This is a genomic window from Nonomuraea sp. NPDC048826 (assembly GCF_043198225.1).
Classification (GTDB): Bacteria; Actinomycetota; Actinomycetes; order Streptosporangiales; family Streptosporangiaceae; genus Nonomuraea.
This window is the reverse complement of sequence record NZ_JBICUQ010000012.1, coordinates 115,344-170,447: the sequence shown is the minus strand read 5'-3', so window position 1 is coordinate 170,447 and position 55,104 is coordinate 115,344. Positions and strand designations below refer to the sequence as shown.

Below are 55,104 nucleotides of genomic sequence, written 5' to 3'. Positions count from 1 at the left end.
CCAGCACGTCCGGGTTCGCCTGCTTGAGCTTGGTGAGCTGCGCCCGCACGTCGGTGTCGGTGCCGACGAAGGTCTCCTCGCCCACGGACGTGATGCCCATGCCCTCCAGCGTCTCCTTGCGCTTGCCGATGACGATCTTGGCCGCCTCGGAGTCGCTCTGGTACAGGTAGGCCGCGGTCTTGAGCCCGGTGAACGTCTCGGCGAACTCCTTGTCGGCGGGCGGCATCACGTTCGCCATGTCCGGATAGAGGCGGAACATGTAGTCGCCGACCTCGGTGACGCCGGCCGCGGAGAGCCCCACCGCCATCGTCGGGATGCCGTTCTGCTGGAGCTGCGGTCCCGCGGCGAGGAACGACGGGGTGAGGGTGAAGCCCACGACCGCGTCGACCTGGTCCGCCGCGAGCTTGAGCACCGCCTGCACGGCCTCCTGCTTGTCCGCCTTGGTGTCGATCTCCACGAGCTCGATCTTCGAGCTGCCCAGGAAGCCGGTCTCGTTGATCTCCTTGGCGGCCAGCCGCACGCCGTCGCGCTCGCTGGTTCCCACGCCCGCGATGCCGGCCGCGCCGCTCAGGTCGAGCGGGACGCCGACCTTGATGGTGGCGGGGAGCCCGGCCGCCTGCGCGGTGTCCCCGCCCTCGGCGCCGCCGGAGCCGCACCCCGCCGCCAGCAGTGCCGCGCAAAGGATGGCGGCGAGTGTGCTCTTTCGCGGTTCGCTCTTTCGCATATCAACCTCTCGGGGGGTCGACGACTCCGGCGGAGTCACCTGCAACGTGACGGCGATGCGTCAGGGGGTCCTGATCCTGCGGAACCGTCGTTAACGGGTCCGTTACGCTCAGTCGCCGCCGGGTGGGTTCACAGACCGAGCAGGTTCTCGGCCGGGCGGTTCGCGGTCGCCAGGATCTCGTCGGCGCGCGCGAGGGTCTCTTCGTCGAGGTCGGCCGACAGCCCGCTGAGGCCGTCCGCCACCTCCTTCGCGTTACGGCAGCCGAACAACGCGACATCCGAGTACGGCTGCCGCACCGTCAGGGCGAGGACGAACGCGGCGAGGGAGAGTCCCAGCGGTTCGGCCAGCGCGCGCAGCCGCCGGGCGATCGCCAGATTGGCCGCGAACGCGTCACCGGCGAAGAACACGTTGCCCGACGTGCCGGAACGCCCCTCGCGGCGGCTGCGGCCCCGCCAGTCGTCGGGCTCGAACGCGTGGTCCTCGGCGAAGTCCTCCGACAGCAGGCCGTGCACGTACGAGCCGTAGGTGACGCGCAGGCCGCCGCGCTCCCCGCACGCGGCGAGCTCGTTCAGGTAGCGGTGGTCGAGCAGGCTGAAGCTGTACTCGACGGCCGACGGGATGCCGGTGGCCAGCGCCCGCCTGGCCGCCTCCGCGCCGAAGTTGCAGAAGCCGACCTCGCGGGCGAGCCCCTCGTCCTTGAGCCGCCGCAGGTTCTCCATCTGCTGCTCGGGGGAGAGTGCCGGGTCGAACTGGTGCAGCAGGTAGACGTCGACGTGGTCGGTGCGCAGCCGGGTCAGCGACTCCTCCATGAACCGGCGCAGCGCGTCGTAGGAGGAGTCGCAGACCAGGGTCAGCAGGTTCGTCGGGTCGCTGTAGCGCACGCCACCCTTGGTGCACAGCCGTACCTCGTCCCGGCGGTCCTGCAGGATCTCCCCGACGATCGCCTCCGACCGTCCCGACCCGTAGAAGTGCGCGGTGTCGTAGAAGCGCACCCCCGCCTGGTAGGCGGCCTCGACCGCGCCCCGGGCCGCGTCCTCGTCCACCTGCCCGTACCCTTGCGCGATCATGGTGCCGCTGCCGAAACCGACACGGCCGATCAGCGGGTTCTCCTCCGGCATGACAACCTCTCCTCGCTCCGCCGCGGTCATCGCGCCTCCCCGGACGTGCGCACGACGGCGTTCCCCGTCATCACCACCACGTCCTGCCCGTCGGTCACGGTCAGCGTGACCGCGGCCGTCCCGTCGCCGTCCACCGACGCGACCTCGGCGCGGGCGGTGAGCGACGCGCCGGGGAACACCTGGGCGCGGAACCGCGCCTCGTACCGCAGCAGCGACTCCGGCCCGAACCAGCCGGTCAGCACCCTGGCCGCCATGCCCATCGTGAGCATCCCGTGAGCGAACACCGACGGGTAACCGGCGGCCTCCACCGCGAACCGCTCGTCGGTGTGCACCGGGTTGAAGTCGCCCGAGGCTCCCGCGTACTGGACGATCCGCGTCCTGGTCAGATCCCGGACGAGGACCAGCTCCCTGGTCTCGCCCGCCGTCACCGTCGGCACCGTCGTCATTCGCCGGCTCCCACCGTGGCGGAGGTGGTCACCATCACCATCGTCGCGGTCACGACAGGCTCGCCCCGCTGGTCGCGGTACTCGGTGATCCTCTCGGTGAAGGTGAGCGCGCCGCCGCGCCGCCCCTCCTTCCGCCAGGTCCTGCCGGGCCGGTCCACCGCGCTGAGCACGTCGCCCTCGCGTACCGGCCGGTGGTACTCGTACCGCTGCTCGGCGTGCAGGCCGAGACCCGCACCGTCGTCGACGGGCGCGCCGGAAGGGGTCGCGCCCGAGCCCAGCCAGGGCTCGCCCGGCTTCGGGCGGACGGCGCTGTCCGGGTCGTAGTGGTCGGCCGCCCAGACGAACGTGGGCGGGGCGATCGCCGGAGTGCCGTCCATCGCGCCGTGGTAGGCCGGGTGGGGATCCCCGACGGCCCGCGCGAACATCATGATGTGGCCCCCCTCGACCGGGAACCGCTCGACTGCCATGCTCGTGCCTCCTGGTTGTCCTCGGTGACCCTCCCGCCTCGCCGTTCGCCCCGGGGTTACGGGCGCGGTTCGTAACGTCGGGGGTAACGGCGTGCCCGGCACGCTGGCCGCCCTCTGTCCGCGACGGCGACGCCCTCGCCGAGGAGGCTCCCGTGTCCGCTGCCCCACGCCCGCGCATCGGGCTCAACCTGCCGCTGGGCTTCGCCGCCTCCGGCCCCGACGACGTCGCCGCCTGGCTCCGCGACGTCGAGGCCGCGCCCGTCGACGCGCTGTGGACCCTCGATCAGCTCGCCGGGCGCATGCCCACTCCTGAGCCGATCGCGCTGCTGGGCTTCGCCGCCGCGCACACCCGCCGGGTCCGGCTGGGCATCGCCGTCCTCGTCGCCCCGGGCCGGGGCCCGATCGCGGCGGCGAAGCAGCTCGCGTACCTGGACCACCTCACCGGCGGCCGGCTCGTGGTCGGCGTCGGCAGCGGTGACCGCCGCATGTTCCCCGCGCTCCGGCTGGCGGACTGGGCGGACCGGCCGGGCGTGGTCATCGACGAGTTCCTGACGGCGGTGCGCCGCCTGTGGACCGAGAGCGGCGTCACCCACGACGGACCCATCTGGCCCTTCGCCGACGTCACGGTGACCCCGCGTCCCGCCGCCCCGCCGCCGCTGTGGGTCGGCGGCGGTTCGGTCCCGGCGCTGCGCCGGGCCTTGCGCCTCGGCTCCGGCTGGGTGGCGGCCGGGCGGCAGACCACCGCCCGGTTCGCGGAGCTGGCCGTACGCCTGGACGAGGTCGCCGAGCAGGAAGGCCGCGACCGCGCCTCCTTCAGCGTGGCCAAGCGCGTCTACCTGCTGGTCGAGCCGGACCGCGCCCGCGCCCACCGGAAGATCGACGCCTGGTTCACCGCCTTCTACGGCTCGCCTGACCAGGGCCGCGAGGCCACCGTCCACGGCGACGTGGCCACCTGCGCGGAACAGCTCGCCGAGCTGGCCGGCCTCGGCGTCACCGACCTGATCCTGCACCCGCTGGACGAGTCGCCGCGGCACCGGGCCGTCGTGCTCGGCGAGCTCCTGCCCGCGATCACGACGGCCCACGCCCGGCTAACCGGCTGAACGGCCGAAGTCCCAGCTCGCCCAGCGGTCGGCGTGGACGATGATGCCGACCCGCGCGCCCGACAGGGCCATCTCCCGGTAGTCCGGGCGGCCCGGCTCGGGGAAGTTGCGCGGCACGATCGCCGCACCGATGCGCAGCAGCCCCGCGTCGTCCTCGACCAGCTCGGCGCGGCCGGTCACCGACAGGCCCTTCAGGCTGCGGTAGTCCTCGCCCGAATCCACCAGGCACGCCACGCGCGGGTCGTTGCGCAGGTTGCGTGCCTTCACCGACGTACGCTGCGTCCACATCACGATGGCGCCGTCGAGCACCCCGAACCACATCGTGGCCAGATGCGGCGCCCCGGTCGGGTCCAGCGTCGCGAGCTGCAGGCTCTTGCACGACAGCAGGTAGTCCAGCCGTTCACCCGGCTCGATCGGCGGCGGCCTGTTTCCCATGACGGGCTCCTTTCTCCCGCGCCCACTACAGCCCTGCGAGCGCACCTCCGGCGCGGCGGCGCACGGCGTAACGCGGGCGGTAATGGGGGACCGCGTTACGTGTCGGCGGTGAGCCTCGAACTGATGAGCCCCGCCCGGAGCCGGACGTGCTCCGCCCCGACGGGAGCCCTGCGACGATGATCGTGCCGGCCGACGACGAGATCCGGCTCGACCTTCCGGACGGTCCGCGGGTCGACACCGCGATCGTGCACTTCTACAGCGACGGCCTGCGGCTGACCGGCGTCCTGGTCACGCCGCGGGAGCGGGTGGGCGCGATGCCCGCGCTCATCGCCAGCCACGGCTGGAGCGGCGCGGTCAACTTCCGCGTCCTGCCGCTCGCCGCCCGCCTCGCGCGGCGCGGCTACGCCGTGCTCGCCCTCGACCATCGCGGCTTCGGCCGCAGCGAGGGCGCCCGGCTGCGCTGCGACCCGTACGAGCAGGTACGCGACGTCTCCAACGCCGCCACCTACCTGGCGGGCCGGCCGGAGATCGACGGCTCCGCGCTGGGCGTGATCGGCGCCAGCTTCGGCGGAGCCATCGCGGTCGCCGCCGCGGCCGCCGACGACCGCCTGCGCGCCTGCGTCGCCCTCGTCCCGCTCGCCGACGGGCGGCGGTGGCTGCGCGACCTGCACGGCCCCGACTCCTGGCCCGCCTTCCTCGACCGGATCGCCCGGGACGAGGCGGACCGGGTGCGCGCCGGCGCGGGGGAGCGGGTGCCGCTGGGCACGCTCATGCCGTTGCCGCCGAGCCCGGCCGCCGACGCCGAGGCCGAACTCATCGCCGGCGTCTATCCCGAGGGCTACCCGCTGGAGAACGCCCGGCTCGCCCTCGACTTCTCGCCCGAGAAACTGGTCCCCGCGATCGCCCCCCGCGCCCTGTGCCTGATCACCCCGGGCGACGACACGGTCATCCCGGCCGAGCACTCCCTGGCCCTGCACGCCCGCGCCGGCGAGCCCAGGGAACTGCACCTGCTGCCGCGCGGCGGCCACGGCGGCCCCATGGGCGAACTCGTCGACACCACCGCCGAACTGGCCGGGCGGTTCCTCGCCAGGCACCTGCCGTCGAAGGCGGCGTCATGACCGCCCCGCTCGACGGCCGGGTGGCCGTGATCACCGGCGGCGGCTCCGGCATCGGCCGCGCCACCGTCGAACGCTTCGTCGCGGACGGCGCGCGCGTCGTGCTCGCCGATTTCGCGGCGGCCGGAGCCGAGGTCGCCGCCGAGATCGACCCCTCCGGGGCGACGGTGGTCTTCCAGCGCACCGACGTGCGCCACGCCGACCAGGTGGACCGCGCGTTCCAGGTCGCGGTGGACCGGTTCGGCCGGTGCGACATCGCGGTGAACAACGCCGGCGTCATCGCGGGCGGCCACCTGCACGAGGACGACGCCGACGACCAGTTCGACCAGGTCTGGCGCGTCTGCGTGGCCGGCGTCTGGCACGGCTGCCGGTCCGCCGTGGCCCGCATGCGGCACCACGGCGGCGGCGTCATCCTCAACACCGCGTCCACGGCCGCGCTCTGGCCCACCCCCGCCTTCCCCGCGTACGGCCTGGCCAAGGCCGCGGTCGTGCACCTGACCCGGTCGCTCGCCGGCGCGTACGGCCGCGACGGCATCCGCGTCAACGCCGTGCTGCCCGGACCCACCCGGACCGGCATCTTCGCCGCCGCGAGCGGCGACCTCGACCTGACCGAACTGGAACAGCGCTACACCGCGACCATGGCGCTCGGCCGCATGATCGAGCCGCAGGAGACCGCGTCCGCCTTCGCCTACCTCGCCTCCGACGCGGCCCGGTCGGTCACCGGCGCCACGCTGCAGATCGACGGCGGCTACCGGCCCGGCGGCTGACGCCCGGCCTTCCCGCCTTCCCCGCCTCACCTCTCAGGAGACCCGCAATGACCTATCTGGTCACCGGCGCCACCGGATTCATCGGCTCGTACGTCGTCGAACGGCTGCTGCGCGACGGTCACCCGGTGATCGCGCTCGACCGCCGCCCGGAGTGGGCACACGAGCCGGCCGCCCCCGACCCGTCCGCCCTCACCTACGTCGAAGGCGACGTCGCCGACTTCGCTCTCGTCGCCGACCTGATGAGCACCCACCGGGTGGACCGCGTCATCCACCTCGCCGCCGAACTCCACGACCGCTCCGCCGCCCAGCGCGGCCAGTGCATCCAGTCGAACGTCGTCGGCACCTACAACGTCCTGGAGGCCGCCCGCCTGCTCGGCGTGTCCCGCACCGTACTGGCGAGCAGCGCGGCCCTGTTCAGCCCGGCACACCACGGCTCCGGCGAGCCGATCGCCGAGGACGCCCGCATCCACGGCGGCGACGTGTACGAAGGCAGCAAGATCTTCGGCGAGACCATGGGCGAGTACTACCTGCGCGCCCTCGGCGTCACCAACACCTCCATCAGGATCGGCCTGGCCTACGGCGCCGCCTGTCTCATCGGCACCGCCCGCCGGCTCATCGACGAACTGATCACCAAGCCGCTCGCCGGCGAGCCGGGCAGGCCCGCCTACCACGGCGGCTCGATGATGAACATGGTCTACATCCACGACACCGCCGACGCGTTCGTCCGCGCCAGCCAGGGCCCGGTGCCGTCGAGCCCCGTCTACCACGTACGCGGCGACTACCGCAGCATCGGCGACATGGTGGAGGTCGCCCGCAAGCTCATCCCCGGCGCCGTCATCGAGCCCGGCGACGCCGACCACCGCTGGCCGATGAACTTCGACGACTCCCTCTTCCGCGGGGAGTTCGGCTACACCACCCGCTGGTCCCTGGAGGACGCGCTGGCCGACATCGTCGAGGAGAAGCGCGCCCTGACCGGCTGAGCCCGCCCCGGAAACGAAGAACCCCGCGCCGGGTCCACAAGCGGCGCGGGGTTCGTCGTTCCGGCGGACTCAGCCGCCCAGGCGCGGGAAGCCGGCCAGCGGCTCCGGGCTTTCCAGGGCGGTGAGGTCACCGGGGTCGGTGCCGAGATAGGCGGAGCGGGCGACGCGGCGCATCACCTTGCCGTTGCGGGTCTTCGGCAGAGCCGAGACCGCGTGGATCGCCCGGGGGCGGGTGGCCTTGCCCTCGCGGCTCACGACCGACTCCTCCAGCCGGGGGAGGACCTCGGCCGGGTCGGCGTCGCCGGTGAGGACGACGAAGCAGACCAGCGCCTCGCCCTTCAGCTCGTCGGGCACCCCCACGGCGGCGGCCTCGACCACGTCGGGGTCGTCCACCAGGAGGGACTCTATCTCGGCCGGGCCCACGCGCTTGCCCGCGAGCATGATGGTGTCGTCGGAGCGGCCGAGGAGGAACCAGTGGCCGTCGGCGTCGACGTAGGCGAAGTCGCCCTGCTGCCAGTTGCCGGGGAAGCGGCTCCAGTAGGTGGCCAGATAGCGTTCCGGGCCGTCCCAGAGGCCCTTGGTCATGCCCGGCCAGGGGCCGCGGACGACGAGCTCGCCCACCCGGCCGCGGACGGAGCCGCCGTCGGGGTCGTACACGTCGGCGGCCATGCCGAGCGACGGGCCGGAGAACCCGGCGGGCTTCATCGGGCGGTGCACGGTGCCGCTGACGATGGAGGCCCCGCACTCGGTGCCGCCGCTCATGTTGACGATGGGGGTGCGGCCCTTGCCGACGTGGCGGAAGCACCACCACCAGGGTTCGAGGTTCCACGGCTCGCCGGTGCTGCAGACGACCCGCAGGTCGGGCAGCTCGTGCGCGTCCGGCCAGCGTTCCCCGAACCCGGCCAGGACACGGACCAGGGTGGGGGAGACGCCGAGCGCGGTGACCCGGTGGCGTTCGACGACGGACCAGAGGCGGTCCGGGGTCGGGTGGTCGGGGGTGCCCTCGTAGAGCACGGCGGTGCCCCCGTTGGTCAAGGCCGCCGTCACCAGGTAGGCGCCCATGACCCAGCCCATGTCGGTGACCCACATGAGGCGTTCGCCGACGTCCATCCCGAAGCCGTGCCTGGCCTCCTGGGCGAACCTGAACGGCAGGCCGGAGTGGGTGTGCAGGCAGCCCTTGGGCCGGCCGGTGCTGCCGGAGGAGTACAGCAGGACGCACGGGGTCTCGGCGTCGAAGACCGGCGTCCCGGTCATCGGCTCGGCGGCGGCCATCGCCTCGTCCCACCACTCGTCACGGCCGTCCACCAGGGGGACGTCCCGGCCGAGGCGGCGCACGACGAGCACGGTCCGCAAGGCGGGGGCGTCCGCGGCGGCCTCGTCGGCCGTCTCCTTGAGCGGCACGAGTTTGCTGCGGCGCTCGAACCCGTCGGCGGTCACCATGAGCGTCGCCTTGGAGTCGAGCAGCCGCTCGCGCACCGGGTCGGGACCGAAGCCGCTGAAGAACGGGGCGACGATGGCGCCGATCTTCGCGGCGGCGAGCATGACGACGGCGGCCTCGGGCACCATCGGCAGGAAGAGCGCGACGACGTCGCCGACCCCGACGCCGCGGGCGGTGAACGCGGCGGCGGCGAGGTCGATCTGTCCTTTCAGCTCGCCGTAGGTGAGGGTGCGGACCGCGCCGTCGTCACCCTCCCAGACGATCGCCTCGGCGTCGGCGCGGCCCTGGTCGACCCACCGGTCGACGGCGTAGTCGGCCCAGTTGAGCCCGCCGCCCTTGAACCAGTGCGCGAACTCGGGACCGTCGGACAGGTCGAGGACCTTCTCGTACGGCCGCAGCCAGCGCAGTCCGACGTCGTCGGCGGCGGCGGCCCAGAACCACTCGGGGTCGGCGGCGGCCCTGGCGGCCACCTCGTCGAAGGAGGCGAGGCCGTGCCGGGCGGCCATCCGGCCCAGCGGGGTGCCGGGAAAGGCGTCGGGGTCGGGCTCCCAGGCGATGGGGAGCCGGTTCAGCTCGTCGACGTTCACGGGGATCTCCGGAAAGGGAGGACGCCGGGGGTCATTTGATCGCCAGCGGGTTCAGAGGGGAGCCGACCGCTCTGGTGAACGGCAGCGGCCCGGCGGCGAACATGAACTCGTAGACGCCGTCGGCGGCGCAGTCGTCGGCCAGCTTCTCCAGGTCGAAGATCTCGCCGATCAGCAGGCCGGCGTTGACCAGCAGCACGATGTGCACCGGCTGGAAGATCTCGTCGGTCTCGTTGGGGCGGACCTCCATGCCCCAGGTGTCGGTGGCGACGCCGGCGACCTCGTTGCCGCAGAGGAAGTGCGCGGAGTCGAGGGAGAGGCCCGGGGCGTCGCCGGCCGCGTAGTCGCCCCACGAGCCCCGCTCCCGGCACAGGGCGATGTGCCCGGTGCGGACCAGGACGAAGTCGCCGCGGCCGACGGTGACGCCCTGCGCCTCGGCGCAGGCGGCGAGCTCGGCGCTGTCGATGCCCTGACCGGGCTCCAGCCAGGGCACGCCGCGGTGGCGGGGGATGTCGAGCAGCACGCCCCGGCCGACGACCTTCTCGGTGGTCAGCTCGATGCCGCACTTGGCCGCGCCGGTGCTGGAGACGTGCTCCTGCCCGAAGCCGTTGTACATCTTGCCCTCGTAGAACACGTGCGACAGGGCGTCCCACTGAGTGCCGCACTGCAGCGGCATGTAGACGGCGTCGTCGGCGTAGCGCAGCCGGGCCATGTGGTCCTGGGCGCCGATGACGGCGTCGCCGCCGTCCTGCAGCATGAGGTGGATCGGGTTGACCCGGCCGCCCCAGCCGTTCTGCGGGCCGTCGCCGTCGTACGGCAGCGCGCAGGAGATCACCTTGCCCTGGCGGACCAGCGCCGACGCGGCGACGATCATCTCCGGTTCGATGTAGTTGAGGGTGCCGATCTGATCGTCGGGGCCCCATTTGCCCCAATTCCGATAGCGCTCGCACAGGGCGTGCACGTCGTCCAGCGTCACCTTGCCGGGGACGGCGGCGGGCGCGCCGTCCCCGACGGTGGTGTCAGTCGTGTCAGTGCTCACGTCAGTGTCTCTCCCTCGTCACCGGGCGTCGGGAACGGTCTGCGCGGGCCGCGTGCCGAAGCGCTGGGCGAACCAGTCGGCGATGAGCTGCCTGGCCGGGTCGGGCTCGTCGGTCTGGCAGTGCTCGGCGCCGCCCTCGGCGACGCTGAAGACGCGCAGCGTCTTGTCGGAGGAGCCGGCCGCCTCGTACGCCTTGTACGCGTCCTCGACCGCGACCTGGCGGTCGTTCTCGCCGTGCAGGATCAGCAGCGGCTGGGTGAGCCGGGGCAGCACGTCGACGAGGGTCCACTGCTTGACCCGCTCCAGTCCGGCCTCCATCGTGTCGGTGCCCATCACCCAGGGGAGCTGGAACCACGGCACCGAGACCGTCTTGGACCGGGTGGCCCAGCGCTTCTCCCAGGTGGCGCCCCAGTCCCAGATGCCGCCCCAGGCGGCGCACGCCTTGATCCGCGGCTCGAAGGCGGCCGACCGCGGCGCGTAGTAGCCGCCTAGGCTGATGCCCATGACGCCGATGCGGCCGGCGTCCACGTCCGCGCGGGTCTCCAGGTAGTCGATGATCGCCCCGGTGGGGACCTCGTAGTCGGGCCGGGACGGCACGTTCCGCAGCCGGAGCGGCTCGCCCACGCCGGGGCTGTCCATCACCAGGCAGGTGATGCCGCGGCGGACGAACTCCTCCTCGACGAAGCCGTACAGGATCTCCTTGGTGACGTCGAAGCCGCCGTAGAAGATCACGACGGGGGCGGGCTCCGCGGTGCGTGCGGGGATGAGGTAGCCGGGCAGGACGCCGTCGGGCGAGGGGACCTCGATGCGCTCCACGTTCAGCGGGGCCAGCTCGATCGCCTTCTCGAACGCGTCGAGCGCGGCGCGGTAGCTGGCCGTCTTCTCGGGGCCGGGAGCGATCTGCCGCTCGCCGCTGGCGTGGTAGACCGAGGCGCGCAGGTAGCGCAGGCCGGCGCTGCGGCGCAGCCCCGCCTGAAGATCCTTCTCGGCCTGCTCCTCCTGCTGGCCGGCCATGCCCGCCCACGCCTTGCCCCAGGCCTCGGGCTCGGGCTCGCCGTCGCGCAGCGGCGCCAGCCAGCGGTGCATCTCACCGAGCGAGCCGCCCGCCATGAGGGCGAGGTTGAAGGCCGATGACCACATGTAGTTGTCCGGGAAGTAGTAGAACACCGTGCGGGCTCCGTTCACGTGCGGGTGGTGCAGAGGTCTCCGCGAGTCACCTCATACGGCACGCGTTACCACCGTCGTTATGGCCGTCCAGGGATCGGGCGGGGCGGCTCGGGTGACGCCCGGCGGGCACGATCGGAGCCTGGCGCAAGGGCGATATGGAGGGCCCGCGCAAGCTGATCATTTAAGCGTATATATCGCCCAAAAGATATTAAATGCCCAAAAAGTCTTGACTTTGGGCGGCCGGTAGCACTTTATGGAACACAACATGGCCGTAACGCGGGGATTTCGGCCAAGTGCTTGACGTTACGCTCCGGTGAACTGAGGGTCGGCATGATCTTGAGTCACAAAGTCCTCCCCCCGGGACTGCCTCGCGGCACCATCGCGCGGGACCGCCTCGACGAGCACTTCGCCTCCCTCCTCGAGGTCTACGAGACCATCGTGATCTTCGCGGCGGCCGGGTCCGGCAAGACCGTACAGACCCGGATGTTCGCCGCGCGGTTCGGCTGGCCGCTCGCCTGGCTGACGCTCGACGCCGGCGACCGCAGCCCGTCCCGGCTGATGACCTATCTGGCCAAGGCCCTGGCCGAGGTGAACCCCGAGGCCCCTCACACGGTGGAGACCGCGCTGGAGGAGGGCTTCCCCGCGGACGAGGTCGCGGCGATGCTCGCCGAGAGCATCCACGACTCGTCCCTGCTGCTCGTCCTCGACGACTGCGAATGGCTGGTGACGGCGGACGAGGCGCTCAACGCGCTCGGCGTCTTCCTGGACTACCTGCCGGCGAACGTGCGCACGATCATCCACAGCCGCGAGGACCTGGGCGGCCCGATCGGCCGCATGATGCTGCAGGGCCGGATCGCCCGGGTGAGCGGCGAGGACCTGGCGCTGAGCATGGACGAGGCGCGCACCCTGCTCGCCGCGCACGGCCAGGGCGACCGGGACCCGGCGCCGCTGATGGAGGCCACGAAGGGCTGGATCGCCGCCGTGGCCTTCGACATCGTCCCCGGGCTGCAACCGGGCAACGGGCCTGACGCGCTGGCCGGGTTCGTCTCCCGGGAGATCCTCTCCCGGCTCCCTGCGGAGGAGCAGGAGTTCCTGCTGCGCACGTCGATCCCGGCCGGCGTCACCGCCAGGGCCGCCGTCGCGCTCTGCGGCGAGAAGGGCTACCGGCTGTGGCAGTCGCTGGGCTCGCGGCACCTGCCGGCGACCAAGGTCGACCGGGCGCTCGTCTACCACCCCCGGTTCCGGCAGCACCTGCGCGAGGAGCTGCAGGCCCGCCTGCCCGGCGAACTGCCCGAGCTGCAGAGCCGGTACGCGAGCCTGCTCCAGCAGGCCGGCATGCACGAGGACGCCGTCGAGACCTACCTGGAGGCGGGTGAGCTGGACAAGGCCGCGGACGTGGCCGAGCGGGCCGTGACCGCGCTGGCCGCGCGCGCCGACTGGAAGGTGCTGCTGCGCTGGCTGGAGGCGTTCGGCGCGGTGGAGGTGGAGTCCCGTCCCGTCCTGCTCGGCGCCGCCCTGCGCGCACTGTACGGGGTGCGGCGGATCCCCGAGGCCCAGGCGCTCATCCAGCGGCTGCACCAGGAGGGCACGCTCAGCGACGTCGCCAAGGCCGACCCCGGCGCGGTGGCGTTCGTCGGGTACGCCATGCAGTGGCGTCCGGCCGAGGCCCTGGAGCTGGTCCGCGGCTACGAGGGCGACTTCCGGGCCGAGGCGGTCCGCTACGAGCTGGAGGCCGTGGCGGGCCGCGAGCCGGTGGCGCCGCCGCCCGGCCGCGACTGGGTGGACAGCGAACGCGTCTACTCCTGGGGGCTGCTCGTGCAGGGGCGGCTCGACCAGCTCCTGCGGATGCTCCCCGACGAGGGGGACTGGCCGCCGCGCTCCTTCTTCCGCACCCCGCACCCGCTGCTGGCCCTGGTGTGGCGGGGCGAGCTGGCACTCGCCCGCGAACTGCTGGACGAGGTGCCCGAGGCGATCAAGTTCGGCGCCCACACCGACCTGTGGTTCTTCCACGAGGCGTGGCTGCTCTGGGCCGAGGGCCGGCTGGAGGACGCCCTGGCGGCCGCCGAGTCCGCGGTCGACCACAGCCGCAGGACCCTGTTCGGCTGGGAGCCCTGCTTCGAGGTCGTGGTCGGCGTCCTGCAACTCGCGCTCGGCCGGGTGGACGACGCCCGCATGACCCTCGCCGACGCGATCAGCCGCTCGGCCGCCAGCGGCAACCGCTGCTACGCCGAGTGGGGCCAGACCTTCCAGGGGCTCGCCTACCTGAGGATCGACCGCACGGAGGACGCCGCCCGGGTGCTGCGCACGGCCACCGAGGCGATGCGGGCGGCCGGGCGCACGCTCATGCTGCCGTTCGCCGCGGTGTACCTGGCCGAGGCCGAGGCCCGGCTGGGGAACGCCGAGGCGGCCTCGGCCGCCGTCGAGCTCGCCTACGCGAGCGCGAACGCGATCGGCTGCCTCTTCGTGCTGAAGAACGCGCTGAACGACGTGCCGGGGGTGCTGCGCCGCCAGATCGAGAACGACTCCGGCGGCACCCGCTGGCGTCAGCTCGTCGGGCAGCAGCCGCCGGAGGCGCGCAAGCGGCAGCCGGCCGTCCCCTCCGAGCGGGTGATCGTGGTCGACGTGCAGACGCACGGCCCGGTGGTCGACCTCATGGTGGACGGCGTGCCCCGCTGCTCGCGCCGGACCAAGGTGCTGGAGCTGGCCGCCTACCTCGCGCTGCACCCCGAGGGCGTGGAACGGCACCGGCTGCAGGAGCGCCTGTTCCCCGACGCGGACCCGCGCCGCGGCGGCAACTACTTCCGCCAGGTGGTGCACAAGCTGCGCCAGGCGACGGGGGTGAACCTGTCCAGGACCTCGCACGGTCACGTGCGCTGGGCGGACGGGCTGTACGTGGACAGCACCGACCTGCGCTTCGAGCGGATGATCGGCGAGGCGTACCGGCTGCAGGGCGAGGAACGGCTGAACTGCATCGAGGCCACGCTGGAGACGGTCGAGGGACCATACCTTCCGGAGAGCGAGCTGGAGTGGGCCGAGGAGCGGCGGCACGAGCTCGAGGTGATGATCGTGAACGCGGCGGTGGACGCGGCCGAAGTGGCGATGTCCCTGGGCCTGTTGGAACGCGCCAGGCAGGCGGCCACGTTCGCGATCAACCGGGACCCGTTCTGCGAGTCCGCCTACTGCGTGCGGATGCGGGTGGAGGGCGCGCTGGGCTCACCGCACGCGGTCCTGGCCGAGTTCCAGCGGCTCACCACCGCCCTGGCCGAGCTCGGCGTCGAGCCGACCCCGGCGACCCGGCAGCTCGTCCGCGAACTGCGCGGGACCTGATCGCCGGCCTCTCGACGGGCCCTCGGCGGCTCCTCGTCGGGCCCTCGACAGGCGGAAACGGTGCGGCGGCGGCCCTTCCGGCCGCCGCCGCACCGTCATGCGTCAGGACTTGACGAGGCGGGGGATGTCGAGACCGAACAGGTCGATCGCGTTGTCGTGGGTGATCGCGGACACGACGTCGTCGTCGACGTCCTGGAAGTCGTGGGCGACCTGCTCCTGGGCGAACGGGAAGTTGCCCTCGGTGTGCGGGTAGTCGCCGGCCCACATCAGGCGCTTCTCGTCGAGCATGGGCAGCGTGAGGATGCCGGGGCGGTCGTCCTCGAAGGTGGCCCAGAAGTTGCGGTTGAAGTACTCGCTGGGCTTCATCGACAGCTCGGGGACGGTCCAGCGGTGGTGGTCGGTGAACATGTGGTCCATCGTGTTGAGCTGGAAGGCGATCCAGCCGATGCCGCCCTCCACGAGGATGAACCGCAGGTTCGGGTGCCGCTCGGGCACGGCGCCGTAGACGAGCTGCATGAACACCCAGCCGAGGCTGATCTTGTTGCCGATGGCGGTGGTCCAGAACACGCCGGGCGTGGTCTTGTCGTTGAAGATGGCGACCTGGCCGGCGGCCTGGTGGAACCCGACGGGCAGCCCGATCTCCTCCAGCACGGCCCACAGCGGCTCCCAGTGGGCGTCGCCCCAGGCCATGCCGGGGACCGCCTGGGGGAGCAGGAAGGTCTTGGCGCCGCGGGCGGCCCACCGCTTCGCCTCCTCGATCGCGGGCTCGACCGGGCCCTGGCCGACCGGGAGCGCCACGGCGCCGATCAGCCGATTGGGGTCGTGCGCGCAGAACTCCTCGAAGAGCCAGTCGTTGTAGGCGCGGACGCAGGCGACCTTGAGGTCGAACTCGGGGATGCTGTGCACGATCAGCCAGCCGGGGTAGACGATCTCGGCCTGGACGCCCTGGCTGTCCTGGTCCTCCAGGCGCGCGATCGGGTCGTAGGCGCCCGGCCGCTGGTCCTCGAAGCGGTAGCCGGTGGGCTTGGTGATGACGCCGTTGATCTTGGTGTTGATCATCGCGCCCTCGGTGCCGACCGGCTTCGGCGACATCCCCGTGTTCGGCACGATGAAGAAGTCGCCCTGCTCGGTGGACTTCACCTGCGGGGCCTGGTGCAGGAAGCGTTTCGGCAGCCGCTTGAGCCACAGGTCCTTCGGCTCCACGACGTGGGAGTCGACCGAGATCAGCGGACGGGAGTTACCGGTAGACATCGTGAGCTCTCTCTCCAGGTGGTGGGCGGTCGTCGGAGCTGTTCCGGCTGGTGGGGGCACGTTAGGCCGCGCCCCGTTAAGGCGGTCGTTATCGGGGGGTCGCGCCGAGCCGGTCGGCCAGCCATCGGTTGATCTCGGGTACGGCGATCGACAGGTTGTCCATCTGGCAGTGCTGCGCGCCGCCCTCCTCGGCGGTGAAGATCCGCAGCGTCTTGTCCGGCGAGCCGCACGCCTCGAAGAGCAGGTGGGCGTCGGACACCGGCACCTGCTGGTCGTCCTCGCCGTGCACGAGCAGGAACGCGCCCCGCATCCGGGGCACGACGTCGGCCAGCCGGAAGCCCTCCAGGACCTTCAGCGCCTCCTGCGCGGACGCGGTCCCGGTGGACCACATCAGGTGCGCGCCGGGCACCGGGAGCTGCTTGGCGAAGGCGGACTCGATGCGCTCGCGCCACACGCGGTGGTAGTCCCAGATCGCGCCCCAGGCGGCGCAGGCCTTGAACCGCGGGTCCATGCTGGCGCTGCGGGAGGAGTAGTAGCCGCCGAGGCTGAGCGCGAGCACGCCGATCCGGTCCGGGTCCACGTCGTCGCGCCCCTGCAGCCAGTCGACGGCGGCGCTGCCGGCGACCTCGTAGTCGTGGCGCAGCGAGATGCCGCGGAACCGCACGGCCTCGCCGACGCCGGGGCTGTCCAGCGACAGCACCGAGACGCCGCGGGCGAGCAGGTCCTCGACGCCGAGGAACCAGTTGTGCTCCTTGTTGCCGTCGAAGCCGCTCATGAACAGCACGGCGGGGGCGCGCTCGCCGGGCGAGCGCGCGGCGGAGACGAAGAAGCCGGGCAGCGCGGTGTCCTCGTACGGGACGTCCACGTACTCGACCCGGTACCGGTCGTCGAGTTCGGCGGCCCGCCGGAAGCAGTCCACCATCGCGCGGTAGGCGTCGAGCGCCGCCTCGTCCTTGGGGAAGCGGAAGCGTTCGGCGGCGAAGTAGTAGCTCGTCGCGCGCCGGTAGTGGGCCAGCGCGGCGCGGCGGTCGCCGAGCGTCTCCGCCTCCTCGGCGAGCGCCCGGACCTGGTCTCCCATGGCGCGCCACTCGGCGAACCACCGCTCGTCGTCGCCCACGTGCCCGGCGAGCCGGCGGCACACCCGGTCGACCTCGCCGACCTCGGCCCCGCCTGCCGGGATCACGGCGAGCACGAGCATGACGTTGTACGACCAGCGGTAGTCCTCGGGGAACTGCGCGTACCAGTCGGCCTTGCGGATCGCGGCTACCACGTGTCCTCCATGTCGGATGATCGAAGTCAGAACAGCCGGTAGGCGCTGCGGTAGAACAGCAGCGGCGCGGCCTCGGTGTCGGCGTCGAGATCGAGCACCCGGCCGAGCACCACCGTGTGGTCGCCGGCCTCGTACGTCTCGACGATCTTGCATTCGACGTGCGCGTGCACGTCGCGCAGCACGGGCGCGCCGGTGATGCCGGGCGTGTGCGTCACGCCCGCGAACCGGTCGCCCTTGCGGGCGAACGCGCGCGCCAGCTCCTCCTGGCCGGCCGCGAGCACGTTCGCGCAGAAGTGCCCGGCGGCGCGGATCGCCGGCCACGTGGACGAGGTGTGCGCGGCGCAGAACAGCACCAGCGGCGGCTCCAGCGACACCGACACGAACGAGTTGACGGCCATGCCCACGGGCGGCCGGCCGGGCTCGGCGGCGGTGATCACGGCGACGCCGGTCGCGAAGCAGGCCATCACGCCACGCAGGTCGTCGCGGGCGATCGCCGGGAGCGTGTTCACAGTCCCACCCCGTCCGCGTACCGGGCGCGATGCCCGTCGGGGTGGCCGAACAGCAGCGCCGACGACATCGCCCGCTTGAGGTACAGGTGCGCCGGATGCTCCCAGGTGAACCCGATGCCGCCGTGGACGTGGACGTTCTCCGTGGCCACCATCGTGTAGGCCTCCGAGCAGTACGCCTTGGCCAGGCTGGCGATCACCGGCAGCTCCGGCAGCTCATCCCCGGCGGCGTACAGCGCGTAGTGCGCCGCCGACCGGGCCGTCTCGACCGCCATGAGCATGTCGGCGCACTTGTGCTTGACCGCCTGGAACGACCCGATCAGCCGCCCGAACTGGGTGCGCACCTTCGCGTACTCGACCGCCATCTCCAGGCAGCGCTGGGCCCCGCCGACCTGCTCGGCGGCGAGACCGGCGGCGGCCAGGTCCAGCACCCGCTCCAGCACCGGCTCCGCGCCGCCCTCGGCGCCGATCAGCCTGGCCGGGCTCCGGCCGAACTCCACCACCGCCTGCTTGCGGGTCTGGTCCATGACCGGCAGCGGCGTCCGGGTCACCCCGGTGGCCTCCCCATACACCGCGAACAGCGACAGGCCCGCGTCGGTCCTGGCGAAGACCAGCAGCAGGTCGGCCACGTGCCCGTCGAGGACGAACGACTTGACGCCGGTCAGCCGCCAGATGCCGTCCTCCTTGACGGCCCGCGCCTCGACGTCCTCGCCGCGCCACGACCCGGAGCGCTCGGTGAGCGCCACCGTGGCGATCGTCCCGCCGGCCGCGATCCCCGGCAGGAAGTCGTCCTGCGCCTGCTCGTCACCGCAGTGCAGCAGGGCGTTGGCGGCGAGCACCACGGTGGAGAAGAACGGCCCGCCCATCACCGCGCGGCCCATCTCCTCCAGCACCACGCCGAGTTCGAGGAAGGACGCGCCCGAGCCGCCGAAGCGCTCGGGCAGGGCGAGCCCCTGCAGGCCCAGTTGTTCGGCCATCTGCCGCCACACCTGCGGGTCGTGGCCCCGCTCGTCCTCCATGAGGCGGCGTACCCGGCTTTCCGGCGAGACGCGCTCAACGAACGACCGCACGCTCTCCCGGAAGTCCTCGTGCTCCTCGGCGAGGCCGGTGAACGACGCGGTCGCGTCGGCTAGTTGTTGAAGTCCGCTCATGTCCCAGGACGGTAAAAGCCGCGTGTGCACCGGGCATGAGCGGCGGAAGCCGTAACGCCCGCAGTAACTCCTCACGCGCAAGAGTGCGGCTGGTGCCGACGCCGGTGCGTGCCCGCCGTAAGAAGGAGGAAACTGCCGTGGATCTCAGCTTCGATGGTCGTGTAGCCGTAGTCACGGGGGCGGGTGGGGGCCTCGGCCGGGCCCACGCTCTCGAACTCGGCCGCCGCGGCGCGAAGGTGGTCGTCAACGACATGGGCACGTCCCTGTCCGGTGACGGGGTGGAACAGGACCGCGCCGCTGTCGTGGTCAAGGAGATCGAGGCGCTCGGCGGCGTCGCGGTGCCCGACACGAACTCGGTCGCCACCGTGGCCGGCGGCCAGGCCGTGATCGAGACGGCGGTGTCCGCGTTCGGCAGGGTGGACATCGTCGTGAACAACGCGGGCATCCTGCGTGACAAGACCTTCCACAACACCAGCCCGGACGACGTCGACCCGGTGCTCGACGTGCACCTGAAGGGCGCGTTCAACGTCACCCGCCCGGCCTGGGCGCACTTCAGGGAGCAGGGGTTCGGGCGGGTCGTGGTGACCTCGTCGTCGGCCGGGTTCTTCGGCAACTTCGGCCAGTCGTCGTACGCCGCGGCCAAGCTCGCCCTGGTCGGCCTGATCAAGGTGCTCGCCATCGAGGGCCGCAAGTACGACATCAAGGCCAACGCGATCGGCCCGGTGGCGCAGACCCGCATGACCGAGGGCTTCGACAACCCGCTCGCCGACCACCTGGACCCCGCGCTGGTCTCGGCGGTGGTCGCGTACCTGTGCCACGACTCCTGCGAGCCGTCCGGCGAGATCCTCAGCGCGGGCGGCGGCCGCGTGGCGCGCGTGTTCATCGGCGTCACCCGCGGCTACCTGAACGGCGACCTGACCGCGGAGGACGTCCGCGACCACCTCACCGAGATCTTCGACGACGCCGGTTACCAGGTGCCGGAGAACAGCATGGCCGAGATGACCCTGCTCGCGGACCTGCTGGGGAAGTGAGATGACCGCGCAGCGCACCCGCCCCGCCTCCCTCACCGGCCGGCGCCTGTCGAGGATCCAGATCGGGGAGTGGATCGACATGGCGGCCAAGCGCTCCCCGGACGGGGACTGCTTCGTCACCGCGTCGGGTTCCCGCACCTTCGCCGAGGTGCGCGACCGGGTGAACCGGCTCGCCCGCGGCCTGCAGGAGATGGGCCTGGCCCAGGGGGACCGGGTCGCCATCCTCGACACCGACTCGCCGGAGTACGTCGAGACCTTCCTCGCCCTGTTCAAGCTCGGCGCGGTCGCGGTCCCGCTCAACTTCCGCCTGTCACCCGCCGAGATCACGACGCTGCTGCGGAGCGCCGAGGCGTCCTGGGCGTTCGTCGGCGACCGGTACGCGGCGGGCGTCCTCGCGGCGCGCGGCGAGCTGGAGCACCTGGAGCACGTCGTCGGCTTCGGCGCGGCCGAGGGCACCGTGCCCCTGGACGAGGTGCTCCGCAGGGGCGCCGCCGGCCCGCCGCGTGAGGCGGTCGTCGAGGACGAGGACGTCATCGCGCTCGCCTACACCAGCGGCACCACGGGCCTGCCCAAGGGCGTCATGCAGTCGCACCGCATGTGGAAGTCGATGGTCTCCAACGCCATCCTGGAGTACCGCTTCCTGCGGGACGAGTTCCGCTACTCGGCCTCCCCGCTCTACCACGTCGCGGGCCTCAGCCTGGTGCTCAACGCGATCTGCCGCGGCTCGGCCTCCCTGATCGTCCCCCAGTGGGACCCGGCCGAACTGCTGCGGTGGTGCCGCAAGGGCCTCACCGACGTCTTCCTCGTCCCCACGATGATCAGCGCCCTGCTGCGCGAGCCGGACGTGACGCCGGAGGACTTCGCCACGCTGCGCTCGGTCTTCTACGGGGCCGCGCCGATGTCGCCCGACCTGCTCACCCAGGCCATGGAGGTGATGCGGTGCGACTTCTACAACGGGTTCGGCGCCGGCACCGAGGCGGGCATGCAGACCGTGCTCACCCCCGAGGACCACGTGCGCGCGCTCAACGGCCGGCCGCACCTGCTCAGGTCGGTCGGCCGGCCCGGGTTCAACATCGACCTGCAGATCTGGGACGCGGCCGGCAACGAGGTCCCGGTGGGCCAGGTGGGCGAGATCGTCAGCCGCAGCGACATGGTCATGAGCGGCTACCACGGCCAGCCGGAGCGGACCGCGCAGGTCGTCTCGGACGGCTGGTTCAAGGGCGGCGACCTCGGCTACCTCGACGACCACGGCTACCTGTACCTCGCCGGCCGCAAGGACGACATGATCATCCGGGGTGGCGAGAACGTCTACCCGCTGGAGATCGAGACCACCCTGTTCTCCTACCCCGGGGTCGTGGAGTGCGCCGTCGTCGGCATCCCCGACCCGCACTGGGGCGAGACCGTGCGCGCCCACGTCGTGCTCGCCCCGGGGACCGAGGCCACGCCTGAAGAGCTGCGCGAGTTCTGCCGCGCGCGCCTGGCCAAGTACAAGGTCCCCGACCACGTCCGCATCCACACCGAGACCCTGCCCAAGAACGCCAGTGGCAAGGTGCTCCACCGCCTGCTTCGGGAGCAATCGTGAGCGACCAGCGCCGGACCCCGGACGAGACCGCGTTCCAGGACGCCGTCCGGGCCTTCCTCGACACCCACGCCAAGCCCCTGCAGGAGTGGGAGGGGGGCTGGGGCAACGGCCCCGACGAGCTGAGCGCGGGCGCCGAGCCGACCCGCGAGGAGGAGCTGAACATGGTCGCGGCCGCGGTGGCCTTCCGCCGCGAGCTGTTCGACGCGGGGTTCGGCTGGCTCACCGGGCCCACCGCGTACGGGGGAGCCGGCCGGGACCAGCGTTACCAGGAGCTGTTCGACGAGGTCGCGGCCGACTACGAGCTGCCGTCCGAGGCGTGCTTCATCGTCGGCCACCACATCGTCGCGCCGACGCTGCTCGCCTGGGGCACGCCGGAGGTGAAGGAGAAGTATCTGCGCGCGCTGTATCGCGCCGACCTCCTGGCCTGTCAGCTGTTCTCCGAGCCCGAGGCCGGGTCCGACCTCGCCGGCGTGAAGAGCAGGGGAGTCCGCGACGGCGACGGCTGGCGGGTCTCCGGGCAGAAGGTGTGGACCTCCGGCGGGCACTACAGCGACATCGGCGAGATGCTCGTCCGCACCGACCCGGACGCGCCCAAGCACGCCGGGCTCACCATGCTGATGATCGACATGCACGACCCGGGGGTCGAGGTCCGCCCGCTGCGCCAGCTCACCGGCGGTGAGGCGTTCAACGAGGTGTTCGTCGACGACGTCTTCGTGCCCGACAGCCACGTGCTGGGCAAGCCGGGCGACGGCTGGAAGGTGGCGATGACCACGCTCGGCAACGAGCGGGCGTCGATGGGCTTCCGCACCGCCTCACCCGCCACCGACCCGGTCGAGCGGCTGCTCGGCCTCATCCAGCACTTCGGCCTCGGCGGAGACCCGCACATCCGCCAGGAGTTCGCCCGGATCGCGATCCGCCGGGACGTGATCCGGTGGACCGCCGCCCGCGCCGCAGGCAGCGGCGAGCCCGGGGCCGAGGCCTCGATCATCAAGCTGCTGGACTCGGAGAACGTGCGCGCCATCGGCGAGCTCGCCGGCCGCGTGCTCGGCCCCCGCATGACGGCCGACACCGGCGAGTGGGGCACCTACGTCTGGACCGAGCTCGCCCTCAGCGCGCCGTCCCGGCGCATCGCCGGCGGCACCGACGAGATCATGCGCAACATCATGGCCGAGCGCATCCTGGGCCTGCCCCGCGAACCACGGCCCGCCTCCTGACCCCTTGACCTCACCGGCCCGCCGCCCGCCGGCGGCGCCGCATCCCATCGCGCACCCGAGGAGACAACACATCCATGGCTGACCGTACGCCAGTGATCGCCGGCATCGGCCTGAGCGATTACCCCAAGGCGCCGCACCTCGACGCGGTCGGGCACCACGTGCTCGCCACCCAGCGGGCGCTCGCCGACAGCGGCCTGAAGAAGAGCGAGATCGACGGGTTCATGTGCGCCCAGGGCGACTTCGCCCAGCCGGACAACGCCGGCACCATGGCGGAGATCCTGGGCATCAACCCCCGTTACTTCGACGGCACCGCCGTCGGCGGCTCCAGCTTCGAGCTGCATGTCCAGCACGCCAAGGCGGCGATCGAAGCGGGCCTGTGCGAGACCGTGCTCATCGTCTACGGCTCGGACCTGTACACCAAGTCGGGCACCAACCCCGGCTTCGGCGCCAAGAAGCCGGGCGAGCAGGTCGCGGGCGTGCTGCAGTACGAGGCGCCGTGGGGCAACACCCTGATCGGCGCCTACGCGATGGCCGCGCAGCGGCACATGCACGAGTACGGGACCACCTCCGAGCAGCTCGCCGCCATCGCCGTCGCCTGCCGCACGCACGCCGGGCTCAACCCCAACGCCCAGTACCGCAAGCCGCTGACGGTCGAGGACGTCGTCAACTCCCGCATGATCGCCGACCCGCTGCACCTGTTCGACTGCTGCGTCGTCTCCGACGGCGGCGGCGCGGTGATCGTCACCACCGCCGAGCGCGCCCGTGACCTGCGGCAGCCCCCGGTGCACATCCTCGGCGCGGCGTCGGCCCAGACCCACTGGAACATCAGCCAGATGCCCGACTTCACCCGCACCGCGGCCGAGCGCAGCGGCAAGGAGGCGTTCGCGCAGGCCGGTCTCACCCCCGACGACGTCGACACCGTACAGCTCTACGACAGCTTCACCATCACCGCGCTGCTCATGCTCGAAGACCTGGGCTTCTGCAAGAAGGGCGAGGGCGGCCCGTTCGCCGCCTCCGGCGCGCTCCAGCTCGGCGGCAGCCTCCCGATGAACACCGACGGCGGCGCGCTCAGCTCCTGCCACCCCGGCATGCGCGGCATCTTCCTGCTCATCGAGGCCACCAGGCAGCTCCGCGGCCAGGCCGGCGACGCCCAGGTGGCGGGCGCCGAGGTCGCGCTCGCGTGCGGCTCGGGCGGCTGGCTCTCGGCGATGGGCACCGTGATCCTCGGAAAGGACAAGGCATGACCGACGTGACCACCCCCCCGACGGAGGGCCGCCCGGTCCCGCTGCTCGACGCGGCCGGCCGCGCGTACTGGGAGGCGACCCTCCGCGGCGAGCTGCTCGTCCAGGAATGCCCGGGCTGCGGCCACCGCCAGTTCTACCCCCGCCAGATCTGCGTCGAGTGCGGTGACACGCCCGGCTGGCTCACCACGGAGGGCCGGGGCACCGTGCACACCTTCTCGGTGGTACGCCAGCAGGGGGCGTACCCGTTCAACCAGTGGACCCCGTACGCGGTCGCCGTCGTCGAGCTCGACGAGGGGCCCCGCATCATGGGCAACGTGATCGGCTGTGACGTCGACGAGGTCCGCGTCGGCATGCGGGTCGAGGTCGAGTTCGTCCCGCTGAACGAGGAGGCGTCGCTGCCGTTCTGGCGGCCGGCGGCCGGCTGAACCGTTCGCCTGCACGCGGAAGCCGGGAGGGGATTCCCCTCCCGGCTTCCGCGTGTTAGGTCTCAGGCGAGCGCGGGCACCGGCGGCTCCGGCAGCACCGGCATGCGCACGGAGAGCCACTCGGCGATCAGGTCGAGCGCGGGACCGGGGTCGTCCGACTGGATGTGCTCCGCGCCCCCGTCGTCGGCGGAGAAGACGTGCAGCCGCTTGTCGGCGGAACCCGCGGCCTCGAAGGCGCGTCGCGCGTCCGCGACCGGGATCTCCCGGTCGTCCTCCCCGTGCACGATCAGCAGCGGCTGCGTCACCCGCGGCCAGACGTCGGCCAGCGTCCACAGCTCCAGCCGCTCCAGCGCCCGCTCGATCGTGTCGGTGCCCGTCACCCACGGCAGGAACCACGACGTCGGCTCGCCGGCCCCGCCCTCGTTCCAGCGCCGCCGCCACAGCGCTCCGCAGTCCCAGCTGCCCGCCCACGAGACGCAGGCGGAGACCCGCGGCTCGAACGCGGCCGAGCGGGCGGCGTAGTAGCCGCCGAAGCTGACGCCGAGCACGGCGACGTGCCGGGCGTCCACGTCGTGCCGGGCCTGCAGGTGGTCGATGATGGACGCGGTGGGCACCTCGTAGTCGGGGCGTGACGGCACCCCGCGCAGCCGGATCAGCTCCCCGGTGCCCGGGGTGTCGATGACCAGGCAGGTGATGCCGCGGCGGGCGAAGGCCGTGCCCAGCGTGGCGTAGAGCAGCTCCTTGGTCAGGTCGAGCCCGCCGTACACGACGACCACCGGCCGCGGCGACGCCGCCTCCGGCGCGATCAGGTATCCGGGCAGCGTCCCGTCCGGGGAGTCGACGTGCACCCGCGTCAGCGGCAACGCCCCGCAGTCCAGGGCGTTGCCGAAGGCCTGCAACGACGCGGCGTAGCTCTCCGACTTCGTCGGCCCCGGCGGGATCAGCCGCTGCCCGGTCGCGTGGTACACCGACGCGCGCAGATACCGCCGGGCGGCCGTCGTCAGGTAGCCCGCGCCGACGTCGCCGGCGGCGAGCGCCTCCTGCTGGTGCGCCATGCCCGCCCAGGCGGCGGCCCAGGCGTCCAGGCCCGCCTCCGGCGCGTCCCGGAGCGGCCCGAGCCAGCGCTGGACGTCGGCGAGCGAACCCCCGGCCATCAGCGCCAGGTTCACGCTCGACGACCGGGCATGGTCGCCAGGGAAGAACTCGAACACGGCGACTCCTCACGGAACATATGACGGCACGTGGCCGCGCCGCGCGGTTTCTGTCTCATCTACAGCTTGTAGAGTACAAGCGGTTGTATTACCGATGGCGTTACTCGGCGCGCTGCCGCCGCAGCGCGGCAAGCACGCCGGACCGGCCGGCGGGTCAGCCGACGGCCCACTGCGCCCGCGGGCGCTCCTCGGGGCCGGACAACCCGCCGATCTCCGGGTAGACCTTCGTGGCCATCAGTTCCATCTCGCGGATCAGGTCGTCGGTCGGCTGCTGCGCCCAGTGCCAGATCAGCACGGAGTACTCGTACGGGACCTGCTCCCACTCGGCGGCGAACTGCGCCCGCGCCTGGTCGACGGTGCCGCCGAGGAACAGGCCGGAGTCCTTGATGGCCTGCACGACATCGCCGTTCACCGGCATCTTCTTCTTGAAGAACTTGGCGTAGAAGTTCTCGAACATGTCCGCGTCGTACTCACGGAGTGCCTGGTCGTACGCCGCCGCGGAGTCGGTGATGTGCGGCCACCGCACCGGCGCCTGGTTCGCGCCGAGCGGCACCGGGTGGCCCGACTTGGCGGCCTCGTCGACGTAGATCTTCGCGAACTCCTCGGTCTTCGACGCGGGGGAGAAGCTGGTGACCACGAAGCCGTTGCGCGCGCAGTACCGGATCGACTCCTCCGAGCTCGACGACGCCACGAACACCGGCGGGTGCGGCCGCTGGTACGGCGGCGGCGTGACCGAGATCTTCCGGATGACGCCGTGCTCGTCGACCTCGTCCACCGCGCCCATCAGCGACGCGGTGTCGGTGGCCGGATAGCCGGTGATGCCGGTGTCGTACGGGAACGGCACCTGGACCTTGGCGCCGTTGAAGTCGAAGGAGTCCTCGGTCCAGGCCTTGAGCATCAGCTCGACCTGCTCCTCGAAGATGACCCGGTTCTCCTTGTCGGCGGAGCCGCCGTCGGAGAGGGTCGCCGGGGTCCCCATGTGCTGGCCGAGCACGTCGGTCCAGCGGGACTGGTAGCCGCGGCTGACCCCGGCCCAGAACCGGCCCGCCAGCATGTGGTCGAGCATCGCGCACTCCTCGGCGACGCGGATCGCGTCATGGGTGCCGAGCACGTAGCCGTTGGTGCCGACGTTGATCCGGCTCGTGTGCGCCCCGAGCCACGCGTTCACCACGCCGGGCGACGGGGCCACCTCGTAGCCCTCGGAGTGGAAATGATGCTCGATCCCGGCGATACCCCAGTACCCCAGGTCCTCGGCGGCCTTGGCGATCTTCGCCCAGTCTCGCATCACCTTCTGGAACTCGTCCCGATCCCGCCCGAGCGGCCGCCGGGCGGCTCGCCCCGCGGCGCCGCCTTCGGCGGGTATGACCGGATAGAGCTGCACGATCGCCTTGACGCTCAAAATCTCGCTCCCTCAGCAGCTGGCTGACCGAATCCTTCGCCGCCATCCAACGGGCGCGTAGTTACCGGGCCGTTCCACGGCGTCGGTAATGAGGGAGTAACGGCCCCGGACATAGAACCTGCCGCACGGACAAACCCGGCAGCCGGCCGCGATCTACGGAGGGTTTCTGATGAGGATATGCCGCTTCACGCCGCATGGCTGGCCGGACGCCGAGGTGCGGGCCGGGGCCGCGGTCGGAGCGCTCGACGCGCCGGTCGTCGTCGACCTCGCCGCGCTCCTCGCCTCGGAGATCGTCGCCGACGGCGGCGAGGCCGGCCGCGCCGCGGAACTCGCCCGCGCCACCTTCCCGGGCAGCACGGTCGCCCTGCTCGGCTCCGGCGGACGCGCGCTGAGCGAGGCGGAGCGGCTCCTCGGCGCGCTCGGCGATCCTGGGACGGCCCGGCAGGAGAGCGGCCCGCTCGGCCCGCACGCCTACTCGCGCGACGCGGTACGCCTGCTCGCCCCCGTCGACCGGCCGCCGGCGCTGCGTGACTTCTTCGCCTTCGAGGACCACATGGTCAACGCCCTGCGCAACCTCGGCCGGGAGGTTCCCCAGGCGTGGTACGAGGCGCCCTCCCACTACGTCACCCGCAGCGCCTCGGTCTTCGGCCCGGACGAGCCCGGCCAGTGGCCCGCCTACACCGAGAAGCTCGACTACGAGCTGGAGTTCGCGATCGTCATCGGCAGGCGCGGCAGGGACATCCCGCCCGAGCGGGCCTGGGACCACATCGCCGGGCTCACCATCTTCAACGACCTGTCGTGCCGCGACGTCCAGCGCCGCGAGATGGGCACCGCGGTCGGCCCGGCCAAGACCAAGGGCTTCGACCGGGGCTGCGCCACCGGGCCGTACCTCGTCACCGCCGACGAGATCCCCCGCCCGTTCGCGGCGGGCATGCGGGCCTTCGTCAACGGCGAGCTGTGGTCGCAGGGCTCCGCCGGTTCGATCCACTGGACCATCGAGCAGATCGTGGCGCACGCCTCGGCGGGGGAGACGCTGCTGCCCGGCGACATGCTCGGCTCCGGCACGGTCGGCACCGGCGCCGGGATCGAGATCGACCGCTGGATCGCGCCGGGCGATGTGATCCGGCTGGAGATCGACGGGCTCGGCGCGCTGGAGACCCGCGTGGAGCGCGCGGGGGAGGCCTGATGCGGCCGGCCATCCTGCGCGAGCGGGACGTGCCGATCCCGCTCCCGGACGGCGTCGTGCTCCGCGCCGACGTGTACCGCGACCCGGCGGCGGGACCGCGGCCGGTGCTGCTGCAGTACACCGCGTACGACAAGTCGAACTGGGCCAGCGTCTACGGGGTGATCGGCCCCGAGCGGGCGGTCGACCACGGCTTCGCCGTCGTGGTGGTGGACGCGCGCGGCCGGTTCCGCTCCGGCGGCGACGAGCCGTTCCGCCCGTTCGCCGGCGCCGGCGAGGACGCCGCCGCCTGCGTCGCGTGGGCCGCCGCGCAGCCGTGGTCGAGCGGCGCGGTCGGCATGTACGGGGCGTCGAACAACGGCGTCCCGCAATGGCAGGCGCTGCGGCATCGGCCGGAGGCGCTGCGGGCGATCGTGCCGCACTTCACCGCGCCCGCGTACGACAGCGGCTGGGTCTGGCGCGGCGGCGTGTTCCAGCTCGGCTTCAACCTGTGGTGGAGCCTGGCGAACCTGGCCCCCGACCAGCTCCGCCGCGCGATCGCCAGGGACGGCGCCGCCGCGCACGAGGACACGGCGCAGGCGCTCGCCCACGCCCTGCGTGACCCCGACGCCGCCTTCCGCGCCTTGCCGCTGACCGGCACGCCCGCCCTGGACGGCATCGCCCCGCACTACCGCGAGTGGCTCACCTGCCCGCCCGGCGACCCGTACTGGCAGGCGCTCGACGCCGGCGACGCCCTGGCCGGCACCGATCCGCCCGTGCTGCACGTCGCCGGCTGGTACAACGTGCACCTCGACGGCAACCTCGCCGCGTACGAGAGGATCAAGGCCGCGGGCGGCCCGGCGGCCGAGCGGCAGCGCCTGATCATCGGCCCGTGGACGCAGTGGGCGCCCGCCCTGTTCGGCGACTCCTGCGGCCCCGAACGGCGCTTCCCCGCCACGATCGACATGGAGGGGCTGCAGCTCGCCTGGTTCGCCCAGCACCTGGCCGACGGCCCCGGGCCCGAGCTGCCGCCGGTGCGGGTGTTCGTGATGGGCGTGGACGAGTGGCGCGACGAGCAGGAGTGGCCGCCCGCCCGCGCCCGCGCCACCCCGTGGTACCTGCACAGCGGGGGAGCCGCCAACACCCGCCACGGGGACGGCCGCCTGACCCCCGCACCTCCCGACGGCTCGCAGCCGCCCGACACGTTCCGGTACGACCCGCGCGACCCGGTGCCCACCCGCGGCGGCGCGACCTACCTGCCGAACCCGGCCGCGAACTCCGGACCGATGGACCAGAGCGCGATCGAGGACCGCGACGACGTGCTCGTCTACAGCAGCGACCCGCTGACCGGCCCGGTCGAGGTCATCGGGCCCGTGCACGCCGTGCTGCACCTGATCACCGGCGCGCCCGCCACGGACGTGACGGCGAAGCTCGTCGACGTCCACCCCGACGGCCGCGCGTTCCTGCTCTGCGACGGCATCCGGCGGGTGACCGCGGCGGAGGTCGCCGCCGCCGGATCCGGCCCGGTCCGCGTCGAGGTCGACCTGATCGCCACCGGCAACGTGTTCCTGCCGGGCCACCGGATCAGGCTGGAGATCTCCAGCAGCTCGTTCCCCAAGTACGACCGCCACCCCGGCACTCCGGACGGCACCGCGGCCACGCCGGAGGATCTGCGCCCGGCGGTGCAGACCGTCGTCCACGACGCGCGCCACCCGTCGGCGCTCGTCCTGCCCGTCGTCCCCTGATCCGGCCGGTAACGCCGCCGGTAACGGTCATGGGACGAGGACTTTCGACGCCCGGTGCGCGCCTTTGCCGCCTATCCGCCGGTCTGCCCGGTGAACAGGGCGCTGATCGGGGCGGGCTCGTGCCGCGTGGCGTCCCCGCCGAAGAGGTCCGCGCGGAAGCGCGCGCTCGTCTCCGGCGACCAGTCGTCCGGCTGCCGGGCCGTCCGCACCGGCGACCACGGGCGCATCCGCTGCACGGTGTCCCCGGCCACGACGAAGACCTGGCCCGTCACGTCCTCCCCGGCCGGGCCGGCGAGCCAGCAGACCAGCGCCGCGACGCGTTCGGGCGGCAGCGCGCCGGCGCCGCCGGGCAGCGTGCCGAACGCGGCCTCGCTCATCGGGGTGCGGGCCCGGGGCGCGATCGCGTTGACGCAGACCCCGTAGCGGGACAGCTCGGCGGACAGGGACAGGGTCAGCGCGGCGAGTCCGGCCTTCGCCGCCGCGTAGTTGCTCTGCCCGGCGTTGCCGTAGAGCCCGGACTCGCTGCTGGTGTTGATGATCCGCCGGCCCGCACCGGCGGGGTGCGCCCGCCAGTGCCTGGCCAGCGCCCGGCACAGCCGGAAGGGCGCCGTCAGGTTGACGGCGAGGACCGCGTCCCAGTCGGCGTCGTCCAGATTGAAGACCATCCGGTCACGGACGATGCCCGCGTTGTTGACCAGCACCGAGACCGGCACCCCGAAACCTTCGGCGGCGGCCACGAGGTCGTCGGCCGCCCCCGGTTCGGTGATGTCGCCTCGCCAGGAGAGGGCCGTGCCGCCCGCGTCGCGGATCTCGTCCACCACCGGCCCGGCGTCGGCCTGGTCGGCGCACAGCACCGCCGCGCCGAGCCGCGCGAGCGCGCGCGCCTCGGCCGCGCCGATGCCCTGCGCGGCCCCGGTGACGACGCAGGCGCGGCCCGTCAGGTCGAGCTCGCCGTACGGGCCGGGTGAAATCGTCATGCCATTCTCCATGCCGGTCGACCGGAAATTCTGGGGCCGATTATAGGCGTATTCGAATGGCTGAATATATTTCTGTGAGTTATTTCACCTGATAAGCGGCGGGCCGGGCGAGAATACGCTCCGCTTTATTTGTCGTGCGTTCAATCGCCTAGGTAATTCAGCTCGCGGCGCGGTCGCCGATGGGGCGGCGGCGCAGGGCGTGGTCGGTCAGGGGCGGAGGGTTCCAGAGGGCGATCGGGTGGTAGACGTTGGTGCCGGGCGGGACGAGCTCGTCGATCCGGTCGAGCGCGGCGTCGTCGAGCGCCAGCGAGGCCCCCTTCAGCAGGCTCTGCAACTGGTCCATCGTGCGCGGGCCGATGATGACCGAGGTGACCGCCGGGTGCGCGGTGACGAAGGCGACGGCCAGCTCCGGCAGGGTGGTGCCCAGCTCGTCCGCCAGCTTCACCAGCTCCTCGACGACGTCCAGCTTGGCCGCGTTGACCGGGATGGACGGGTCGAACCGTTCCGGCGCGCGGGCGGCGCGGCCCTGCGACAGGTCCATCTCCTGCCCCTTGCGGTAGCGGCCGGTCAGGAACCCCCAGCCCAGCGGGCTGTAGGTGAGCACACCCAGGCCGAGCCGCTGCGCCGTGGGCAGGACGTCGCCCTCGATGCCGCGGGCCAGGATGTTGTACGGCGGCTGCTCGGTGCGGAACCTGTACAGGCCGCGCTGCCGGGCCACATGGTAGGCCTCGACCGTCTCGTGCGCCGGGAAGGCCGAGCTGCCGAAGGCCCGGATCTTGCCCTGTCTCACCAGGTCGGTCAGCGCGGCGAGGGTCTCCTCGATGTCGGTGCGATGGTCGGGACGGTGGATCTGGTAAAGGTCGATCCAGTCGGTCTGCAGCCGCTTGAGGCTCGCCTCGACCTCGCGGATGATCCAACGCCGGGAGTTGCCGCCCCGGTTGGGCCCCTCTCCCATCGGGAAGTGCACCTTCGTCGCCAGCACCACCTCGTCCCGCCGGCCACGCAGCGCCTTGCCCACGATCTCCTCCGACTCGCCCGCCGAGTACATGTCGGCGGTGTCGACGAAGTTGATGCCGTGGTCGAGGGCGGTGTGGATGATGCGGATGCTGTCGTCGTGGTCGGGGTTGCCGGCCGAGCCGAACATCATGGTGCCGAGGCAGTGGGTGCTGACCTCGATGCCGGTGCCGCCGAGGATGCGATATCTCATGTCTCGCAACCGTAGGAGCTAGAGCCGACTCCAGGTCAAGCCCGGCGGCCGGGTCAGGCGTTCGCGGCGCGGCGCAGGCGCAGCGCGGAGATGATCCCGCTGTCCGGCAGGTCGCCCTCGGGCGCCGGTGCGGTCACGAGGGCAGGCAGGCCCCCGCCTTCCGCACCTGATCCGGCGGAGGGGGGTCGACGAGCACCTCGGCGCCCCAGCCGGTGAAGTCGGCCTCGATCACCGAGTCCCCGTCCTCGGGGCCGGTGAGGGTGAGGTGCGCCCGGAGGGGCAGCCGGTCCGGCCCGACCCACACCTTCCAGGACACCCGGGTCAGGCGGTACCGCTCGTTCAGCTGCGCGGCGATCACGGGATCGGTGATCGACGCCGGGTCGCCGAACTCCCTCTGCGGGCCGCTCCCGGTGTGCACGACGGTGGGGACTCCGCCGATGGCGTCCCCGGGCGTGGGAGCCGGGGCCGTCAGCTTCCTCAGCACCTCGGGTGAGACGAGCTCGTGGACGCCGAACGAGCCGACGGCCCGCGCCGCCCGCCCGCACGCGGGGTCGTCGCTGTGCAGCCAGGCCTGGCCGGCCCGGTGGAGGTAGGCGCCGGAGCCGGCGATCGTGATCCTCCTGGTCGTCATGTCGGACAGGTCCGTCGGGACGACGTGTTCCAGCTCCTCGGGCACCTCGGTCCGGTGGTAGGTCGTGGTCAGGTCGGACGCGGTCGCGCCGACGACTCCCGTGGTGCGGCTCTCGTCGTACTCGCCGAAGGTGATCTTCCCCCACCGTGGGCCGGCCGGACGAGCACGGCGACCCGCACCCCGGCGGCGCCCTGCATCCGCCGGCTCACCGCCTCGGCGGTGGTCCCCGCCGTGGCCGCGCCGCCGTCTCCGCAGCCGGTCATCAGGGCTGCCACCAGGACGATCGCCGCGATCTTCGGTGAGGACACCCGGTGATCATAAAGGTTGCCGGACGTCTGTAACGTAACGCCGTAACGCCTTAAGTTACGCCGTCGTTTCTGGCAACCTTCGTGAAAGTTTCACCGGGAGTCGGCGGGCCGGATGCTCTCGTACGGGGCGAAATTCCAGGTGGGGAAGCATTTCGGCAAGAGGGCCACAGCGGGGCCGGATGGGCGGCTCATTGACGGGTGACCGGGCCACTGGATGTACTCCGTGACGACGCGTTCGAAGGCATCAGCGCACCGTGCGATGTTAACGCTAACAATGCTGTTCGAGCCGGATGAATCGGAGGACACCGTGAAAGTGAGACCCCGGGCCGTCATGGCGGCGGTGGCCGCCTTGCTGGCGAGCCTGTTCGTCGCCGTTCAACCCGCCGACGCGGCCACCGTCGACCCCAACGCCTGGTACGTCCTGGTCAACCGCAACAGCGGCAAGGCGCTGGACGTCTACAACCTGTCCACGGCCGACGGCGGCCGCATCACCCAGTGGACCAGGAACGACCAGAACCAGCAGCAGTGGCAGTTCGTCGACTCCGGCGGCGGCTACTACCGCATCAAGTCGCGCCACTCCGGCAAGGTCCTGGACGTCTACAACTGGTCGACCGGCAACGGCGGCGCCATCGTCCAGTGGGCCGACCACAACGGCGCCAACCAGCAGTGGCGGCTGGCCGACAGCTCCGACGGCCACGTGCGGTTCATCTCGCGCCACAGCAACAAGGCCCTGGAGGTGCAGGGCGCCTCCACCGCCGACGGCGCGAACATCGTCCAGTACGACGACTGGGGCGGCGCCAACCAGCAGTGGCGGCTCGTCCAGGTCGGCGGCGACCAGAACCCCGGTCCGTGCAGCCTGCCGTCGACGTACCGTTGGACCTCGACCGGCCCGCTGGCGAACCCGAAGTCGGGCTGGGTCTCGCTCAAGGACTTCACCGTCGCCCCCTACAACGGCAGGCACCTCGTGTACGCCACGACGCACGACACGGGGACCAGGTGGGGCTCGATGAACTTCAGCCTGTTCAGCAACTGGTCGGAGATGGCCTCGGCCAGCCAGAACACCATGTCCAGCTCCACGGTCGCGCCCACGCTGTTCTACTTCGCGCCGAGGAACATCTGGGTGCTCGCCTACCAGTGGGGCGGGACCGCCTTCTCCTACCGCACCTCCAACGACCCCACCAACCCGAACGGCTGGTCGTCGGAGCAGGTGCTCTTCTCCGGCAGCATCTCCGGCTCCGGCACCGGGCCCATCGACCAGGCGCTCATCGGTGACGACACGAACATGTACCTGTTCTTCGCCGGGGACAACGGCCGGATCTACCGGGCCAGCATGCCCATCGGGAACTTCCCGGGCAGCTTCGGCAACACCTCGACCATCATCATGAGCGACTCGACGAACAACCTGTTCGAGGCCGTCCAGGTCTACAAGCTGCAGGGCCAGAACCGGTACCTCATGATCGTCGAGGCGATCGGCTCGCAGGGCCGCTACTTCCGCTCGTTCACGGCCACCAGCCTGAACGGCTCCTGGACCCCGCAGGCCACCAGCGAGGGCAACCCCTTCGCCGGCAAGGCCAACAGCGGCGCCACCTGGACCAACGACATCAGCCACGGCGAGCTGCTGCGGACCAGCGCCGACCAGACCATGACCGTCGACCCCTGCAACCTGCAACTGCTCTACCAGGGACGCAACCCCAACTCGGGCGGCGACTACGGTCTCCTGCCCTATCGGCCGGGCCTGCTGACCCTGCAGAACTGACCCGGCACGACAAGACGGCGGCGGGTCCGGTACGAGGCCGGGCCCGCCGCGCCGTGGCTACACTGCGGCCATGACCGCGGAGTCATCCCCCCTCACCATCGCCCAGCTGGCCGAGCTGGCCGGCGTCTCCACGGCGACCGTCTCCAAGGTCGTGAACGGCCGGTCCGAGGTGTCGTCCGAGACCCGCGCCGCCGTCGAGGAGCTGATCCGCCGGCACGGCTACCGGCGGCAACGCCGCCGCTCCACGCCGACGGCGCTGGTGGAGCTGGTCTTCCACGCGCTGGAGGGCGACTATCCGGTCGAGATCACCAAGGGCGTGGCCCGGGTCGCGCGTGCGCACGAGCTCACGGTGGCGATCTCCGACCTGAGCCGCGAGCACACCGCCCCCGGCGCCTGGCTGGAGGGGGTGATGCGACGCCGGCCGAGCGGGGTGATCGCGGTGTTCTCCGGCCTGACCGAGACCCAGCACGAGCTGCTCGCCCGCCGCGAGGTCCCGCTGGTCCTGCTGGATCCGGCCGATCCGCCGAGGAGCATCCCCTCGGTCAGCGCCGGCAACTGGAACGGCGGGCTCACCGCCACCCGCCATCTCATGGAGCTCGGGCACCGCCGCATCGCCATCATCACCGGCCCCGACTCCGCGCTGTCCAGCCGGGCCCGCCTCGACGGCTACCGCACCGCCCTGGACATGGCCGGCGTGCCGGTGGACCCGGAGCTGGTCGGCCGGGGGGACTTCCTCATCGAAGGCGGCCTGGCCGCGGCCTCCCGCCTGTTGCGCCTGCCCGACCGGCCGACCGCCATCTTCGCCACGAACGACGGCCAGGCCATCGGGGTCTACCACGCGGCCCGTGAGCTCGGTCTGCGGATCCCGGACGATCTCAGCGTCGTCGGCTTCGACGACCTGCCCTCGATCCGGTGGGCCATCCCGCCGCTGACCACCATCCGCCAGCCTCTCCCGGAGATGGCCGCCGCGGCCACCTCCATGCTGCTCACGCTGGCCCAGGGAGACGAGTTGCCGCAGAGCCGGGTCGAACTCGCCACCGAGCTCGTCGTACGGGAGAGCACCGCGCCTCCCGCGAGCCCGTCTCCCTGAGCCGGAGCGCGAGCCGCCTACCGGGCGTCGCTTCTGGCGAACGCCTTCATCTCACCGCCGTGCACGGCCAGGGCGTAGATGATGAGGACGTCGATGGCGATGACGATCGCCGACCAGACCGGGTAGGCGGGCAGCCAGGCGAAGTTGACGAGCGCCTGGAGGGCGGCGAGGCAGATGCCGACCACCCGCCCCCAGGTCTTGCCCGCCAGCACGGCGGCGCCGGCCAGGAGGACGACCACACCCATGACCAGGTGCAGCCAGCCCCAGAAGGTGTAGTTGACGGGTACCGCCAGGCCTTCCGCGGTGACGACGTAGAAGTCCGTGTTGAAGATCCCCACCAGGCCCATGAACGCCTGGAAGCATCCCACGATCATCATCCCGACGCCCGCGAGCATCACCCAGCCGACCCAGCCGGTGGGCTGGGTCCTCGCCGCCGCCGTCGGCTGTGATGGCGCCGCCGGCGATTCCTGACGCGCTTGAGGAGGCACCTGGTCCCGGGTGGCTTCCTGCGGTCGCGCGTAACGCGGATTGCTCATGGCTTGCTCCCTCCGCACGACAGGTGCGAGTGGTCCGCGTTCGCGGGCGCCCGCCCTGCGCGCTGAGTTCGTGTGCCGACTGCCGGAATTCGTCGGCAGGGGGCACCTTCACCCTCAGATTAAGCTCGCCGCCTGCCCCCGACCTTCGGCTTTCTTCGTCGATTCTCCCAAGGAGGTCTAAATAGGGTCTTCGGCCCAAAGAGCTTTGCTTTTCCGTGGCGATCGGCGGGCCAAGAAAAGGGGACCAACAACAACGGCCCGAGCGGCTGTGCCGGGGTCCGGGGCCATCACCGAAGGAAGAAGCCCATGAGCATCTCATCGTCATCGCCTATCCCGACGTCGCCATCGACCCCACAGTGGCTGGCCGACATGCGGCGGCAGAATCTGATCACGGTGGCGGACGAGGCCATTGTCGAACGGCGCGCCGACGGCAAGATCAAGCTGCGTCGGGCCACCGACCTGACCGGTGCGGGCGCGGCGGGCGGCGCGCTGTGGGGCGGCCTGATCGGGATGCTGTTCTTCATGCCGCTCCTCGGGATGGCGCTGGGCGCCGGCGCCCGCTGACGGCGCCGGCGTCCGCGTTCCGCCCACAGCCGGTCCGTCGTCTCGGGGAGCCGTCATGGGAGAAGCGCCCGATCCGGCCCGGCCGCCGGCCGGCCGCGTCTACAAGGACTACACCGGCGCCGTCTACGGGTCGCTGCTCGCCGCCTCCGTCGTGGTCGGCGCCGGTTCGCTCGGCAGGTTCCCGCGGCTGGAAATGATCATCCTGCTCGTGAGCACCGGGCTCGTGTTCTGGGCCGCCCACGTGTACGCCCGGCTGTTCGGCGCCCGTACGGTCTTCCGGACCATCAGCCGGTCCGAGGTGTTCAGGGCCTGCGCTGAGGAGTGGCCGATCGTCAAGGCGGCCGGTCCGCCGGCCGTGGCCGTCGCCGTCGGCCCCCTGCTGGGGCTCGGGGGGCAGGGCACCGTCTGGCTGGCGCTCGCGGTCGCCGTGGCCGGCCAGGTCGGCTGGGCGGCCACGGCCGCGGTCCGGATCGGCGCGTCCACCCGGATGGTGGTCGTCACGAGCCTGATCAACCTGCTCCTCGGGCTGGTGATCGTGGCGCTGAAGGCCGTGCTCCACCACTGACCGTTCCCATGTCGATATCCAGGTGAGGTGACTGTGCGTAGCGAGGGCTCGTCGCGGGGGATGCTGGCGCCGCTCGCCCTCGCCCAGTTCATCTGCAGCTTCGCGGGCTCGAACCTCAACGTGATGATCAACGACATCAGCCGCGACCTGGACACGACGGTGCAGGGCGTGCAGGGCACGATCACCCTGTTTCTGCTGATCATGGCGGTGCTCATGATCCCCTGCAGCAAGCTGACCGACCGCTGGGGACGCAAGCGGTGCTTCTTGGCAGGCCTGACCCTGTACGGGGCCGGCGCCCTGATCAGCGCCTGCTCGCCCGGCCTCGCGGTGCTGATCCTCGGCAACTCGATCCTCGAAGGGGTGGGGACCGCGCTGCTGATCCCGCCGATCTACATCCTGGCCACACTGGCCTACGACGACCTGGCGTCGCGGGCCCGGGCCTTCGGCCTCATCAGCGGGCTGGGCGGCGTCGGGGCGGCGGCGGGGCCGCTGATCGGCGGGTTCATCGCCACGGCGATCAGCTGGCGGGCGGCGTTCGTGTTCCAGGCGCTGGTCGTCGCGTTGATCGTCTTTCTCAGCAGGCGGCTGGCCGACCCCCTGCCACCGGATCCGGAGCGCCCGCTCGACCTCGGCGGGGCGGCGCTGTCGGCGGTCGGCATGTTCTTCCTCGTGTGCGGGATCCTGCTGAGCGACGACGACGCGGTCCTGATGGCGGTGTTCCTCGCCGTCGGGGCCATCCTGCTGACCTGGTTCTTCCTGCACATCCGGGCCAGGGAGCGCGCCGGGCGCGATCCGCTGCTGTCGACGGGGCTGTTCCGGAACCGCACCTCCAACCTGGGCCTCGTCACCCAGAACATGCAGTGGCTGGTCCTCATGGGCACGTCGTTCGTCGTCTCCGTCTTCCTCCAGACCGTACGCGGCTACAACGCGATCGAGACCGGCGTGATCTTCACCGGGGCGACCGCGGGCGTCCTCGTCGCGTCGCTGGCCGCGGGGCGGCTCGCCAGGAAGCACACGCAGAAGGCGCTCATCGCGGCCGGGTTCGCCCTCACCGTGGCGGGGATCGTCGTCCTGCTCGTCCTGGTCGGGCAGTCGTCGAGAGTCATCGCCTTCGGGCCGGGACTGCTGCTGATCGGCCTGGGCGTGGGCGTGATGCTGACCCCGTCGGTCAACGTCGTGCAGTCGAGCTTCCCCGAGGACCTGCAGGGCGAGATCTCCGGGCTGTCGCGCAGCGTCTCCAATCTCGGCTCGTCGTTCGGCACCGCCATCGTCGGCACCATCCTCGTCTCCAGGGCGGCGGAGGGGGACACGGCCTACGCGTTCGCCATGGTCGCTCTAGCGATCTTCGCGCTGGTCGGCCTCGCCGCCGCCGTCGCTCTTCCCTCGGGTACGAGACAGCCCGGCTCGCCGTGACCGGGGGTCACACCATCGTGGCGGCCCGCCCGGTCTGGGCCCGGTCCAGGTGCTCGTCGAGCGCCATGGCCGCGGCGATGAGCGCCAGGTGCGTGAACGCCTGCGGGAAGTTGCCGAGCTGCTCACCCGACGGGCCGATCTCCTCGGCGAACAGGCCCACGTGGTTGGCGTAGGTGAGCATCTTGTCGAAGGCGTAGCGGGCCTGCTGCAGCCGTCCGGCGCGGGCCAGGGCCTCGACGTAGAGGAAGCTGCAGAGGTTGAAGGTCCCCTCGCTGCCGCGCAGCCCGTCAGGGGACGCCTCCGGGTCGTAGCGGTAGACGAGGCTGTCGCTGACCAGTTCCCGGTCCATCGCGTCCAGGGTGCTGAGCCAGATCGGGTCCCGCGGAGACAGGAAGCCGACGCGGGGCATGAGCAGGAGCGAGGCGTCGAGCACGTCGGTGTCGTAGTGCTGGACGAAGGCCTGACGGCGCGGGTTCCAGCCGCGGTCGACGATCTGGTCGAAGACGGCGTCCCGGACGCTCGTCCAGCGGGCGAGGTCGGCCGGCCGCGAGTAGGCGGTGGCCATCCGGACGCCGCGGTCGAAGGCGACCCAGGTCATCAGGCGGCTGTAGGTGAAGTCCTGGCGTCCGCCCCGGGTCTCCCAGATGCCCTCGTCGGGGCGGTCCCACGTGTCGGCCAGCCAGTCCAGGAGGCCGGCGAGGGCCCGCCAGCCGCGGATCCCGCCGACCTCCCTGGTCTGGGCCAGCGCTTCGGCGGCCTCACCGTAGATGTCGAGCTGGAGCTGGTCGGCGGCCGCGTTCCCGGCCCGTACCGGCGCGGACTTCTGGTAGCCCTCCAGGTGGTCCAGGACCTCCTCGGTCAGGTACGGGTCGCCGTCGATCCGGTACATGATCTGCAGAGGCTCGCCGGACGTGCCGCCGCCGGCTTCCAGGCGGTCGCGCAGCCACGTGCGGAAGGCCTGGGCCTCCTCGGCGAAGCCGAGGTCGATCAGGGCACGGACGGACAGGGACGCGTCGCGGATCCACGTGTAGCGGTAGTCCCAGTTGCGCTCGCCGCCGATCTGCTCCGGCAGGCCCATGGTGAGGGCGGCGATCGGCGCGCCGGTGGGCGCGTAGGTGAGCAGCTTGAGGGTGATGGCCGAGCGGTTGACCATGTCCTGCCAGCGGCCGCGGTACCGGGAGGCGCGCAGCCAGTCGTGCCAGAAGGCGACGCAGGATTCGAGGCTCACGCGCACCGCGGCCATGGTCAGGGGCGGCTCGGCGGTCTCTTCGGCGCCGGTGGTGCTGGTCAGGGCGACGAAGGCGGTCTCCCCGGCGTTGAGCGTGAAGTCGGCGCGCAGGTCCTCGCCCTCCGGGCGGAGCGGGAAGGACGAGGTGACCCGCAGGTCCGTGCCCGGGCCGTGGAAGAGGGCCGAGCCGTCGTCGGAAAGGGTCAGCGTGTGCGGCGCCCGCCCGTAGTCGAAGCGGGGCCGGCAGACGAAGGAGAACGGCAGGCTGCCGCGGACCACGCGGACCGCGCGCACCAGGCGGTGCCGGCCGGACGGGGTGGGGGAGGTGTCCGGCTCCATGAAGTCGGCGACCTCCCCGACGCCGCCGGGCGCCATGTAACGGGTGACGAGGACCGCGGTGTCCGGCAGGTAGAGCTGCCGCGAGGTCACCGCCGCGACCTGGCCGGCGTCGGCGGCGAGCCGGCAGTGGCCGCCGCGCCGGCTGTCGAGGAGAGAGGCGAAGAGGCTGGGTGAGTCGAACCGGGGCGTGCACCACCAGTCGACGGTCCCGGCCCCCGAGACGAGTGCGGCGGTCTGCAGGTCTCCGATCATGCCGTGGTCCGCGATCTGCGGGTAGCCGTCCATGGATCCCCCCGTCGTCAGCCGGGTGTGTGTGCCGGGCTCCGGGCGTGCCGGGTGACCGGCTGCCGAGGGGACGGAGCAGTTTTCCTCCAGGCTACTCACGGCACATGCTGAGAAGTGGTGCGGGTACCGGGGCCCGTGGAATGTCCTTGACGCGCGGAAGGTTGAAGGACGCATGAAGAAGATCGGTTTCCTGAGCTTCGGCCACTGGTCGTCCTCGCCGTACTCCCAGGCCCGCAGCGCGTCCGACACCCTGCTGCAGTCGATCGAGCTGGCGGTGGCCGCCGAGGAGCTCGGGGCCGACGGCGCCTACTTCCGCGTCCACCACTTCGCCCAGCAGCTCGCGAGCCCGTTCCCGCTGCTGGCGGCCGTGGGCGCGCGGACGAGCCGGATCGAGATCGGCACCGGCGTCATCGACATGCGGTACGAGAACCCCCTCTACATGGTCGAGGACGCCGGCGCGGCGGACCTCATCGCGGGCGGGCGGCTCCAGCTCGGCATCAGCCGCGGATCACCCGAGCAGGTGATCGACGGCTGGCGGCACTTCGGTTACGCGCCCGCCGAGGGCGAGACCGACGCCGACATGGCGCGCAGGCACGCGGAGGTCTTCCTCAAGCTGCTGGAGGGCGAGGGGTTCGCCCAGCCGAACCCGCGGCCGATGTTCCCCAACCCGCCCGGCCTGCTGCGCCTCGAACCGCACTCCGAAGGGCTGCGCCGGCGGATCTGGTGGGGGTCCGGCTCGAACGCCACCGCGAAGTGGGCCGCCGGGCTGGGCATGCACCTGATGAGCTCCACGCTCAAGGACGACGAGAACGGCAAGCCGTTCCACGTGCAGCAGGCCGAGCAGATCGCGGCCTACAAGGAGGCGTGGAAGGAGGCCGGCCACGAGGGGGAGCCGCGGGTGTCGGTGAGCCGCTCGATCATGCCGATCGTCAACGAGACCGACCGGGCGTACTTCGGGCGCGAGCGCTCCAGCACCGACCAGGTCGGCTTCATCGACGCCACCACCAGGGCGATCTTCGGGCGCACCTACGCCGCCGAGCCCGACGTGCTGGTCAAGGAGCTCGCCGCCGACGAGGCGATCGCCGCGGCCGACACGCTCCTGCTGACGGTGCCCAGCCAGCTCGGCGTGGACTACAACACCCACCTGCTCTCCTCGGTCCTGACCCACGTCGCCCCCGCACTCGGCTGGCGCTGACGACCACGTCGCGGCCGCCGTTGCGCCCGCGCCCTGCGCGACCTGGGCCTCGCCTAGCCGGCCAGCACGGACAGCACGGACTTGGTGACCACCTCCGCGGCGTCGTGCGGGGCCAGGCGGCCCGCCCGGAGCTCGGCCGCCGCGCCGTGCAGGATGTACTGCACGACGCTGACCAGCCATGAGGTGGGCAGGTCGGTGCGGAAGTGACCCTGATCCTGGCCGCGGCGGATGAGCTCGGTCATGCGCTGGACGGGTTTCTCGTGCAGCTGCCGGATCCGTCCCGGCGGGAGGACCTCCTCGGCCGCGGCCAGCAGCGCCGCGGACTCGGCCACGATCTGCCAGCTTGACGCCAGCAGGCGCGTCATGGCCTCGCGGGCGTTCCCTGCCAGGTCGATGGCCGACAGGGTCTCGTCGCCCGCCTTCAGCGCGTCCATGAACGCCGCTTCGACGAGCTCGGCCCGGGTGCCGAAGTGTCCGTACAGGGTCATCCGCCCGACGCCCGCGGCTTTCGCGATGTCGTCCGTCTTCGCGGTCGGATCAGAGCTCAGCAGGGCGCGTGCCGCGGACACGATGCGGGCGATGCTGCGCTCGGCATCGGCCCTGCGCTTGGGGCGCACGGATGGATCGACCATGCCAACACACTAACGCGTACGGCCATGTACGAGTTATAGTCAGGGCAAAGCTCGTATATGGATGTACGAGTTCTTGGCATGGAGACCTCATGAACCAACCAACCGCACAGCCCGGCGCACACCCCACGCGCTGGCGCATCCTCGGCCTGCTCGGGGTCGCGCAGCTCATGCTGATCCTGGACGTCACCGTCGTCGCGATCGCGCTGCCTCACATCGAGACGGATCTCGGGCTCACCCGTGAGGCGCTGACCTGGACCGTCAGCGCCTACACGCTCACCTTCGGCGGGCTGATGCTGCTCGGCGGGCGGATCTCCGACCTGGTCGGGGCCAAGCGCGTCATGCTCGCCGGGCTCCTGCTCTTCACCGCCGCCTCGCTGGCCACCGGGCTGGCGGACTCCGGGGCCATGCTGGTGGGCGGTCGCATCGCCCAGGGGGTCGGCGCGGCCCTGCTGTCGCCGTCGGCGCTGTCCCTGGTGGTGACCCTGTTCGACGGAGACGAGCGGAACAAGGCGCTGGGCATCTGGTCCGCGCTCGGCGGCGGCGGCGCCGCCCTGGGCGTCCTGCTCGGCGGCCTCCTGACGGCGGGACCCGGCTGGTCCTGGGTCTTCTACGTCAACGTGCCCATCGGGCTGGTGATCGCCGGGGTGCTCGCCGTCCTGGTGCCGAACCAGCGGGCGTGGGCGGCGGGACGGCCGCGGCTGGACGTCCTCGGCGCGGTCCTGGTGACGGCCGCCACGGCGTCGCTGATCTACGCGCTCATCGACGCCGGTGAGCGGGGCTGGCTCACGCCGTTCATCGGCTGGCTCGTCCTGGCCGCCGTGGTGGGCTACGTCCTGTTCGTCGTGTGGCAGAGGCGGGCGCGCTCGCCGCTGATGGACGTCCGGCTGCTCGTGCGGCGGCCCGTGGCGACCGGCGCGTTCCTCATCCTGATGGCGACCGCCCTGATGATCGCCGTCTTCTTCCTGGGCACCTTCTACTTCCAGCAGGCCCAGGGATACGGCGCGCTGCACACGGGGCTGCTGTTCCTCCCCGTGGCGGTGGCCACGATGCTCGGCGCCAATCTGACCGGCCGCCTGATCGGCCGCTGGGGCGGGCGCGCTCTGGCCGTCGGCGGTCTGGCGGTGGCGGCCGTCGGCATGGCCGTACCCGCCGTGTCGCTGCACCCGGTCGCCGTCGTGATCGGCGTCTCCGTCGCGGCCTCGGGCACCGGTGCGCTGTTCGTCGTCGCCTCGGCGATCGCGCTCGGTCAGGTGGCGCCCCAGGAGGCCGGGATCGCCTCCGGCATCGTGAGCACCTTCCACGAGTTCGGCGCGTCCCTCGGCGCCGCGATCGTGTCCAGCGTCGCCGCCGCGAGCCTGACGGGGACCACGCTGAGCGGTTTCGCCGGCGGGTTCACCGTGGCCGCCGTCGCGGCGGCGGTCGCTGTCGTGATCGCCGCGCTGATGACGCCCGGCAGGCCGCGACAGGAGGAGCCCGCGCTTTCCTGATGCTGACGCCGCCGCAGGTCGCCCGTTCGCCGCCTTACGTCAAGTCTGTGCCACTTTTCCCCGAATCTGGTCCGTTGTCCGATTCTCGGGTAGGGCACGCCGCGGCGAGCGGGCGCCGGCGCGTTCGGGGTCTGTTCCGCCTGCACGGGACACGTGCGGGTCGAGATGGTGAGCGGGAAGGAGCGCTGATCATGTCGGACAGGTTGCAGGTGGCCTTCGCCGTACTCGCGGGGTACTACCTCGGAAGGCGCCGCAAGCTGCGCACGGCGGCGGCCCTGGCGGCGGCGGGGCTGGCGGGACGCGCGAGCTGCGGCGAGGGAGGAGCGCTCGGGCAAGGCATCAAGGCCCTGGGTTCCAACGTGGAGCTGCAGCAGATCACCGGCCGCCTGCGCGGCGAGCTCATGGAGGTCGGCAAGGCGGCGGCGCTCACCGCGGCGAGCAGGCAGATCGACTCCCTGAGCCAGAGGCTGCAGGCGCGCGCGGAGACGCTGACGGAGTCCGGCGAAGCCGAGGAGCAGACCGCGAAGAAGCAGGAGTCCAGCGACGAGGACGCGGACTACGACGAAGAGGATTACGGCGAGGAGGACTACGCGGAAGAAGCCGAGGAACCGCCGCCGGCCAGGAAGCGGGCACAGCCTGAGGAGAAGCCCGCGCACGGCAGGCCGCGGCGGGCGCGTCCGGTTCGGCGGGTCAGCCAGTCACGGGGGTGAGTGAAGTGGCTGAGGCGAAGACAGTGCGGAAGGCGGCGACCGGAGCCGTCCGGAGAACGGGGGACAAGGCCGCGAAGACGGCCCGCCGGGGTGGCGAGGCCGCGACGGGCGCGGTCGAGGACCAGGTGAAGGACCAGGCGAAGGACGTCGCCGACAAGGCCGGAGAAGCCGGGGAGGGCATCACCGGCAGCCTGCCGGTGAACCGGCTGGTGGAATCCGCTCAGGGTCTCCTGCAGGCCGCGGGCACCCGGGTGCTGTCCTCCGCGGGAGACAAGATCGAGGGACTGACCGGCCGCCTCACCGACTACGTGGAACACGGCGGCAAGGGCTTGATGGGCGCCGTGACCGGCTCGGACAAACCGGGCGGCTTTGTGAGCGGAGCGCTGAAGGGCGGCCTGAAGGGCGGTCTGAAAGGCGTCCTGCAGCGGATCACCGGAGGCGGCGGCGGGAAGGGTGGCCACGAGAAGATCACCAACATCGTCGAGGCGATCGACATCGGCGCCCCCAGGACCCTGGTGTACAACCAGTGGACCCAGTTCCAGGACTTCCCGACGTTCATGAAGAAGGTCGAGAACGTCAAGCAGGAGGCCGACGAGGAGCTTTCCTGGAAGGCGCAGGTCTTCTGGTCCCACCGGAGCTGGAAGGCGCACATCGTCGAGCAGATCCCGGACCGGCGGATCATCTGGCGCTCCGAGGGCCAGAAGGGCCATGTCGACGGAGCCGTGACCTTCCACGAGGTCACTCCCGATCTGACCCGGGTCCTGGTGGTGCTGGAGTACCACCCGCAGGGCCTGTTCGAGCGGACCGGCAACCTGTGGCGCGCCCAGGGCCGGCGGGTACGGCTGGAGCTCAAGCACTTCCGGCGGCACGTGATGGCGCACCTGCTGCTGAACCCGGACGAGGTGGAGGGCTGGCGCGGCGAGATCCGCGACAGCGAGGTCGTCAAGGACCACGAGACCGCCGTCCAGGAGGAGCAGGAGGAGCAGGAGGAGGAGCCCGAGGAGGGCGGGCCCGAGGAAGGCGAGCCTGAGGAAGGCGAGCCCGAGGAAGGCGAGCGGGCGGAAGCCGAGGAGCCTGAACAAGAGGAAGAGGAAGAAGAGGAGCCCGAGGAAGAGGAGGAGGAACCCGAAGAAGAAGAGGAGCCCGAAGAAGAGGAGCCCGAAGAAGAGGAAGAGCCGCCTGCGGCTCCGGCCACCGCGCGGCGCCGGGCCGGGACGTCCAGGCGTTCGGCCTCCGAGCCGGAGCGGCCGGTACGCCGCCGTCGGGGCCGAGCCGAATAGCCGGTGGCCGAAGGCCCGGCCGGCGGAATCAGGGGGATGACATGAGCGTGCAACCAGCCGGTCGCGGCGCACCGGCCGGTGGCGGCGCCTCGGGGACGAACCTGGCGGACGTCATCGACACCATTCTTGACAAGGGCCTGGTCATCGACGCGTTCGTCCGGGTCTCGCTGGTCGGCATCGAGGTGCTGACCATCGACAGCCGGATCGTCGTGGCGAGCGTCGACACCTATCTGCGGTTCGCTGAGGCGGTCAACCGGCTCGACCTGGGGGCCACGCAGAAGGGGCTGCCGGAGGTCGTCCAGGAGGTGACCCAGGCCAAGGCCGTCGACGAGGGCGACGAGCCTGCGCTGGAGGCCGCCGTCGACGAGGTGGAGGACGTGTCCGTCGAGGAGCGGCCGCGCGCGGCCCGGCGCAGAGGGGGTGGGTGACGTGTCGGCACGGGGAAGGGCATCGCGGTCTGGAGAAGGCGTGAACGGCAGCGCCGCGTACGTGTACGGGATCGTCCCCGTGGACGTCGAGGTGGAGCCCGGGACCGAGGGCGTGGGGGAGCCCGCGGGCGAGGTCCGCCTGGTGCCGTTCGGCGAGATCGCCGCCCTGGTGAGCGACGTCGAGGTGAGCCGTCCGCTGGGGCGGCCGGGAGACCTCAGGACGCACCAGCGGCTGCTCGACCAGACCTCGGCGGAGGTGCCGGTGCTGCCGTTCCGGTTCGGTGCGGTGCTGACGGACGCCGACGCCGTGGTGGAGGAGCTGCTCAAGCCGTACCACGACGACTTCGTCGGCGCGCTGCGCGACGTGGAGGGCCGGACCCAGTACGTCGTCAACGCGCGGTACGACGAGCAGGCGATCCTGGTCGAGGTGCTGGGGGAGAACGGGGAGGCCGAGATGCTCCGCCGGCGGATCGCCGGGCAGCCCGAGGCCGTGACGCGCAACGAGCGCATGCGGCTGGGGGAGATCATCGAGGGCGCCATCGCCGAGAAGCGCGAGACCGACACGGCCACGGTGGTGGAGGAGCTTTCCGACCTGTGCGAGCAGGTGGTGGTGCGGGACCCCGGCCACGAGCGCGACGCCGCGCACGTGGCCGTGCTGGTGACGCAGGACGGACAGGCCGAGTTCGAACAGGCCGTGGACGAGCTGGCCGGCCGGTGGCAGGGGCGGGCCGAGGTCCGCCTGCTCGGGCCGATGGCGCCGTACGACTTCGTGGGCACGAGCTGACCACGGAGAGTGACGTCGTTGAGGAGTGAACAACGATGGGACTGGGGACGCTGCTTTTTGGCTGGCCGCTCATGCCGATCTACACGGTCGTCAAGCTCGGTGAGCTCCTGAGGGAGCAGGTGGAGCGGGAGCTGCACGATCCGGCCGTGGTCCGGCGCCGCCTCGAGGAGGTGGAGCAGGCCAGAGCCGCCGGCCAGATCTCCGAAGAGGAGGAGGCCAGGGCGGTGGAGGAGATCTTGCAGGGGATGGTCGGCTGGTGAGGCGTCAGCGGGGGGCCGCACCGGGGGATACGGGGGTGATGTCGTGCCTGCCAGGCAGGAGACCGAGAGCCGACGCGCGTCAGGCGGCGGGAGAGCCGACGCGGGCGGCGGGGAGCCGGCCGACCTCACGGCGGTCGTGGCGGCCGAGGTGGGGCTGCGGATGGCGACCGAGCTGACCGGCAAGGAAGCCGAGTGCGTCACGCTGGTCGAGCCGTCAGACGACGGATGGCTGGTGGGCGTCGAGATCGTGGAGGACCGACGCATCCCGTCCTCCGGCGACACCCTGGCCCTCTACGAGCTCGACCTCGACATGGCGGGCGGCCTGCTGTCCTACCGCCGGGCGCGCCGCTACAAGCGGGGCAGCGGCGATCCCGCCGAGGGCGCGCGGTGAGCGCCGCCGTGCGGCCGAGCCCCTACGTCCCCGGGTCAGCGGCCCAGCCTTCCTACGGCGGCCGCGACTCGGCCAACCTCGGCGACATCCTGGAACGGGTGCTCGACCGGGGCGTGGTGATCGCCGGTGACATCCAGGTCAACCTGCTCGACATCGAGCTGCTGACGATCAAGCTGCGCCTGCTCATCGCGTCGGTCGACACCGCCCGCGAGATGGGCATCGACTGGTGGCAGCACGACCCTTGGCTCACCGGCGAGACCCAGGAGCTGGCCAAGGAGAACCGCAAGCTGCGCCGGCGTCTCGCCGCACTGGAGGAGATGGTGGCCGCGCGGGTCGTGGAAGGCGGCGGCGCGCCCGGCCACGGTCACGGTCACGGTTCCGGGACGGTCGAACATGGCCGATGACCAGGGCGTCTATCTCTACGCGGTGACGCGTGACGAGGGTGAGGGGCCTGACGGGCTGACGGGCGTGGCGGGCGCCCCCGTGCGCCGTCTCGCGTACCGGGGGCTGGCCGCCTTCCTGGGTACGGTGCCGCTGGCGGAGTTCGGCGAGGAGCCGTTGCGGCGCTCGATGGAGGACCTCGCCTGGCTGGAGGAGACCGCGCGCGCCCACCACCGGGTGGTGGAGGCCGTCGCATGCCTGCGGCCCACGGCGCCGGTGCGGCTGGTCACCGTCTACACGGCGGAGGCGCAGGTGCGGGAGCTGCTCGACGAGCGGTACGACCAGTTCGACGCGGTGCTGCGCCGGGTCGCGGGCCGGTCGGAGTGGGGCGTGAAAGCCTACGCCGCTCCCGCCGAGCCCGTCGTCGCCGCCGCGGAGCCGGACGCGACGCCCGGTGCGGCCTACCTGAATCGCCGCCGGGCGGCCCTGCGCGGCCGGGAGGCCGATTGGCGTCGGGCCGCCGAGCACGCCGAGGCCGTGCACGAGGCGCTGATGGGCATCGCCGTCGACGGCAGACGTCACCGCGCCCAGGATCCGCAGCTTTCCGGACGACCGGAGCAGATGGTGCTCAACGGCGCCTACCTGGTGGACGAGACGCGCGCCGCCGAGTTCGCGCGGGCGGCCGAGGAGGTCGCCGGGCAGGGCGTCGTGGTGGAGCTCGTCGGCCCCTGGGCTCCCTACTCGTTCGCCGCGCTCGACCACGACGGTGAGCGGTGACGCGTCCCGCGCCGAGAGGGGCCAGGCTCGCCGCCGAGGGCCGCCTGCCCGAGCGGCGGGTGGCCCTCGTCGACCTGCTGGACCGCCTGCTGGCGGGCGGGGTGGTCGTGACGGGCGACGTGGTGCTGTCCATCTCCGGCATCGACCTCGTACGGATCTCGCTGCGGGCGTTGCTGGTGTCCGTGCGGGAGGACGACGCGATCCAGGGAGGGATGCGACATGACGGACCCGACTGGCTCCCGGCCGGTGAGGCCTGGGGAGTGGCGGCTGGAAACAGACCCTGACTCGGTGCAGCGTGACCTGAGCCGCCTGGTGCTGACGCTGGTCGAGCTGATCCGCCAGCTGGTCGAGCGCCAGTGCGTGCGCCGGATGGACCGCGGCGAGCTGACGGGGGAGCAACTGGAGGCGGTGGGGCTGACCCTGCTGCGGCTGGAGGAGGCCATGACCGAGCTGTGCGAGCGGTTCGGCCTGACCCCCGCCGACCTCAACCTCGACCTCGGGCCGCTCGGCACCCTGCTCCCGGCGGACTGAGGCGCGGGGTCAGGCCTGCCCGGCGGGGACGATCCCGTCGGAGTGGACGACCTCGTGCTGCCACCGGTCCCGTGGCTGGGTGTGCAGCCGCCAGTAGTGCTCGGCGATGTCGTCGGGGTCGAAGGCGGTGCCCGGCGCGACCGCGCCGTCGACGGTGACGCTGGCCACGTGCACCCCTGAGGAGCCGTACTCCTGGTCGAGGAGGGTCACCAGGGTGCGCACCCCGGCCTTGCCGAGCGAGAGGCTGACATACTCCCGCTTCGGCTCCGGCATCCCGCCGGTGATGAGAAAGGAACCGCTCCCGCGCCGTGCCATCGCGGGCGCGACGTGGGCGGCGGCGGTGAGCGCGCCAACCACGTTGACCGCCCAGGCGTCCAGGTGCCGGGAGGCCGGAAGCTGCCCGGGCGCGTCGCCCTGGATGACCGCCGCGTTGTAGACCACGACGTCGGGGAGGCCGTGCTCGCCGGACGCCGCGTCCAGGGCGGCGCGCAGCGCCGTCTCGTCGGTGCTGTCGGCGGTCAGCGACACGACCGGGACGCCGAAGGACGCGACCGCTTCGGCCGTGCCCTTGACCGTCTCGGGGCTCCGGGCGACGAGCGCGATCGGCAGGCCCTGCTGGGCGAACCGGCGGGCGACCGATCGGCCGATCCCCGGACCGGCCCCGATGACCACTGCTCCCGGCATGACTGACTCCCTCGATAGACGATGTCCGGCCATCGGAGACCCTAAAGATTCACACCGGTGTGAAGGTCAAGCCGGGACGCAGAATGGCAGCTGACGGATCGGCGGCAGATCGCCCGGGAGGCTCGCCTGGCCAGGATTCCCTACGACGACCGGACGGCGGCCGCGTACAAGGAGGTTCGTGAGGTCTCCCGGGACGGGCTCGCGAGCTGGCGTGAGGCGGTGCGGCGTCACCTGGACCCGTCCCCCGGAAGGCCGTGGCCGACATCGGGGCGGGGACCGGCGTGTTCGCCGCCGCCTTCCACGACTGGTTCGGGATCGACGTCGTGGCGGTGGAACCGTCGGCGGCGATGCGGGCCCGGATCCCGCCCCACCCGGCCGTCCGGGTGCTGGAGGGCCACGCCGGCGACCTCCCGCTGCCGGACGGAAGCCAGGACCAACGGGCTCGACCTGCTGGTCCTGCGCTGAGGCCTCAGGCCCGCAGCGGGTGCCCGGCCGCGTCGTCGACCAGCCCGGAGACGTCGACGGAGTCGAGCGGGACGGGCGTGAACATCGGCGGCTCCTCCTCCGGCGTGAGCGCCGTGGGACCGTAGATCCAGTCGATGAAGGAGTAGTCGTAGGTGTCGCGGGCCCGCAGCAGCGCGTTGCGCTGGAGGCGGGCGACGCCGTCCAGGTGCCACAGCTCGCCCCAGGCGCGGGCCGTGTCCAGGACGCGCCGGCAGTGCTCGGGCCGGACGGCCTCGTAGGCCGCGAGCGCGCCCTGCCAGTCGATCGAGCCGTCCTCGGCGCGGCGCGCGGCGACGTGCCTGGCGAGCACCCAGCCGTCCTCGATGGCCATGATCGCGCCCTGCGCCATGTACTGCAGCGGCGGGTGCGCGGCGTCGCCGAGCAGCGCGATGTTGCCGTCGACCCACGTCATGACGGGGTCGCGGTCGAACATCCGCCACCAGCGGTCGCGCCACATGAGCGGGATGCCCGCCCGGACCTCCTGGCAGGTCGCGGCGAAGGCGTCGTCGAGCTCGTCGGGGGTGCCCCAGTCCTGCTCCCCGGCGAGCGCCTTGGGCGACTGGAAGACCGCGACCTGGTTGAGCATCTCGCCGCCGCGCAGCCCGTACCGGACGAAGTGGCAGCGCGGCCCGACGTGCACGGAGACCTCGCTGAGGTCGACGTTCCCGCCGGCCTCCTGGATGGGGATGGCGGCGCGGTAGGCGACGTACGAGGAGCTGACCGGCTCGTCGTCGACCAGGAGCCGGCGGGCGACGGAGCGCAGGCCGTCGGCGGCGATGACGATCCGGCCCTCGTCGGTGCGGCCGTCCGCCAGCCGGACCCGGGCGCCGGACGGGGTGTTCTCGTACCCGCTGACCTTGGCGTCGGTGATCAGGTCCACGCCCGCGCGCCGGCAGGCGCGCAGGAACACGCCGTGCAGGTCGCTGCGGTGGATGACCATGTACGGGAAGCCGTACACGCGTTCCAGGTCGGCCAGGTCCAGACGGGTCAGCTCGGTGCCGTCCACGGCGTCGCGCATGACCATGCTCCCCGGCAGCACGCCGAGGCTCTTGACCTCGTCGAGCAGGCCGTAGTCGTGCAGGATCCTGGTGCAGTTGGGCGCGATCTGCAGACCGGCGCCGACTTCGCCGAACTCGCCGGCCTGCTCCAGCACGCGCACCCGCAGGCCCTCGCGGGCGAGTGCGAAGGCGGTGCTCAGGCCGCCGATGCCGCCCCCGACGACCAGGACGTCGACGGGGTCATGGGACGTGGGAGTCATCACGATCTTCTCCTTGGAGCCGGGAGGCTCACAGCCACGCCGGCAGCGCCGGAGCGGGAGAGCCGTCGGCCGCGGTCAGGACATGCGGGCGGCCGGCCAGGTAGGCCGCGACCTGCGCGAGCGGGCCGGTGACCGCGGTGGGCCCGCCTTCGCCGGGCAGCTCCCATCGGTCCCCGGTGTCGGTGGCGGTGAGGACGACGGCGGGTCCCGGCGCGTTGCCGCGCTTGGCCGCGACGTCGTCGGCCAGAGCGGTCAGGAAGCCGGCGGGAAGGTCGGCGAAGGTGACCCCGGCGGCCAGGTCCACGGCGTGCACGCACACCTCGCGGGCGCGCATCCACAGGATCTCGGTCGCCGGGACCGTGCGGCCCTGCGCGGTGACCACCTCGGCGTTCCACTGGCCGGCGCTCAGCGCGGCGGCGCCGGCGGCGAGCCGGTCCGCGGACTCGGTGAGCCAGGCGGACAACTCGGCGGCCGGCTTGACGGAGCCGGCCTCGATGTCGGCGTCGCGCTGCTCCATCGAGGAGTACATCGGGGTCTTCTCGCCGGTGGCCGCCCAGCGCACCAGGTTGCCGAGCGCGTCGGCGTTCGCCGCCACGTGCGCCACCACGTGCTTGCGCGTCCAGCCGGGGAGCCCGGACGGGGCGAGGAAGTCCTCCTCACCCCAGCCGCCGACGACGCCGAGGATCAGCTCGGTGCCGGTCTCGCTCCAGGTCCGCGCGTCCTCGAAGGTGCGGCGCATCAGGACGCGCCCTCCTTGGCCACGGTGTTCGCCAGCCGGCCGATGCCCTGGATCTCGGCCACGACGTGCTCGCCGCCGGTCAGGTAGCGCTTGGGGTCGCGGGCGTGGCCGACGCCGCCGGGGGTGCCGGTGGCGATGATGTCGCCGGGGTTGAGCCGTACCACCGTCGAGACGTACTCCACCAGCGCGACCGGGTCGAAGAGCAGGTCGCCGGTGGTGTCGTGCTGCATGACCTCGCCGTCGACGCTGAGCTTGACCGCCACCTCGGGGCGGACGCCGCCGGGCAGCTCGTCAGGAGTGACGACGTACGGGCCGACCGGGGTGGTGGAGTCCCACATCTTGCCCTGCAGCCACTCGCGGGTGCGGAACTGCCAGTCGCGGCAGGTGATGTCGTTGAGCACGGTGAAACCGGCGATCGCGGCCTCGGCCGCGGCGCCCCGCACCCGGCGGACCGGCGCGCCGATCACCACGGCGAGCTCGACCTCCCAGTCGAACTCGGCGGTCTCCTCGGGCCGGACGATGTCGTCGCCCGCGCCGACGAGGCTGTCGGCGAACTTCGCGAACAGGGTCGGGTGCCGCGGGAGGTCGCGCCCCATCTCCTGGATGTGGTTCTTGTAGTTGAGCCCCACGCAGACGACCTTCGAGGGGTTCGGGACGACCGGCGCGAAGTCCGCGCCCTCGGCCGGGTAGGTCGTGGCGGTGCCGGCGTCGGCGGCCGCCGCCTTCGCGGCCCAGTCGTCCTGGGCGAGGAACGCGCCGAGGTCCGTGGCGCCGAGGTCGACCAGCCGGTCGCCGTCGACCCGCACGGCCCTGGTCGAGCCGTCGACGCGGAGAGTGGCGAGCTTCATCGGGTGGTCCCTTCGGTACGGGTGCGGTCGAGCCGGAGAGCTTCGAAGATCGGGGAGTCGCTGAACCGGAACAGGTCCAGCCCGCCCGAGTCGGAGTCGGTGGTGCCCGACTCGGACCGGGCGGAGAAGGGCTCCCAGGACGGCACCACGAACAGGTCGCCGCGGACGACCGACCAGGTCCGGTCGCCGACGGTGACGGTGCCGGAGCCGTCGAACACCTGGTAGACCGACGACCCGGTCTCCCGTACCGGGGCGGTCTCAGCGCCGCGGGCGACGCGGTGCATCTCGACCCGGATGGTGGGCAGCACGTCGCCGCCGGTGGCCGGGTCCGTGTAGCGGACGGCGGCGTGGCCGGGCTCGACGGTGCCGCCGTGGCCCTCGGACTCCAGGGAGAGCTGGTCGGCCAGGGCGCGGTCGGTGAACTCCCACTTGTAGGCCAGCAGCGGGCTGCCGGGGCCGGGCGGGCCGGCGGACAGCGGGCGCAGCCCCGGGTGGGCCCACAGCCGCTCGGATCGGGAGCGCTCGGGCGTGACCCGCTCGGCGTCGCTGATCTCGTCGCGGCCGAACTCGAAGAACTGCGCGTCGGAGGCGTACTGGAAGGGGATGTCGAGGCCGTCGATCCAGGCCATCGGCTCGCTGGTCGCGTTGTGGTGGGCGTGCCAGTTCCAGCCGGACTGCGGCAGGAAGTCGCCGCGGCGCATCGGGACGGCGTCGCCGTTCACGACCGTCCACACCCCTTCGCCCTCGACGACGAAGCGGAAGGCGTGCTGGGTGTGGCGGTGCTCGGGGGCGTCCTCGCCGGGCATCAGGTACTGGATCGCGGCCCACAGCGTGGGGGTCGCGAAGGGGCGGCCGCCGAGGCCCGGGTTCGCCAGCGCGATCGCCCTGCGCTCACCGCCGCGGCCGACCGGGACGAGCGCGCCGGCCTGCTCGGCGAGCGCGCGCAGGTTCTCCCAGTGCCACAGGTGCGGCACCGCGCGCGACCGGGGATGCGCCGGCATCAGGTCGCCGATCTCCGTCCAGAGCGGCACCAGCAGCTCCTGCTCGAAACCGCGGTAGAGGGTCTCGAGCGCGGGTGTGACGTCGGGCTGGCCAGGCGCGCTGCTGGCCTGCAGCCGCACCGGGGACTTCTGCGTGGTCACTGGGGTGCTCATGCGGCTATTGTCGCTGTTGACGTCCCTCCAGAACGAGTAATTCTGCTCTGCGGAACCGAGAGAGCCGATGGACAAGCCGCTCAAGAACCCGCCGACGTACATGATCAACAGTGTTGATCACGCCTTGCGGATCGCCACCATGCTGCAGCTGGAGGGCGAGCTGACCGTCTCCCAGGTCGCCGAGCGGCTGGGCGTGGCCCGCTCCACCGCCCACCGGCTGCTCGCGATGCTGGTCTACCGGGACTTCGCGGTCCAGGACGACCG

General features: G+C 72.1%; 54 protein-coding genes and 3 pseudogenes (2 of these 57 running past the window's edge). 31 read left to right on the top strand and 26 right to left on the bottom strand.

Annotated elements, in window-relative coordinates; translation table 11 throughout:
- The 4 genes from ACGFI7_RS37210 to ACGFI7_RS37195 form a co-directional block, all read right to left on the bottom strand.
- Positions 1-724, bottom strand: partial view of an ABC transporter substrate-binding protein gene (locus ACGFI7_RS37210; RefSeq protein WP_393413159.1) — the 5' portion only. Its footprint begins 473 nt before the window's first position; 724 of the gene's 1,197 nt are visible here — the first part of the coding sequence; its start codon is at positions 722-724; its stop codon lies beyond the left edge, outside the window.
- Positions 725-852: 128 nt separating this feature from the next.
- Entirely contained in the window at positions 853-1,842 is a 990-nt protein-coding gene (locus ACGFI7_RS37205; RefSeq protein ID WP_393413157.1) for an aldo/keto reductase, read from the bottom strand.
- Positions 1,843-1,868: 26 nt separating this feature from the next.
- Positions 1,869-2,288, bottom strand: a complete 420-nt coding sequence (locus ACGFI7_RS37200; RefSeq protein WP_393413155.1) for a MaoC/PaaZ C-terminal domain-containing protein — start codon at positions 2,286-2,288, stop codon at positions 1,869-1,871.
- The gene (locus ACGFI7_RS37195) at positions 2,285-2,755 is read right to left on the bottom strand and encodes a MaoC family dehydratase N-terminal domain-containing protein (RefSeq protein WP_393413153.1); all 471 of its coding nucleotides are present in this window, start codon (positions 2,753-2,755) and stop codon (positions 2,285-2,287) included. The genes ACGFI7_RS37200 and ACGFI7_RS37195 overlap by 4 nt, the downstream gene beginning before the upstream one ends.
- A gap of 152 nt (positions 2,756-2,907) precedes the next feature.
- Between ACGFI7_RS37195 and ACGFI7_RS37190 the strand changes: the two genes are divergently transcribed.
- Positions 2,908-3,855 carry an LLM class flavin-dependent oxidoreductase gene (locus ACGFI7_RS37190; RefSeq protein ID WP_393413151.1) on the top strand — a complete coding sequence of 316 codons (948 nt, stop codon included), beginning with the start codon at positions 2,908-2,910 and terminating at the stop codon, positions 3,853-3,855.
- Here the strand turns inward: ACGFI7_RS37190 and ACGFI7_RS37185 are convergent.
- Positions 3,844-4,290: a pyridoxamine 5'-phosphate oxidase family protein gene (locus ACGFI7_RS37185; RefSeq protein WP_393413149.1), complete on the bottom strand. Its 447-nt coding sequence runs from the start codon at positions 4,288-4,290 to the stop codon at positions 3,844-3,846. The genes ACGFI7_RS37190 and ACGFI7_RS37185 overlap by 12 nt on opposite strands.
- 176 nt (positions 4,291-4,466) lie before the next feature.
- On the opposite strand from ACGFI7_RS37185, the gene ACGFI7_RS37180 reads away from it, so the two are divergent.
- Genes ACGFI7_RS37180 through ACGFI7_RS37170 form a run of 3 tightly spaced genes read left to right on the top strand, consistent with a single transcriptional unit; the run spans position 4,467 to position 7,152 of the window.
- Positions 4,467-5,408 (top strand): alpha/beta hydrolase, encoded by a 942-nt coding sequence (locus ACGFI7_RS37180; protein ID WP_393413147.1) that lies wholly within the window; start codon positions 4,467-4,469, stop codon positions 5,406-5,408.
- Positions 5,405-6,172, top strand: coding sequence for an SDR family NAD(P)-dependent oxidoreductase (locus ACGFI7_RS37175; protein WP_393413145.1), 768 nt, complete (start codon positions 5,405-5,407; stop codon positions 6,170-6,172). Before ACGFI7_RS37180 ends, ACGFI7_RS37175 begins: the two co-directional genes overlap by 4 nt.
- A 47-nt stretch (positions 6,173-6,219) precedes the next feature.
- Complete coding sequence (locus ACGFI7_RS37170; protein ID WP_393413143.1) at positions 6,220-7,152, top strand: NAD-dependent epimerase/dehydratase family protein; 933 nt, start codon at positions 6,220-6,222, stop codon at positions 7,150-7,152.
- Positions 7,153-7,221: 69 nt separating this feature from the next.
- Here the strand turns inward: ACGFI7_RS37170 and ACGFI7_RS37165 are convergent, their stop codons facing one another.
- From ACGFI7_RS37165 to ACGFI7_RS37155, 3 genes are read right to left on the bottom strand one after another with little or no spacing between them, the layout of a single operon-like run.
- On the bottom strand, positions 7,222-9,177 hold the full coding sequence (locus tag ACGFI7_RS37165) for an AMP-binding protein (protein WP_393413141.1): 1,956 nt from the start codon (positions 9,175-9,177) through the stop codon (positions 7,222-7,224).
- 31 nt (positions 9,178-9,208) lie between these two features.
- Positions 9,209-10,213 (bottom strand): cyclase family protein, encoded by a 1,005-nt coding sequence (locus tag ACGFI7_RS37160; RefSeq protein ID WP_393413139.1) that lies wholly within the window; start codon positions 10,211-10,213, stop codon positions 9,209-9,211.
- An 18-nt stretch (positions 10,214-10,231) separates the two neighbouring features.
- On the bottom strand, positions 10,232-11,398 hold the full coding sequence (locus tag ACGFI7_RS37155) for an alpha/beta hydrolase family protein (RefSeq protein WP_393413137.1): 1,167 nt from the start codon (positions 11,396-11,398) through the stop codon (positions 10,232-10,234).
- A 318-nt stretch (positions 11,399-11,716) separates the two neighbouring features.
- Here ACGFI7_RS37155 and ACGFI7_RS37150 point away from each other — a divergent pair, with 318 nt between their 5' ends.
- Positions 11,717-14,707, top strand: coding sequence for a BTAD domain-containing putative transcriptional regulator (locus tag ACGFI7_RS37150; protein WP_393413135.1), 2,991 nt, complete (start codon positions 11,717-11,719; stop codon positions 14,705-14,707).
- 102 nt (positions 14,708-14,809) lie between these two features.
- Here ACGFI7_RS37150 and ACGFI7_RS37145 read toward each other — a convergent pair whose 3' ends face one another.
- The 4 genes from ACGFI7_RS37145 to ACGFI7_RS37130 form a co-directional block, all read right to left on the bottom strand.
- Positions 14,810-15,958, bottom strand: a complete 1,149-nt coding sequence (locus tag ACGFI7_RS37145) for an amidohydrolase family protein (RefSeq protein ID WP_393413133.1) — start codon at positions 15,956-15,958, stop codon at positions 14,810-14,812.
- 88 nt (positions 15,959-16,046) lie between these two features.
- Positions 16,047-17,228 carry an alpha/beta hydrolase family protein gene (locus ACGFI7_RS37140; protein ID WP_393413131.1) on the bottom strand — a complete coding sequence of 394 codons (1,182 nt, stop codon included), beginning with the start codon at positions 17,226-17,228 and terminating at the stop codon, positions 16,047-16,049.
- A 26-nt stretch (positions 17,229-17,254) separates the two neighbouring features.
- A complete protein-coding gene (locus ACGFI7_RS37135) occupies positions 17,255-17,737 on the bottom strand; it encodes a flavin reductase family protein (protein WP_393413130.1) in 483 nt (160 codons plus the stop codon).
- Positions 17,734-18,885, bottom strand: a complete 1,152-nt coding sequence (locus ACGFI7_RS37130) for an acyl-CoA dehydrogenase family protein (RefSeq protein ID WP_393413128.1) — start codon at positions 18,883-18,885, stop codon at positions 17,734-17,736. The genes ACGFI7_RS37135 and ACGFI7_RS37130 overlap by 4 nt, the downstream gene beginning before the upstream one ends.
- A gap of 137 nt (positions 18,886-19,022) precedes the next feature.
- On the opposite strand from ACGFI7_RS37130, the gene ACGFI7_RS37125 reads away from it, so the two are divergent.
- The 5 genes from ACGFI7_RS37125 (at position 19,023) to ACGFI7_RS37105 (ending at position 24,381) form a co-directional block, all read left to right on the top strand.
- The gene (locus tag ACGFI7_RS37125) at positions 19,023-19,916 is read left to right on the top strand and encodes an SDR family NAD(P)-dependent oxidoreductase (RefSeq protein WP_393413126.1); all 894 of its coding nucleotides are present in this window, start codon (positions 19,023-19,025) and stop codon (positions 19,914-19,916) included.
- A 1-nt stretch (position 19,917) separates the two neighbouring features.
- Positions 19,918-21,498, top strand: a complete 1,581-nt coding sequence (locus ACGFI7_RS37120; RefSeq protein ID WP_393413124.1) for a class I adenylate-forming enzyme family protein — start codon at positions 19,918-19,920, stop codon at positions 21,496-21,498.
- The gene (locus tag ACGFI7_RS37115) at positions 21,495-22,712 is read left to right on the top strand and encodes an acyl-CoA dehydrogenase family protein (protein ID WP_393413122.1); all 1,218 of its coding nucleotides are present in this window, start codon (positions 21,495-21,497) and stop codon (positions 22,710-22,712) included. The genes ACGFI7_RS37120 and ACGFI7_RS37115 overlap by 4 nt, the downstream gene beginning before the upstream one ends.
- Before the next feature lie 74 nt (positions 22,713-22,786).
- Entirely contained in the window at positions 22,787-23,956 is a 1,170-nt protein-coding gene (locus tag ACGFI7_RS37110; protein ID WP_393413120.1) for an acetyl-CoA acetyltransferase, read from the top strand.
- A complete protein-coding gene (locus ACGFI7_RS37105; RefSeq protein WP_393413118.1) occupies positions 23,953-24,381 on the top strand; it encodes a Zn-ribbon domain-containing OB-fold protein in 429 nt (142 codons plus the stop codon). The genes ACGFI7_RS37110 and ACGFI7_RS37105 overlap by 4 nt, the downstream gene beginning before the upstream one ends.
- A gap of 62 nt (positions 24,382-24,443) precedes the next feature.
- Here ACGFI7_RS37105 and ACGFI7_RS37100 read toward each other — a convergent pair whose 3' ends face one another.
- Together ACGFI7_RS37100 and ACGFI7_RS37095 are read right to left on the bottom strand one after the other, a co-directional pair.
- Positions 24,444-25,592, bottom strand: a complete 1,149-nt coding sequence (locus ACGFI7_RS37100) for an alpha/beta hydrolase family protein (RefSeq protein WP_393413116.1) — start codon at positions 25,590-25,592, stop codon at positions 24,444-24,446.
- A 154-nt stretch (positions 25,593-25,746) separates the two neighbouring features.
- The gene (locus ACGFI7_RS37095; RefSeq protein ID WP_393413114.1) at positions 25,747-26,991 is read right to left on the bottom strand and encodes an LLM class flavin-dependent oxidoreductase; all 1,245 of its coding nucleotides are present in this window, start codon (positions 26,989-26,991) and stop codon (positions 25,747-25,749) included.
- A gap of 169 nt (positions 26,992-27,160) precedes the next feature.
- On the opposite strand from ACGFI7_RS37095, the gene ACGFI7_RS37090 reads away from it, so the two are divergent.
- Together ACGFI7_RS37090 and ACGFI7_RS37085 are read left to right on the top strand one after the other, a co-directional pair.
- Positions 27,161-28,177, top strand: a complete 1,017-nt coding sequence (locus ACGFI7_RS37090) for a fumarylacetoacetate hydrolase family protein (protein WP_393413112.1) — start codon at positions 27,161-27,163, stop codon at positions 28,175-28,177.
- Positions 28,177-29,898 (top strand): CocE/NonD family hydrolase, encoded by a 1,722-nt coding sequence (locus ACGFI7_RS37085; protein WP_393413110.1) that lies wholly within the window; start codon positions 28,177-28,179, stop codon positions 29,896-29,898. Before ACGFI7_RS37090 ends, ACGFI7_RS37085 begins: the two co-directional genes overlap by 1 nt.
- A gap of 71 nt (positions 29,899-29,969) precedes the next feature.
- On the opposite strand, the gene ACGFI7_RS37080 is transcribed toward ACGFI7_RS37085, so the two are convergent.
- The 4 genes from ACGFI7_RS37080 to ACGFI7_RS37065 all read right to left on the bottom strand — a co-directional run bounded on the left by ACGFI7_RS37080 (position 29,970) and on the right by ACGFI7_RS37065 (position 33,021).
- Positions 29,970-30,875, bottom strand: a complete 906-nt coding sequence (locus tag ACGFI7_RS37080) for an SDR family NAD(P)-dependent oxidoreductase (protein ID WP_393413108.1) — start codon at positions 30,873-30,875, stop codon at positions 29,970-29,972.
- A 157-nt stretch (positions 30,876-31,032) separates the two neighbouring features.
- A complete protein-coding gene (locus ACGFI7_RS37075) occupies positions 31,033-32,082 on the bottom strand; it encodes an aldo/keto reductase (RefSeq protein WP_393413106.1) in 1,050 nt (349 codons plus the stop codon).
- A 133-nt stretch (positions 32,083-32,215) separates the two neighbouring features.
- Positions 32,216-32,758, bottom strand: a complete 543-nt coding sequence (locus ACGFI7_RS37070) for a hypothetical protein (RefSeq protein WP_393413104.1) — start codon at positions 32,756-32,758, stop codon at positions 32,216-32,218.
- A 23-nt stretch (positions 32,759-32,781) separates the two neighbouring features.
- Complete coding sequence (locus ACGFI7_RS37065; protein ID WP_393413102.1) at positions 32,782-33,021, bottom strand: hypothetical protein; 240 nt, start codon at positions 33,019-33,021, stop codon at positions 32,782-32,784.
- A 331-nt stretch (positions 33,022-33,352) separates the two neighbouring features.
- Here ACGFI7_RS37065 and ACGFI7_RS37060 point away from each other — a divergent pair, with 331 nt between their 5' ends.
- The gene (locus ACGFI7_RS37060) at positions 33,353-34,777 is read left to right on the top strand and encodes a non-reducing end alpha-L-arabinofuranosidase family hydrolase (protein WP_393413422.1); all 1,425 of its coding nucleotides are present in this window, start codon (positions 33,353-33,355) and stop codon (positions 34,775-34,777) included.
- A 70-nt stretch (positions 34,778-34,847) separates the two neighbouring features.
- Positions 34,848-35,867, top strand: coding sequence for a LacI family DNA-binding transcriptional regulator (locus tag ACGFI7_RS37055; protein WP_393413100.1), 1,020 nt, complete (start codon positions 34,848-34,850; stop codon positions 35,865-35,867).
- Between the two features lie 17 nt (positions 35,868-35,884).
- Here ACGFI7_RS37055 and ACGFI7_RS37050 read toward each other — a convergent pair whose 3' ends face one another.
- Positions 35,885-36,403: a hypothetical protein gene (locus tag ACGFI7_RS37050; RefSeq protein ID WP_393413098.1), complete on the bottom strand. Its 519-nt coding sequence runs from the start codon at positions 36,401-36,403 to the stop codon at positions 35,885-35,887.
- A gap of 456 nt (positions 36,404-36,859) precedes the next feature.
- Between ACGFI7_RS37050 and ACGFI7_RS37045 the strand changes: the two are divergent.
- From ACGFI7_RS37045 to ACGFI7_RS37035, 3 genes and pseudogenes are all read left to right on the top strand, one after another.
- Positions 36,860-36,961: pseudogene (locus ACGFI7_RS37045) on the top strand (DUF1269 domain-containing protein); the annotation flags it as partial.
- Positions 36,962-37,022: 61 nt separating this feature from the next.
- Complete coding sequence (locus ACGFI7_RS37040; protein WP_393413096.1) at positions 37,023-37,532, top strand: hypothetical protein; 510 nt, start codon at positions 37,023-37,025, stop codon at positions 37,530-37,532.
- Positions 37,533-37,559: 27 nt separating this feature from the next.
- Entirely contained in the window at positions 37,560-38,945 is a 1,386-nt protein-coding gene (locus ACGFI7_RS37035; protein ID WP_393413094.1) for an MFS transporter, read from the top strand.
- Between the two features lie 7 nt (positions 38,946-38,952).
- Here the strand turns inward: ACGFI7_RS37035 and ACGFI7_RS37030 are convergent, their stop codons facing one another.
- On the bottom strand, positions 38,953-40,797 hold the full coding sequence (locus ACGFI7_RS37030) for a glycoside hydrolase family 15 protein (RefSeq protein ID WP_393413092.1): 1,845 nt from the start codon (positions 40,795-40,797) through the stop codon (positions 38,953-38,955).
- A gap of 172 nt (positions 40,798-40,969) precedes the next feature.
- Between ACGFI7_RS37030 and ACGFI7_RS37025 the strand changes: the two genes are divergently transcribed.
- The gene (locus tag ACGFI7_RS37025) at positions 40,970-41,992 is read left to right on the top strand and encodes an LLM class flavin-dependent oxidoreductase (protein WP_393413090.1); all 1,023 of its coding nucleotides are present in this window, start codon (positions 40,970-40,972) and stop codon (positions 41,990-41,992) included.
- 53 nt (positions 41,993-42,045) lie between these two features.
- Here ACGFI7_RS37025 and ACGFI7_RS37020 read toward each other — a convergent pair whose 3' ends face one another.
- A complete protein-coding gene (locus ACGFI7_RS37020) occupies positions 42,046-42,624 on the bottom strand; it encodes a TetR/AcrR family transcriptional regulator (RefSeq protein WP_393413088.1) in 579 nt (192 codons plus the stop codon).
- Between the two features lie 89 nt (positions 42,625-42,713).
- On the opposite strand from ACGFI7_RS37020, the gene ACGFI7_RS37015 reads away from it, so the two are divergent.
- From ACGFI7_RS37015 to ACGFI7_RS36965, 11 genes and pseudogenes are all read left to right on the top strand, one after another.
- The gene (locus ACGFI7_RS37015) at positions 42,714-44,111 is read left to right on the top strand and encodes an MFS transporter (RefSeq protein WP_393413086.1); all 1,398 of its coding nucleotides are present in this window, start codon (positions 42,714-42,716) and stop codon (positions 44,109-44,111) included.
- Positions 44,112-44,302: 191 nt separating this feature from the next.
- Positions 44,303-44,821, top strand: coding sequence for a hypothetical protein (locus tag ACGFI7_RS37010; protein WP_393413084.1), 519 nt, complete (start codon positions 44,303-44,305; stop codon positions 44,819-44,821).
- Between the two features lie 5 nt (positions 44,822-44,826).
- Complete coding sequence (locus ACGFI7_RS37005; protein ID WP_393413082.1) at positions 44,827-46,101, top strand: SRPBCC family protein; 1,275 nt, start codon at positions 44,827-44,829, stop codon at positions 46,099-46,101.
- A gap of 41 nt (positions 46,102-46,142) precedes the next feature.
- A pseudogene (gvpJ, locus tag ACGFI7_RS37000) lies at positions 46,143-46,352 on the top strand (gas vesicle protein GvpJ); the annotation flags it as partial.
- A 217-nt stretch (positions 46,353-46,569) separates the two neighbouring features.
- Positions 46,570-47,313 (top strand): GvpL/GvpF family gas vesicle protein, encoded by a 744-nt coding sequence (locus tag ACGFI7_RS36995; protein WP_393413080.1) that lies wholly within the window; start codon positions 46,570-46,572, stop codon positions 47,311-47,313.
- A gap of 35 nt (positions 47,314-47,348) precedes the next feature.
- A complete protein-coding gene (locus tag ACGFI7_RS36990; protein WP_393413078.1) occupies positions 47,349-47,573 on the top strand; it encodes a gas vesicle protein GvpG in 225 nt (74 codons plus the stop codon).
- A 43-nt stretch (positions 47,574-47,616) separates the two neighbouring features.
- Entirely contained in the window at positions 47,617-47,964 is a 348-nt protein-coding gene (gene gvpO / locus ACGFI7_RS36985) for a gas vesicle protein GvpO (protein WP_393413076.1), read from the top strand.
- Positions 47,961-48,368 (top strand): gas vesicle protein GvpJ, encoded by a 408-nt coding sequence (gvpJ, locus tag ACGFI7_RS36980; protein ID WP_393413074.1) that lies wholly within the window; start codon positions 47,961-47,963, stop codon positions 48,366-48,368. Before gvpO ends, gvpJ (ACGFI7_RS36980) begins: the two co-directional genes overlap by 4 nt.
- Positions 48,358-49,122 carry a GvpL/GvpF family gas vesicle protein gene (locus ACGFI7_RS36975; protein ID WP_393413072.1) on the top strand — a complete coding sequence of 255 codons (765 nt, stop codon included), beginning with the start codon at positions 48,358-48,360 and terminating at the stop codon, positions 49,120-49,122. The genes gvpJ (ACGFI7_RS36980) and ACGFI7_RS36975 overlap by 11 nt, the downstream gene beginning before the upstream one ends.
- The gene (gene gvpJ / locus ACGFI7_RS36970; protein WP_393413070.1) at positions 49,119-49,406 is read left to right on the top strand and encodes a gas vesicle protein GvpJ; all 288 of its coding nucleotides are present in this window, start codon (positions 49,119-49,121) and stop codon (positions 49,404-49,406) included. Before ACGFI7_RS36975 ends, gvpJ (ACGFI7_RS36970) begins: the two co-directional genes overlap by 4 nt.
- A 4-nt stretch (positions 49,407-49,410) precedes the next feature.
- Positions 49,411-49,653 carry a gas vesicle protein K gene (locus ACGFI7_RS36965; protein WP_393413068.1) on the top strand — a complete coding sequence of 81 codons (243 nt, stop codon included), beginning with the start codon at positions 49,411-49,413 and terminating at the stop codon, positions 49,651-49,653.
- Between the two features lie 9 nt (positions 49,654-49,662).
- On the opposite strand, the gene ACGFI7_RS36960 is transcribed toward ACGFI7_RS36965, so the two are convergent.
- Positions 49,663-50,337 carry an SDR family NAD(P)-dependent oxidoreductase gene (locus ACGFI7_RS36960; RefSeq protein ID WP_393413066.1) on the bottom strand — a complete coding sequence of 225 codons (675 nt, stop codon included), beginning with the start codon at positions 50,335-50,337 and terminating at the stop codon, positions 49,663-49,665.
- A 254-nt stretch (positions 50,338-50,591) separates the two neighbouring features.
- Here ACGFI7_RS36960 and ACGFI7_RS36955 point away from each other — a divergent pair.
- A pseudogene (locus ACGFI7_RS36955) lies at positions 50,592-50,759 on the top strand (class I SAM-dependent methyltransferase); the annotation flags it as partial.
- Between the two features lie 47 nt (positions 50,760-50,806).
- On the opposite strand, the gene ACGFI7_RS36950 reads toward ACGFI7_RS36955, so the two are convergent.
- The 4 genes from ACGFI7_RS36950 to ACGFI7_RS36935 are packed head-to-tail and all read right to left on the bottom strand — an operon-like array spanning position 50,807 to position 54,840.
- A complete protein-coding gene (locus tag ACGFI7_RS36950; protein ID WP_393413420.1) occupies positions 50,807-52,099 on the bottom strand; it encodes an FAD-dependent oxidoreductase in 1,293 nt (430 codons plus the stop codon).
- A 28-nt stretch (positions 52,100-52,127) separates the two neighbouring features.
- Entirely contained in the window at positions 52,128-52,838 is a 711-nt protein-coding gene (locus tag ACGFI7_RS36945) for a maleylpyruvate isomerase family mycothiol-dependent enzyme (protein WP_393413064.1), read from the bottom strand.
- Positions 52,838-53,686 carry a fumarylacetoacetate hydrolase family protein gene (locus ACGFI7_RS36940; RefSeq protein ID WP_393413062.1) on the bottom strand — a complete coding sequence of 283 codons (849 nt, stop codon included), beginning with the start codon at positions 53,684-53,686 and terminating at the stop codon, positions 52,838-52,840. Before ACGFI7_RS36940 ends, ACGFI7_RS36945 begins: the two co-directional genes overlap by 1 nt.
- The gene (locus ACGFI7_RS36935) at positions 53,683-54,840 is read right to left on the bottom strand and encodes a cupin domain-containing protein (RefSeq protein WP_393413060.1); all 1,158 of its coding nucleotides are present in this window, start codon (positions 54,838-54,840) and stop codon (positions 53,683-53,685) included. The genes ACGFI7_RS36940 and ACGFI7_RS36935 overlap by 4 nt, the downstream gene beginning before the upstream one ends.
- A 67-nt stretch (positions 54,841-54,907) precedes the next feature.
- Between ACGFI7_RS36935 and ACGFI7_RS36930 the strand changes: the two genes are divergently transcribed.
- A protein-coding gene (locus ACGFI7_RS36930; protein WP_393413058.1) for an IclR family transcriptional regulator crosses the window boundary here: on the top strand, positions 54,908-55,104 show its 5' end (the start). The gene runs 574 nt beyond the window's last position; 197 of the gene's 771 nt are visible here — the first part of the coding sequence; it begins with the start codon at positions 54,908-54,910; its stop codon lies off the right edge, out of view.

What these genes read in the sequence shown, in the direction of transcription:
- ACGFI7_RS37175 (WP_393413145.1), top strand. Translation starts at nt 5,405, where the DNA reads ATGACCGCCCCGCTCGACGGCCGGGTGGCCGTGATCACCGGCGGCGGC.
- ACGFI7_RS36950 (WP_393413420.1), bottom strand. Translation starts at nt 52,099, where the DNA reads ATGACTCCCACGTCCCATGACCCCGTCGACGTCCTGGTCGTCGGGGGC.
- ACGFI7_RS36945 (WP_393413064.1), bottom strand. Translation starts at nt 52,838, where the DNA reads ATGCGCCGCACCTTCGAGGACGCGCGGACCTGGAGCGAGACCGGCACC.
- ACGFI7_RS36960 (WP_393413066.1), bottom strand. Translation starts at nt 50,337, where the DNA reads ATGCCGGGAGCAGTGGTCATCGGGGCCGGTCCGGGGATCGGCCGATCG.
- ACGFI7_RS37075 (WP_393413106.1), bottom strand. Translation starts at nt 32,082, where the DNA reads ATGAGATATCGCATCCTCGGCGGCACCGGCATCGAGGTCAGCACCCAC.
- ACGFI7_RS37185 (WP_393413149.1), bottom strand. Translation starts at nt 4,290, where the DNA reads ATGGGAAACAGGCCGCCGCCGATCGAGCCGGGTGAACGGCTGGACTAC.
- ACGFI7_RS36990 (WP_393413078.1), top strand. Translation starts at nt 47,349, where the DNA reads ATGGGACTGGGGACGCTGCTTTTTGGCTGGCCGCTCATGCCGATCTAC.
- ACGFI7_RS37180 (WP_393413147.1), top strand. Translation starts at nt 4,467, where the DNA reads ATGATCGTGCCGGCCGACGACGAGATCCGGCTCGACCTTCCGGACGGT.
- ACGFI7_RS37145 (WP_393413133.1), bottom strand. Translation starts at nt 15,958, where the DNA reads ATGTCTACCGGTAACTCCCGTCCGCTGATCTCGGTCGACTCCCACGTC.
- ACGFI7_RS37130 (WP_393413128.1), bottom strand. Translation starts at nt 18,885, where the DNA reads ATGAGCGGACTTCAACAACTAGCCGACGCGACCGCGTCGTTCACCGGC.
- ACGFI7_RS37200 (WP_393413155.1), bottom strand. Translation starts at nt 2,288, where the DNA reads ATGACGACGGTGCCGACGGTGACGGCGGGCGAGACCAGGGAGCTGGTC.
- ACGFI7_RS37090 (WP_393413112.1), top strand. Translation starts at nt 27,161, where the DNA reads ATGAGGATATGCCGCTTCACGCCGCATGGCTGGCCGGACGCCGAGGTG.
- ACGFI7_RS37040 (WP_393413096.1), top strand. Translation starts at nt 37,023, where the DNA reads ATGGGAGAAGCGCCCGATCCGGCCCGGCCGCCGGCCGGCCGCGTCTAC.
- ACGFI7_RS37080 (WP_393413108.1), bottom strand. Translation starts at nt 30,875, where the DNA reads ATGACGATTTCACCCGGCCCGTACGGCGAGCTCGACCTGACGGGCCGC.
- ACGFI7_RS36935 (WP_393413060.1), bottom strand. Translation starts at nt 54,840, where the DNA reads ATGAGCACCCCAGTGACCACGCAGAAGTCCCCGGTGCGGCTGCAGGCC.
- ACGFI7_RS37015 (WP_393413086.1), top strand. Translation starts at nt 42,714, where the DNA reads ATGAACCAACCAACCGCACAGCCCGGCGCACACCCCACGCGCTGGCGC.
- ACGFI7_RS37050 (WP_393413098.1), bottom strand. Translation starts at nt 36,403, where the DNA reads ATGAGCAATCCGCGTTACGCGCGACCGCAGGAAGCCACCCGGGACCAG.
- ACGFI7_RS37030 (WP_393413092.1), bottom strand. Translation starts at nt 40,797, where the DNA reads ATGGACGGCTACCCGCAGATCGCGGACCACGGCATGATCGGAGACCTG.
- ACGFI7_RS37085 (WP_393413110.1), top strand. Translation starts at nt 28,177, where the DNA reads ATGCGGCCGGCCATCCTGCGCGAGCGGGACGTGCCGATCCCGCTCCCG.
- ACGFI7_RS37020 (WP_393413088.1), bottom strand. Translation starts at nt 42,624, where the DNA reads ATGGTCGATCCATCCGTGCGCCCCAAGCGCAGGGCCGATGCCGAGCGC.
- ACGFI7_RS37120 (WP_393413124.1), top strand. Translation starts at nt 19,918, where the DNA reads ATGACCGCGCAGCGCACCCGCCCCGCCTCCCTCACCGGCCGGCGCCTG.
- ACGFI7_RS37025 (WP_393413090.1), top strand. Translation starts at nt 40,970, where the DNA reads ATGAAGAAGATCGGTTTCCTGAGCTTCGGCCACTGGTCGTCCTCGCCG.
- ACGFI7_RS37105 (WP_393413118.1), top strand. Translation starts at nt 23,953, where the DNA reads ATGACCGACGTGACCACCCCCCCGACGGAGGGCCGCCCGGTCCCGCTG.
- ACGFI7_RS37195 (WP_393413153.1), bottom strand. Translation starts at nt 2,755, where the DNA reads ATGGCAGTCGAGCGGTTCCCGGTCGAGGGGGGCCACATCATGATGTTC.
- ACGFI7_RS37055 (WP_393413100.1), top strand. Translation starts at nt 34,848, where the DNA reads ATGACCGCGGAGTCATCCCCCCTCACCATCGCCCAGCTGGCCGAGCTG.
- ACGFI7_RS37170 (WP_393413143.1), top strand. Translation starts at nt 6,220, where the DNA reads ATGACCTATCTGGTCACCGGCGCCACCGGATTCATCGGCTCGTACGTC.
- ACGFI7_RS37060 (WP_393413422.1), top strand. Translation starts at nt 33,353, where the DNA reads ATGGCGGCGGTGGCCGCCTTGCTGGCGAGCCTGTTCGTCGCCGTTCAA.
- ACGFI7_RS37110 (WP_393413120.1), top strand. Translation starts at nt 22,787, where the DNA reads ATGGCTGACCGTACGCCAGTGATCGCCGGCATCGGCCTGAGCGATTAC.
- ACGFI7_RS36940 (WP_393413062.1), bottom strand. Translation starts at nt 53,686, where the DNA reads ATGAAGCTCGCCACTCTCCGCGTCGACGGCTCGACCAGGGCCGTGCGG.
- ACGFI7_RS37010 (WP_393413084.1), top strand. Translation starts at nt 44,303, where the DNA reads ATGTCGGACAGGTTGCAGGTGGCCTTCGCCGTACTCGCGGGGTACTAC.
- ACGFI7_RS37205 (WP_393413157.1), bottom strand. Translation starts at nt 1,842, where the DNA reads ATGCCGGAGGAGAACCCGCTGATCGGCCGTGTCGGTTTCGGCAGCGGC.
- ACGFI7_RS36975 (WP_393413072.1), top strand. Translation starts at nt 48,358, where the DNA reads ATGGCCGATGACCAGGGCGTCTATCTCTACGCGGTGACGCGTGACGAG.